The sequence below is a fragment of the Clostridium sp. Marseille-P2415 genome, from assembly GCF_900155545.1.
Taxonomy (GTDB): Bacteria; Bacillota; Clostridia; order Lachnospirales; family Lachnospiraceae; genus Lacrimispora.
In genome coordinates this window covers 772308-829978 of sequence record NZ_LT732526.1, presented here as the reverse complement: position 1 = coordinate 829978, position 57671 = coordinate 772308, and the positions used below count along the sequence as shown (strand labels likewise).

Sequence of the window (57671 nt, the reverse complement as noted above, 5' to 3'; positions counted from 1 at the left end):
CTGCAGCCATGCCCACAAAAACAGCGAACCCAACGGCCGTCAGGGAAAGCCACAGCGGAATCCGGGATAAATCCCCCGGCATATCTGTCATAAAATGGCCGGCAAGAAACTTGTTTATGAGGAGCGATACCGCATAGCTGAAAAGAATTCCGGTTATTCCCCCTAAAAAGCCGATAAAACCGGACTCCAAAAGGAACATGTTCCTAATATTCTTCATATCGCATCCCAAAACCTTCAGGATCCCGATTTCCTTTGTTCTCTCATAAATGGACATCATCATGGTATTGGCAATCCCGATCGCCGCTACAAACAGGGAAACAGCTCCGATTCCGCCCAAAAGGGCCTGAACCATCTTCGCCTGCTTCTGGGACTGCTCCAGCCATTCCATATTGCTGTTAGCCTGGTACCCCATATCCGTAATGGCCTTCTGCACAGATGTCACATTGGCCATGTCATCCACCTCCACAACTGCCTGATCATAAATAAAATAGCTGTAGGGTTTTCCTTTTTTATTGGTTGGCTGATTGGGAATCGGCTTTTTTTTGAAAATTTGTTTTAACTGGGTTTTAAGCGCCTCCAGATCCACATAAACATTATAACTATAGTTGTTCCAGTCCTCGGCTCCGCCTTCCACCAGACCAACGGTTGGCAGAAGATACTTTTTCGGCGGTTTAACGGGGGTTCCGCCCTCTGTGGTACCGCCCCCTGTAGTGCTGCCCCCTGTAGTGCTGCCACTCTGAGCCTGATAATAAGCATCCGTATCAAAGATCACAAACAGAGGTCTATTCATAAAATCGATGTCTGGTATGCTGGAAGCATCTTCATAATAACCGGAGTTATTGCTTTTCGGATTACTGAAACGCCTGGCGACCATATTTCCGATAACCATTTGAAGTTCCTTTTTCCCCGGATCCGGAAGATGGCCTTCCTTTAATGTAATATTATTCATATAATCCTGAGTAACGCCGACAAGGCTCACATTCGCCTGATAAGCTCCCTGAGTCATAAGAACATTCGCCTCCAGCAAGGGAGAGACTGCAGTAACGTGATCGATCTGTTCAAACTGTGCAATCACATCATCCGTCATGTATTCAGGCTCCTTACTGCTCTCATTCCCTCCCATCATGGCGTTCGAATAAACCGAGATCTCTGTCAGGCTTCCATAAGATGCGATCTGTTCCATGGTAAGTTCATTAAAGCCGATCCCCAAAGACACCATGACAACAATGGAAGCCGTACCGATCAAAACTCCCAGAACCGTTAAAAATGTCCTTAGCTTCCTGCGTCTTAAGTTATTCACACTCATGGAAAGCAAATCGCTAAATCTCATTGTCTATTTCCTCTTCTGCCGCTTTCTTTTTCTTTCTGCGCCTTTTCAGAATAATAACAGTACCTATGGTTCCGGCAGCCAAAACAGCAATCACCGAAGGAATGATGATTTTCCCGTATTTAGAAACCCCTGCCGGCTCTGTGTCCGCGGGAAAATCCCCGGAATCATCCATTCCCAAATTCTGGTCCGCCTGCTCCGTTACCGTCAGAGTTATCTCCTTCTCAATGGGGTCGCTGGCCACTCCATTTTCATCCTCATAGGTAATGAGAATCTTGATCTTTCCCTCATCCATGGTGGGGGCTGCTCCGGTGATCATAGCATCTACATTCCCGGATTCTCCCGGTTTAATATTTCCTACATAACTGTTGGTCTGCTGGATCGAATCCCCGACAAAAGCCACCATTACATTATAAAGAAGTACTTTTCCCGTATTATTAATGGGGAACATCACATTTGTCTCGGAACCTACGGAAATCGTATCCGGCATAACATCAACGGTTCCCGTATTCAAACGGGCCATTTGTTTTACCGGAATGTTCACCGTCACTTTTTCTTCGGCATTTTTAAACTCCGGACTGTCGTACTTTTCATTGATGGTTATGGCATAAGTCCTCTGATCCACCCAGGCCCCGGCCCGAAGCTTCACCTTCACATCCGTTGTCTGGCCTGCTCCAAGGGAATTAACAACAATGGAGGAAGAACCGGCATCTATGGTAAACACTGCACTGTCCGTAACCTTCTCTGATTCCAGATTAAAGAGGATATTGCTGGCCGCAACATCCTCGGAGGCGTTCTTCATGTGAAGGAGCAGTTCAAATTCATCTCCTGCATAAACCGTCTCCGGATTTGTTTCGAAACCATCGACAATGATTCTGGCCTTTGTTCTGTCGTTGGCATTAAACTCCCCGGTCTCTTCTTCTTTATCCTTATTCTGTACCTTTACATAGAAAATCTCTTCTGATTTCTGGATATCCCCCTCTGTGCTGTCCCGGTATTCAATGGTAAAGGTAATCGGATAGTATCCGCTGTAAACATCCTTGCGGATCGTCATGCTGTAGGGGACTTCAATCGACTCACCCCCGCCGATCCTGTCATAATGCCGGGTATAGTTTCCATCGCTTATATCAAACGGAAATTTGGTGCTGTCCTGATCCAGCTTCATCCGGATGTCTACGTCAAAGGCCGTTATATTGGAAGAATTGCGGACATTCATATTGAAGTTCATCACTTCCGGAAATGTTCCGGAGGGCGTATTCTGGTTTTCCCCCAGCTCAAATTGGATCGTTCCCTCCGTATCGCCGGATTCCGTGGTGGTGGAAGACTTTGTGATCCAGATATTAACCTTTTCATAACTGGCATGGGACCCTCCGGTTTTCACCTCCAGGGGAACCATGTAATAGCCCTCCGATATGTCTCTGCGCACTCTCGCTGTCAAAGAAAAATTCTTAGAGCTTCCGCTCTTTACCGTTCCCAGTATTTTCGCATCAAACGTACTGGTAGTAATCTCAAAAGGGAATACATCTCCGGTGTACCTTGTCTCTTCATCACCATCATCGTCTTCTGTGGCCTCATACTCTTCCTCTGCCACAGAACGGTCAAACATGACTGCAACACCGTTTAAATCATTGCTTGTATCATTGGTAAAAACCATATTAATGGTAACATTTTCCCCGGTCTTGCCAGACGGAGTCTTCTTAACATCTATGTAGGTATTCTTACTTAAGTCATACTGCGCAAACGATGCAGACGGCATGGCCGCAACGATCATGAGGGCCGCAAGCAGCCACAGAATTCCTTTCCTACCCCTCTTCATATCCGATGTCCTCCTTCGTATCCTCATGATGCTGCTCCTCAATCTTAAATATCTTTCCATCCACAATGTGGAATTGCCTGTCTGCGAACTTCGCGATGTAATTATCATGGGTAACCATGACCAGCGTCTGGTTCTGCTCCTTCACGATTCTCTGCATCAGGCCCAGAATCTCCTTTGTGGTCTTTGAATCCAGATTTCCCGTGGGCTCATCCGCAAAAATTATCTGAGGATCTACCGCAAGCGCTCTGGCAATGCCGACTCTCTGCTGCTGTCCTCCCGACATTTCATTGGCCATATGCTTCATCTGTTTCTCAAGCCCAACAAGCTTTACGTATTCCTTTGCCTTTTCATTCCTTATTTTCCTTGGCACCCCACGGAATGACATAGGCAGTGCAACGTTCTCCACTGCATTCATGGTCTTTAAAAGATTATAGGACTGGAAAATAAAACCCACATGCTTTCTTCGGAATGAAACCAGCTGGTTTTCCGAAAGCTTCTCAATATGCTTTCCGGCAATGACGATCTCTCCCTTTGACGGTTTTTCAAGGCCCGCCATCATATTTAAAAGGGTGGATTTACCGGAACCGGAGGGTCCCACTATCGCACAAAATTCCCCTTTGTATATGGTAAAATCCACACCGTTTAACGCATAGACCTTGGTATTTCCCACTTTATACACCTTATATAGATTCTTAACCTGAATCATAGGTGTCTTACCTTCCGTCAAAGCAGATACCCCCCTTAATTTATTTTGTATACACATTATACAACAAGATATTTGAATCGGTCATTCTTTATTTTCTTACACTTTATTAAATATTCCTTACAGGAAAAAATTACCGGTTCCCTGGAAAATAAAACCATACGCAGAGATTATATCATAAATTGAAAAAAAGTGTGGAAATATTCCAATGAATACTATATAATGGGATAGAATTTGAAACCATAACTTAGTGGATAAAGGAGATTCTTATGAGACATTTACTTAACCCGTTAGACTTTAGTATGGAAGAAACAGGACAACTCTTAGATCTGGCGAAAGACATTGAAGAAAATCTTCCAAAATATTCCCATGTATGCGATGGAAAAAAATTAGCGACATTATTTTATGAGCCAAGTACAAGAACCCGTTTGAGTTTCGAAGCTGCCATGTTGAATCTGGGCGGCAGTGTACTGGGCTTTTCTTCTGCTGATTCCAGTTCTGCCGCGAAAGGGGAAAGTGTTGCTGATACCATTCGGGTCATCTCCTGTTACGCAGATATCTGTGCCATGAGACATCCGAAAGAAGGCGCTCCACTGGTAGCTGCCAATCATTCCGGCATACCGGTGATCAATGCCGGGGACGGCGGGCACCAGCATCCGACCCAGACGCTGACCGATTTACTTTCTATCCGTTCTTTAAAAGGCCGTTTAAATGATTTAACCATTGGTCTCTGCGGCGACTTAAAATTTGGCCGTACGGTACATTCTCTGATCAACGCTCTGGTACGTTACGAAAACATCAGATTTATCTTAATTTCTCCCCCAGAACTACGGGTACCTGAATACATCCGGGAAGATGTTTTAAGGGCCAACAACATTGAATTTGTTGAAATGGACAGTCTTGATGATGCTATGCCGTCTCTTGATATCCTTTACATGACGCGCGTCCAGAAGGAGCGTTTCTTCAATGAGGAAGATTATATCCGTTTAAAGGACTGCTACATTCTGGATAAAAAGAAAATGAAGCTGGCAAAAGATGATATGTACGTTCTTCATCCCCTTCCCAGAGTCAATGAAATCTCTGTGGAAGTTGACGACGATCCCAGAGCTGCTTACTTCAAACAGGCGCAGTACGGCGTTTACGTGCGCATGGCTCTTATCATGACATTACTGGAGGTAGAAAAATCATGTTAAATATCAGCGGATTAAAAGAAGGAATCGTATTAGACCACATAGAAGCAGGCAAAAGCCTGGAGATTTACTATAATTTAGGCCTGGACAGGCTGGATTGCCAGGTAGCCATCATAAAGAATGCCAGAAGCAATAAGATGGGGAAAAAGGATATCATAAAAATCGAAGGCGGGCTGGATCACATTGACTTAGACATCCTGGGATATATTGATCATAACATAACCGTCAATATCATACGGGATAATCTGATCGTGGAAAAGAAAGCATTAAGCCTTCCAAAAAAGATCACCAATGTAATCCATTGTAAAAACCCCCGCTGCATCACCTCCATCGAACAGGGACTGCCCCATGTATTCTACCTGGCCGATGAAGAGAAGGAAACCTACCGCTGCAGGTACTGTGAAGAAAAATATACGAAATAACCCAAAAATCAGAAATCGGGCTTACGCTGTCTGCCTAGAGACGGCAAAGCCCGATTTCTGATTTTTGTTGTGGTACGGTTAAAAATACGCCAAAAGTCATTGATATTTTATCACTCATTCAGACCTCCGCATATTCAGTTAACAACTGATTTCTGATACTCTCCTTATCCGATGCTGCCTGATATACTCTTAATAACTGTATATCAGCCTCAGTTAATGGCATATTTTCCATAGCCATAGATGCTCTAACCTCTGCAGCCTTTTCATCTGCTGTATAAGTCTGGGGCATTTTTATTTCAAACGGAATGCTTTTGGTCAAAATAATCTGTTTTAACAGCATATTAGCTTGTTTTAATCGGGATCATAACAATTTTTATAAGTTTTGAGCAAGACGATAAGCCGGGTTATGTCGTTGAATGGCCATCTATCTAGGCCTGCCGTCACCGGCAGGCTCCAGCGACCTACCCGGGAGCAGACGGGCCGCCTTGTGCTCCCTGTTCGGTCTTGCTTCGGATGGGGTTTACATGGCCCCCTCCTGTTACCAGAAGGGCGGTAGTCTCTTACACCACCATTCCACCCTTACCGCAAAATGCGGCGGTATATTTCTGTTGCACTTTCCCTGGAGTCACCTCCGCCAGACGTTATCTGGCATCCTGCCCTGTGAAGCCCGGACTTTCCTCACCTGCAGCCTTTCGGCTTTGCAGCTGCGGCCATTTGTCTTACTCAAAACCATATCAGTTTAACATAAATCTTTACATTTGTAAAGGACATTGTAATTTCCTGAATTACTGTTCTTTGGTCATTCAAATCAGAGTTCTGTCTCAAAAAAACGTTCCATCTTTGCACATACGAAAGCTTCATCAGCACCAGTCACTTCGACCTCTACGGTATCATTGCATTTTATATCCATAGCCATTATTTCCATAAGTTCTGTTGCATCCGTTGATTTACCGTTCCCTTTAATCATTATTTTACTGTCATACTTTTTTGCTTCTTTAACCAATAATCCTGCCGGTCTGGCATGGATTCCATTTTCATCTTTAATAACATATACAAAGCTCTTCATCATTCTATTCCAATTCTTCATTCAATATGATACGTTCAATGTGCATTGCCAGATAACCTATTTCTACTTCTTTTATATCCATTTTTAATGCGATACTTAACTCATCACAGATTGTGGTTGCTATCGTAAAGGACTCAGGAAATTTAAATTCCATATAGTCATTGATATTCAATTTTAATTCTTCGTCCTTTACGATTCTGGCAACCATATATTTTACATGGTTCATAAGCCTGTTATAAGACAGGGACATAACATCGATCCTGCATTTTTTTTCATTTTCTATGATACTGACACATCTTCTTACTGCCTCAGCCATTTTCATAGATATTGAGGTGTGAATATCTTCCTTCGCTGCATGAATATGCAGGGAAACATATCCGATCTCATCGTCATCAATATAAATGTTCTTTTCACTTTTTAAAATATCCCGTAAAACCAATGCTACCTTAAATTCGCAATGGAATAATGCCTTTATATCTTCTGTGAGCGGATTATAAATCTGCTCCCCATTTTGGATTCTCTGTACCGCAAAAGCTATATGGTCAGCCATTGGAAACAGGATGCTCCGATCAAGTTTTCCAAACTTTTTCTCTGCCTCATCTAAAATTGTATTCGCATATTCAAAGTATTCCGGTGCAACGTTCTTTACCAGCTCCCGGTTCGTTCCCCGTTCTGACTTTTCCTGTAAAGAGTAAATAGAGCAATCCTTCGCTGCTTCAAAACGTTCTGATACCTTTTTCCCAAATCCAATTCCTTTTCCCAATAAAATATATTCTCTATTATCATTCATATCAATTGCTATTACACTGTTATGATTTAATATCTTGCTTATGCGGTACATTTCGTAAACGCCATCCTCTCTATATGAATTGTATTTCCATTTTATCATGAATAAAACTTAAAGAATAGACATTTACAATTGGTATTTCACAAATACTTATTCAAAAGTATCCACTGCAAATAATGGTTCTCCTGCTTTCACCTCACCGTTTGCAATAAGTCTTATCTTCTGATTATCCTGGAGTTCTGTGCAGATGACAGGAGAACAGATCGACGGCGCTGCTGTTTTCAAGTACTCTAAATCAATTTTAAGGAGCTTATCCCCTTTCTTGACCTTCTGCCCGTTTTCCACAAAAACCTGAAACCCTTTTCCATTAAGTTTAACCGTATCTATTCCAACATGTATAATCATTGTAATACCACGGTCCGTTTGATAACCAATGGCATGTTTTGTATCAAATACGAAACAAACCTCTCCATCTTCCGGTGCAGTGACCATTTCTTCCGTTGGTGTAACTACAGCACCGTCCCCCATCATTTTTCCTGCAAATCCTTCATCCGGCGCTGTGGTAATATCTGCAGACACCCCTGTAAACGGACTGGAAATGATTACGGAATCAATCACCTTTTTTTCTTCTTCGGATTTCACACCTTCTGATGAATCATATTTCACTGTATCATCAAAGTCAACATCTTCTGGTGCAGTCTCTAAATAGTCCTCAAAATTTGACTTGATAATCGTCACCCTCGGACCGTATATAATCTGTACTCCATTTCCTTTGCGCACTACTCCTCTTGCACCTGTTGCTTTTAACACATCATCGTCAACAAGTTTTCCATCCATTACCGTGCAGCGAAGTCTTGTCGCACAACAATCCACAGAAGAAATATTCTTCTTTCCTCCAAGGCCTTTTAAGATACCTGCGGAAACAACATCTTCCGAACTTTTCTTGCTGCCGTTTTTTTGTGCATTTACATCAGCTCTTGTATACAGTTTTATTTCTTCCTGCTTATCACGGCCCGGTGTCTTTAAATCCAGTTTCTTAATTAAGAATGAGAATATAAAATAATAAAATATGAAATATACAATCCCTACTATTACAATCCATATCCAACTGGTTTTTGCATTTCCCTGAAGAATCCCAAATAAGAACATATCAATAAATCCGCCGGAAAATGTCATGCCTACACCAACACCGCACATATGCATGATCATATAGGCTGCTCCTGCCAAAACGCAGTGAATTCCATAGAGTACCGGAGCAACAAATAAGAACGTAAATTCAAGCGGCTCCGTAATACCTGTGAGCATTGATGTAAGTGCTGCTGACAATAATAATCCGCCAACAGCCTTTCTGTTTTCAGGTTTTGCAGTGCGATACATTGCAAATGCTGCTCCCGGAAGGCCGAAAATCATAAGCGGAAATTTTCCTGACATAAAACGTGTGGCCGAAACTGCAAAATGTTTTACGGTTGGATCTGTAAGCTGTGCAAAGAAAATATTCTGGGCGCCTTCGATTACTTTACCAGAAACCTCTAACCTTCCGCCGATACTGGTCTGCCAGAATGGCAGGTAAAATACATGATGAAGACCAAATGGGATCAGAAGCCTTTCCATAAAGCCATAAACCCATGTTCCTGCGTAACCACTGTTTAAAACAACATTTCCTACTCCATATATTCCCGTTTGAACAACCGGCCAGACATAATACATGAGAATACCTACAAAAACATATACCAACCCGGAAATAATAGGTACAAATCGGGTTCCCCCAAAAAATGACAGCACCTGCGGAAGCTGTATCTTATAGAATTTATTATGAAGTGCTGCTACTCCCAAGCCTACAATAATACCTCCAAAAACACCCATCTGTAATGATGTAATACCGCATACGGAAGTTGTAGCCCCTGATAAAAGGCCCTGCCCGTTATCATGAATACTGATCAATGAGCTGATAGAAGCATGCATAATAAAAAATGCGATTGCCGCAGCCAAAGCCGCGACTTCCTTCTCTTTTTCTGCCATGCCGATTGCAACACCAATTGCAAAAATAATTGGTAAATTCGAAAATACAATATTACCTGCACTGTTCATAATCTGTAACAATGCATTCGGTACGGTTCCTTCGCCCATGACCGTTGTAAGTCCATAGGCCTCTAACATTGTCTGGTTCGTAAAAGAACCGCCTATCCCCAACAGCAGGCCAGCAACCGGCAGAATTGCTATTGGTAACATAAATGATCTGCCAACTCTTTGTAATACTCCAAAAATCTTGTCCTTCATAAACAAGTCTCCTTTCAAGCTTTTTCATTTCGAGCATCCTTGATTTTGAAATGCTTATCATGAGGCTTTTTAGGTTCCCGGGCACACAAAAAAGCACTAACCAGCATAAACATTCCAAAATATTTATGCATAGTTAATGCCTGATCAATCAGTAACACACTATATAACGACATAATTATACACTATAATCTCAAATTCGTCAATCTTAATTTTCTTGAGCTTATTTTTTAGCTCTTAAACCTTAAAACAGCTGCCTCCAATGAATTCCCGGACAATGGAATTGCGTGGAATATCCTCACTGTTGACACCCAGAAAATAATCCAGGAATTTTAGCAGCCGCTTTGCCTCCATGTATTCCGGAGATTCCCGGGGAATGCCGAATAACAGCGGTTCCGCATATTGCTTCAGCACAGCCAGTTCATAAACCGTAGCAGAATTAAACATCATATCCGCAGATTCCTGGAACGGAAAGATATGCTCTTCTTCTCCCTGTCTCACCGCGGGCCACATGCGAATGGTATCCTGAGCCGATGCCCCTCTTGTTCTGGCATCCCGGACCATCCGGCGGATCAGGCGGCAATCCGTGGTTGGAATCCGGTTGTGTTCATCAATATTTAACTGAGTCAAAGCACTTACATACACACGGAATTTACATTCCTTCGGAAGGGAGTAAGACAGCTTGTCATTCAGGCAATGGATCCCCTCAATGACCAGGATATCATCCTTTCCTAATTTCAAATAATCCCCTCTGTATTCCCTGACTCCCGTCTTGAATTGATAACGCGGCATTTCAACGGTTTCACCGGACAGGAGAGCGGTCATATCTTTATTAAACTGCTGGATATCCAGACATTCCAGCAATTCGTAATTGTAGCTGCCATCCGGATTTCTCGGACTGTCCACCCGGTTTACAAAATAATCATCCACCGCAATGGGATGAGGAATCATTCCCTGTGCCTTCAACTGTACGGACAGACGGTGGGAAAAGGTAGTTTTCCCGGAAGAGGACGGACCGGCAATCATTACGAATTTTTTACTTCGGTCAGCGCCGATCTTTTCGGCGATTTCTGCAATCTTCTTTTCCTGAAGCGCCTCCTGGATCAAGATCAGTTCATTGATATTACCCGCTGCAATTTCTTCGTTAAGAGCACCGACATGGGACACGTTTAAGCGCTCTCCCCATTTTACGCTCTCCTTTAACACACGGAACAGCTTCTGCTTCTTCCCGGCTTCAAAAACAGGCACTTCCTTTGGGTTTTCTTTCCGGGGAAGCATGAACATGAAGCCTTCATCATATAAAAACAAGTCAAAATACTTGATGTATCCGGTATTCTGCACCATATATCCATAATAATAATCTTCAAAACCGCCAATGCTGTAGATGTTGACACGGGAAACCCGGCGATAGCGGAACAGCCTCTCCTTGTCATACATGCGGTGTCTGTGAAACAGCTCAATGGCATCATCCGTGTTCACGCTCCGCTTCATGATGGGGATTTTCTGGCTCACATATTCCTGCATGCGGGCCTTCACCCGGCGGATCAAGTCCTCTGTAAGCTTAATCTCCCCATGCGGTTCGATGTAATAGCCTTTTCCAAGAGTAAAGTCCACGGTAACTTTTTCAATATTTTCTATTCCTGCCACATCATAAAAAGCCTTCATCATGAGAAAAATAGCGCTTCTGTGATAGGTCTGGATTCCAGGCTGGTCTTTCCCTGTAAAGAAATGAAGATTGCAGTCAAATTGAACTTTCTTATGGAGCTCCCTTAGCTTTCCATTTATACTGACCAGCAGAATATCATTTTCATACTGCTGCTGATACTCCTTTGCAATTTCCTGATAGGTAGTACCAACAGGATATTCCTTTGTCACTCCGTCTATTGTTACAAATGCCATTCTCTTCCTCCTTATATCAATGTTTCAGGAAATACCACTTCTGCCTTGCGGATCTCCAAGCTCTCCCCGGCCTCTTTATTTAAGTATTCTTCCATAAAATCCAGGAACAAGTACTCCAGGCCGTAATGGCCTGCGTCGATGACAGCCATGTGGTTTGCAGCCGCGTCAATTCCATTGTGATGTCCGATATCCCCGGTCACAAGAACTTTAACGCCGGCTTTCAGAGCCGGTTTTATCATACTTCCGCCTGCTCCCGGGCTTATTCCGATAAACTTCACTGCTTCTCCGGGAGCATTCTCCCCATAAAGCGTCAGAAACGGAAGCTTAAACCGTTCTTTTACAAGTCCGGCCACCTCCTTTACCGTCATCTCCTCTTTCAGATACCCGGTTTTCCCGATTCCATAAGGCATTTCCTCCTGCCCGCCTTTCACTTCCCGGTGCATGATGCCTTCCTGCTCCAATACACCCAGATTTGTAAGACCAAGCTTTTTAGCCGCTGCATCAGCCATACAGTCCGGTGCAGCATCAAAGTTCGTATGCATGGCGTAATAGGAAATGTCGTGACGAATCAGCGTCATGATCCGGCGCGCGATGAAATCCTTATCATTGATTTTCTTTAATGGTTTAAAAATAAGGGGATGGTGGGTAAGCAGCAGGTCTCCTCCCCATGTAACAGCTTCCTCTACCACTTCATCGGTAGCATCCAACGCAATGAAAACTTTTTTTACCTCTTTATCACTCCTGCCCGCCAAAAGCCCTACATTATCCCAATCGCAGGCACATCCCGGCGGTGCCAGCCGTTCCAGTATTTCTGTCAGTTCATCGCATTTCATCTTGTGCCTCCTTATTCCAGGCCAGTTCCTGTTTCAGTTCTTCGATTCTTCTTCCGGCCCCTTGGGTTTCACTCTTTGAAAGTTCGTCAAGGATCCTCTTTAGCTGCTCCTCTTCTTTTGTCAGATACTCCAATAATACCGGATCATTGGATTCCAGTAACCGCTTTCCATAACGGTATAATATTTCACGGCCATAGGTCATGGTGTTTCCTGCCTTTCTTGTAACACCCATGACAGTATAGTATTTCCCTTCCTCTTTTATCATAGTCTCCCGCTCAATGAAAAATTCCTGTTCCTCCAGGAACTTACGCACCTTATGGAGCTCCGAATGGGGAGATAAAACCCAGGAGGAAATGCTTTCCCACAGTTTATGGCCCTCCTCCAGGATATGTATCATCAGTTCTCCGCCCATGCCTGCTATGACCACACAGTCCGCTTCGTTTTTCTCTAATTTTAAAAGTCCGTCGCTTAAACGGACTTCAATGCTGCCTTCCAGGCCAGTCTCACGGATATGGGCCCGGGCCCGTTCAAGGGGGCCCTTCCTCACATCCATGGCAATGGCATGTTTTACTTTTCCTTCCTGAACCAGATGGATCGGAATGTATCCATGATCGGTTCCTATATCAGCAATTCTGCTTCCTTCTGGCACAAAGGAAGCGATCGTGTCCAAACGCCTTGATAACTTCATCTTAAACTCCGTCTTGTACCGTTAATCATCCAGATAATCCTTAAGCTTCTTGCTTCTGCTGGGATGGCGCAGTTTACGCAATGCTTTCGCTTCGATCTGCCGAATCCGTTCTCTTGTAACATTAAATTCTTTTCCAACCTCTTCCAGTGTCCTGGGCCGCCCGTCATCAAGGCCGAACCGAAGCTTTAAAACCTTCTGTTCCCGTTCCGTCAGCGTATCCAGGACCTCCATCAGCTGCTCATGCAGCATGGTAAACGTAGCAGCATCGGCCGGAACTGCCACCTGCTCGTCCTGGATAAAATCTCCTAAGTGGCTGTCCTCTTCTTCCCCGATCGGGGTCTCTAAGGATACAGGCTCCTGAGATACCTTCATGATTTCCCTCACCCGGTCAACCTGCATATCCGCCCGCGCCGCTATTTCTTCCGGCACCGGTTCACGTCCCAGTTCCTGCAAAAGCTGTCTGGATACGCGTACCAGGCGGTTGATGGTCTCCACCATGTGAACCGGGATGCGTATGGTCCGGGCCTGATCGGCAATCGCCCGCGTAATGGCCTGCCTGATCCACCATGTGGCATAAGTGCTGAACTTATATCCTTTCCGGTAATCAAACTTTTCAACAGCCTTAATAAGCCCCAGGTTCCCTTCCTGGATCAGGTCCAAAAACTGCATGCCCCGCCCCACATAACGCTTGGCAATGCTGACTACAAGACGCAGGTTGGCTTCTGTCAGCCTCTGCTTTGCGTCCTCATCACCCAATTCGATCTTTTTTGCAAGCTCAATTTCATCTTCACTGGAAAGAAGGGGGACCTTTCCGATCTCCTTTAAATACATTCGGACCGGGTCCTCCACACTGATGCCTTCCGGAACGGATAAATCGATATTTTCCATATCAATTTCTTCCTCTTCCTCGATGTCATCTTCCATGAACAGGTCTTCATCCAGGTCCAGATCCTCGCCGCCGATGGAAAGCACGTCTACCTTGTTGCTTTCCAGGAAATCGAAAATCTGGTCCAGCTTATCCGAGTCTAAATTCTCTCCCGCGAAGAAATCCAGAATCTCCTGATTTTCCAGAACGTTACGCTTCTTTCTTGCCAGAAGGAGGAGCTGGCTTAACTTTTCCTCAAATGCGGCCGCTGACTCCGCTGCCTTAAGCTCTGCCGCCCGTTCCTCTTCTGTCCTTTTTGATCCCACCATCTTATCTGCTGTCTTCTTCACATTCTCGTCCATGTTCTTCCATCCTTCCACAGCCTGCCTATAGTGTACACCCTAATCCAGCGAAATATGCAAATCCTTTAGCGCAGCCTGTTCCTTTATAATTCTTTGCAGTTCTTCTATCCCTGCTGCATGACGGCTGGCATAATCCAGACTGTTTTTTTTCACCTTCAAAATCGTTTCCGAAAACGCCTTTTTCTGTTCTTCATTATCTAGGGACTCTTTTAAGCTCGCATGAAAAAGACCTGCGACTGCCCGGTATTGATCTTCATCATTAATAAAATGATTTAAAATCTCGGCCGGATTCAACGTTCCGGCAGCGTGTCCGTCAAAAACCATCCGTGCCACCTTTTGATACAGCTCTTCTATAAAATCATCCGGAGTGACCACTCCTTCAATTTTATCAAACAGTATGGGGTTCTCAATCAGCCAGGTAAGAAGCAGTCTCTGAGACTGTTTCACGCCGTCTTCCTTTTCCTTTTTCCGCTGGCCTTTTATGCTCCCCTCTTCTTCTCCCCGGGATGCAGAGAGGACAGGCCCCAGAGAAGCGCCCAGACGATTGACCAGACGCTTTAAGTCTTCATAGTTGATGAAATATTCCCGGGATACCGCCTCCAGATAATTATCCCGTTCCAAAGCCTCTGGAAATTCCAGAAGCTTTCTTGCCACCTGGTTGTAAAATTCTGTTTTCTGCTCCGGGTCATCCATCTTAAAGCCCTTTTTCAGTACATCGATTTCAAACAAAAAGCTGTTACGGGCCTCTTCGATCCGCTGCCGGAACGCTTCTGCTCCAAGGTTTTTTATGAATTCATCCGGATCTTTATAAGGCTGCATATTCAGCACCCGTATGGACATGCCCACTTCTTTCAAAATGGGAATGGCACGGAGTGCAGCCTTAACACCCGCGCCGTCGCTGTCATAGGTGAGAACCACTTTATCCGTATACCGCTTTAAAAGCTGGGCATGCTGGGTCGTAAATGCCGTGCCCAGGGAAGCCACCGCATTGGTGAATCCGGCCTGATGCATTGCGATCACATCCATATAGCCCTCACAAATCAATATGTACTTTTCCCGGGACAGCCTGGCGTAATTAAGGCCATATAGGTTCCTGCTTTTATCAAAAAGCTTTGTCTCCGGTGAATTTAAATATTTGGGTTCCCCGGCCCCCATGACCCGGCCCCCAAAGCCAATGACCCGGTTGTTCACATCCATAATGGGAAACATGACCCGGTTCCAGAACTTGTCATGGGCGCCCCTCTCCTCAATGGTCACAAGCCCGGTATGCTTTAAGATACCATCATCATATCCCTTGCCCCTTAAGTACCGGTAAAGGTCATCGCTGGTCTTATTGGAATATCCCAGCCCGAAACGGACTATGGTCTCATCGCTTAACTGTCTGTCCCTTAAATAACGGTAGCCGGCCTCTCCCTGGGCATTTTTAAGCTGATAGTAAAAATAACCGGCCGCCAGCTTATTGATCTCCAAAAGAGCGGACCTAAGATCTTCCTGCTCCCTGGCCTCTTTGCTGTATTCTGCCGCAGGAAGCTTCACGCCCGACCGGTCAGCCAGAACCTTTAACGCCTCGGAGAAGGAATAGTTTTCATATTCCATAACAAACGTTATCACGTTGCCGCCCACGCCGCAGCCAAAGCAGTAATACATCTGTTTGGCAGGGGATACGGAAAAAGAAGGTGACTTTTCATTGTGAAAAGGGCACAGGCCAAAGTAATTGCTTCCCTTTTTCTGCAGCTTTAAGTATCCCGAAATCACATCCACGATATCATTCTTCATCCGGACCTCTTCAATTACTTCTTCCGAATAACGCATGGAGCTTTCCCCCTCCTTCCTCCAAATTATTTATTAAATTGCTTTCCACGCTTTGGGAACAAAAAGCTGTTCAAATTTATCAATGGCATAGCTGTCGCTCATTCCTGCAATGTAATCGCAGACTGCCCGTTCCTTGCTTTCCTTCCGTTCCTTCATCAGGGACCGGTATTCATCCGGAAGCCTGTCCGGCTGATCCATATAATAGTGAAACAGCATAACGATCAGATGCTGTGCTTTTCCTTCCTCTGCTTTTGGAATATCGCTTTTGTATACATGATCAAACATCCAGGTGCGCAGTCCCTGCATGGCTTCCTCCATATCAGGCGACATGATGATGTCCTGTTTCCCATAGCTATTGCGGATGATATCATGGATCAGGTTATTGAGCCGTTCCCGGACACTGTGTCCCAGAATATCCGTATAACACCCGGGTAAATCCTCCTCCACAAACATCCTGGCCCTGATGGCATCGTCAATGTCATGATTGATATAGGCGATCTTATCCGACAGACGGACGATACTGCCTTCCAGGGTGGAAGGATGGCCGCTGGTACGGTGATTTAAGATTCCATCCCGGACCTCCCATGTAAGATTTAAACCCATGCCGTCCTTTTCCAGAACCTCCACCACCCGGACGCTCTGCCTGTAATGGGCGAATCCTTCGGAACAGATTTTATTTAAAACCGCTTCCCCCGAATGGCCGAAGGGTGTATGGCCCAGGTCATGGCCCAGCGCAATGGCCTCAGTCAGATCCTCATTCATACGCAGAGACTTGGCTATGGTTCTGGCAATCTGAGACACCTCCAGGGTGTGGGTCAGTCTGGTCCTGTAATGATCCCCTTCCGGGGCCAGAAAGACCTGTGTTTTATGTTTCAGCCTTCGAAACGCCTTACAGTGAATAATCCGGTCCCGGTCCCTCTGATAGGCAGTCCGGATATCACAAGGATCTTCTTCCCGCTCTCTTCCCCTGCTGTCCCTGCTAAAGGCTGCATGAGGACTCAAATATGCTTCCTCCCATTGTTCCGTGGATTCCCTGATATTCATACAATCACATCCTTCGCACAAAGTTATGGTACATTATATCATATTTTCAGTAATTATAATACCCTATATTAAAATATTTGCAATACCTGTCACGGACCTGCACCCAAATTTTTCCGGTACTCGCTGGGGAGACAGCCGTACCGCTTTTTAAAGGCTTTGGAAAAAGCCCTGCTGTCCGGAAATCCGTGGTTCATGGCTATCTCTCCTATTTCATGACCGGTACTGATCAGCTCCCGGACCGCATACTTAACACGCAGGTCAATCAGATACGTACGGTAATTGACCTGCGCATACTTCTGGAAAATCCTGGATAAATAGGTGGGACTGAAGCCAAAGCGGCCGGCGACCTCGTCAAGCTTCAGTTCCTGGTCATAATTTTCCCTCATATACTGAGTGACTCCGGAGAGCTTATCAAGCTGCTTTTTCTGGCGAAGGACCTCCTTATCCATGGTTCCTGTCTTAAATTCCGTGACCAAAAGATATAAAAGTTCATAAAACCGGCTTTTTACCATCAGACTATAGCCATATTCCTGTTTCTCGTAAACAGAAAACATGGAGGTCACCAGATCCGTCAGCCGTTTATTCTGCACCTCATCTTTTTTTTCAAAATTCACATAGCCTTCTTCTCCCATATAATCATCAAAGGTTTCTCCAGGGATCTGGAGGACTATGGTGATATTGGGATCAGGGCATTCAATGGAATGGACTTCATTGGAATTTACCAGCACAAAATCCTGCCTGGCAAGGGATAAGTGGCTGTTATTGATATAAAAATCAATCACACCCTCCTGAACCAGAAATATCTCAACCGAATGATGCCAGTGCTTCGTAACCTTATAATTACCTTCCCTGCCTTCAAATATAAACATACGAAAAGGCAGGTCGTCATTGGGAATGACCAGTTCATGCCTGATGTCCATTTCATACCTCCTGAAAAGTACTGATTCCATTATAAATCATTTTGGTCAAATTTCCAATGGCTTTTCCGCTGCTATACAGGAAGACTGTCGCTTACACACAGCGCACCGTACCCGAGTTCCGGATTTGGATACTGGGTGATCCCCGGAAGATGCCTTGCTCCCCGGATCAGATAGGCTTTTACCTTTTCCCCGAACAGGAACGGATCTCTTCCGTCCACAATTCCCCATTGCATTAAAAGAGCGGCGCTCCCGGTAACAAGCGGGGTCGCAAAAGAAGTGCCTGTGACCGATTCATAGCCGCCTCCTGCCCTTGCTGCGATGATCCCCACACCAGGGGCTGCCAGATCCGGCTTTACCAGATTGGTTCTTCTTGTAAATCCTCTCCCGGAAAAATCCGCATAGGACTGATAGGTATCATCATAAGCTCCAACTGATATTACCTTGTTTGCCGTAGAAGGTATGGTCAGGGTGGTCTCCGGCGTAGGCCTTAAAAACCGGGTCGACTGGTTCAGTACCACCGATGACGGAAGCCAAAAATCATAATTTCCCTCCACAATCTGCCTAGGAGTGAGGCGGAACCTCCAGACTCCGCTATCCACATAAGTATCGGCCGGAAGAAAATCCATATAAATCTCCTGGGCTACGCTGTAGGGTCCCGGCTTTCCGTAGTAAAGCAGGATCCGGGTATTTCTGTATGTTATGGTCTGGGGCCCCAGCCTGCTGCTTATGGGTCCGATTACTTCACCGGGCGGTGTAATGATGCTGATGTCAAATAAATCTGCGTAGGACTTCCAAAGCTGGACACTGAAACCGGTCTGATACCCCCCTACGCTGAGCTCAATTTCCTGTGGATTTGACATGCTTAAGGTTCCCGAATTATGGCCGCCTCCCACGCCTTCATTGCCCGTTCCTACCACGATCACGCTCTTTCCATAATTAGAAATATCATCAAGAAATGTCTCTAAAAGACTGGTTCCATCGTGAGAACCATAGGTATTTCCAAAGCTCAAATTGATGGCAACCGGCATTTGCAGGTCCACTGCTTCCTGTACTGCAAAATTAACCGCACGCATAAGCTCCGTAGTTCTGGGAAATCCTGCTTCCTGAGGAATTCCAAGCTTTACCACTATAAGCGGACTTTCGAATGCGACTCCCCTGTATTGCCCCCTGTTTTCCCTGCCGTTCCCGGCTGCTATAGAAGCAACCGCCGTACCATGTCCGCTGACATCCTCGGTAGGAACCAGAGCCCTTGCCTCCGCTCTGCTTCCGGTCCTTAAAGCTTCATCGATCTCTTCTTTTGTAAACACCCGGTCCAGAGTCTGGTCCCACAGCGCCAAAATCCTTGTAGTTCCGTCCGCATTGCGGAAATCATCATGATAATAGTCAATTCCGGAATCAATAATGGCCACTAAAACCCCTCTGCCGGTCAGGATGCTGGCTCCCTGCTGGACCAGATTGACACAAGAGGCCGACTTTGCCTGATTAATGGCAAAAAACAGCCTCTTTGGTTTTTCTACAAATTCAATTTGCGGCAAACTGCTTAACGTATCAATATACGATTCCGGGACCCTCAGAATGGCGTACTCGTTTACCATCTGCTCCACCCGGATTCCCACCTGGGAAAGTCCGCTTATGTCTCCGGAATGTTTCACGATCACATCCCAGGATTCCTCATCAGGATTAAAGCCCACGTTTAAATTTATTGATTTTTCCCGCTCTTCAGGGGGCGTGCTGAGGGCAAGATTGAGCAGGTTCTCCAGTTTTTGATCTTGCATATGATATTCCTGTGTTTTTCTACCATCCTACGCAAAAGCCCCCGTTCTCATTCCTCGCTGTGTTCGGCTTCGTGCACCTCGGCCCCATGATAGAAAAATTTCAGGATATCCTCGTAACTCTTCCCTTCCTTTGCCATGGCCTGGGCTCCGTTCTGGCTCATGCCAACTCCATGTCCAAAGCCTCCCCCATAGATGTGAAAGGTTGTTATGTTGCTGTCATTAACGCCCTGGTTTTCAATCGCAATATAAGCGCTGGGAAGAGAGTCAAAGTCCTTCATCAGAGTACCATCCTGTTTTGTTAACGTCATATATTTATTTCCCAGTTTGGCCCTCACCTGTCCTTCGCCATTGATCGTCATAATTCCATCGGAACCCTCGATCCTCAGTTTTTTTACGATTCCTCCTACGCCGCGTTCCGTTACCGTAATATTCAAGATAGAACCAACTTCGGTGATCTCCTCCTCCAGCTGGCGGTTGGTCACCGTGGTTTCCCACCGGTACATGGGGAAAGACGAATCATAAGAGGGATAATTCTTATTCTTTATGAATTCTTCAAAATCCGAATTGGTAGACAGGTTCAAGACCCCTCTGTCGCCCTGAAGCAGACACCCATCCAGATAAGGATACTGGGCCGGGTCGCTTCCCCAAATGCTGCCATCAGTGGTATGCCCGCAGGAAGTTGAAAAATAAAAGGCTTCAATTGGCTTTTCATTGTAAAACAGCAGCTTTCCATAGGTTTCCCGAACGGCTTCTTCCGTCTTCGCCGCGGCCTCCAGATTGTTATAAACCTGAAACCTGGTGCTGTCATCCACATGGGCCCCGTATTTACTGTAGGTATTACTCTGAATCTGACGGTAAGCATAAGTCCTTGCACAGACAGCCTGGGCTTTTAAGGCTTCTTTTTCGTAGCTGTCAGGCATTTCGCTTGGCACTACTTTTGTTAAGTAATCCTCCAGATACAGCTCATTGACCAAAAGCAGGCCATCGGATTCTTTTCGTATCTCAATCGTCCCGTCATAGGCCGGTGTACCGTTGGATCTTTTTATGGAAGCAACGGATATAGAATCCCCTTTTTCCAATGGCGCCGCTACAATCCGTCCAGCCTTCAGCCTTTCGTCAGAGGGATCTATGATCACCTCGGCCTTGGGCGGAACCTGAACCTGCTCATCTCCATAGGACAATAGCAGACCGCTTTCGGCAGATAACGTTACCGAGGGGTGGAAAATCGATTGAAAATTAGTATTCATTAAAAGGACCCGAATGCTCTTTGCATCAAATTCTCTCACTAATAAGGCCGCGCATATCCTTCCGTGTGCCACGACAAAGTCCTGGATATCGTATCCGACCAGAATATCCGTTATGGCACGCTCTTCAAACTGGCCGTACAACCGGTAGACCCTAAAGTCCTTATCCAGTTTCAGACTGCCATACCCCTCGATCTCAATGGAATCTTCCTTTACCGCCAGAACCTTACCCGATATTTTCTTTTTCTTCATGGTAATCTTCTGAAGACTTCCCCTCTTTAAACTGATATCGGCCAGATTGCCGCCGAACTCCTCCGGCTGCCCCAAAGAGGCTTCCAGCGGAAAAGTCCGTTCCACCGACCCTAAGTATACGTGGAATGTCTCACCCTCCCCTGCAGTCAGCCAAACATTCTTATAGGTCACGGAGTCCGTAACCGCTTCTTTTAGAGCAATGATTTCACTGCCCTTTACCAGGATTTTTAATTCCCAGTCTATGTAAGAATCCAGGCTTATGCCTTCAAATTGGAAATTTCCCTCACCGGTATAAGCAGTCCAGGCCGATGCGGTTTTCACATTGGTGGGAGTGCCGTAGAGCAGAACGTCGAGCTCCTTGATCTGCCCTTCCCCATCCAGCGCTTCTCTCAGTTCCTCATATACATCCCACCATTGGTCAGCCGGAATCTGCTTATTCTGCTTTTTCTTTCCTACATGAATGCTCTTTCCTGCCCCGGGAACCAGAGCTTCTGCAAGGTTTTCTGCTTCTTTATAAGTTAAAAACCCCTCCGCTGTCTCAGCCGACGCCGGTATTTCTTTCAAACCCAGATACCCGCCCGCATACAGATAATTCATGTATTTCACATACCATTTATTCTGCTCTTTTTCCGGGAAATACTCCTGTTTCTGATCAGTCAGCATTTTTTCACAGCTTTCTCTGTCAGTAAGAAGGAGAGCGGCCGACTTATATGCGCCGCCTCTTGATATTCCTTCCGGTTCCGGTTCGCTTACCAGAATAATAACAATGAGAATCAAAACCAAAAGAGGAATACCGACAACAAATCCGATAAATGTCTTTCTATTCATGCGCTCCTCTTATCTCATATATGTTTTTTGTTTTCATCAATCCGTTCCAGATTTAAATAGTCAGCCGTTTCAATAGAAAGCTCCTTTTTCATCAGGGAACGGTTTACCAGCCTTGAAATAACACTGTAGATAACTGCAAAGGTCGGCACCGCTATGATCATTCCCACAAAGCCAAACAATCCGCCAAAAAGCAAAATGGAAAACAGCACCCAAAAGCTGGGAAGCCCTGTGGACTGCCCCAAAATTTTCGGACCAAGAATATTTCCGTCAAACTGCTGGAGTAATAGAATAAATATCAGGAAATACAGGCACTTCATCGGACTGACTAACAAAATCAGGAATGCGCTGGGGATAGCTCCAATAAATGGGCCGAAAAACGGAATTACATTGGTAACTCCCACAATCACACTCACTAACAGGGCATATGGCATATTCATCGCATTCAGGAGAACGAAGCACAGGATTCCGATAATAAGCGAATCCAGAAGCTTGCCCGTAATGAATCCGCCAAATACCCGGTGAAGAAAGCGAATCTCTTCAATGGCCTGATTTGCCGCTTTCAAAGGAAACAAGCTGTAAATAATTTTCTTCCCCTGTGCGGAAAGGGTCTCCTTTATGTTAAGGAGATATACCATTACTATAATGCCGATAAGAATATTCTTAAGAACCAGAACCACGCTCAGCAATCCACTGGAAAGGCCGCCGATCAGCGTGGACATGTTGGGAACCAGATCAGAGGTCAGCCAGTTCTGCAGCTGGCTTGTCAGCTGATCGTACATGGGAATGACCGCCCGCTCCACAGACGGGTTATCTTCAAACATATTTTGAAGCCAAAAAGCCAGATTGTTGAGATTCCCGCCCAGTGTTTCCTGAAGCCCCATGATGCTGGTATAGATCTGAGGAATGATCATCCAAAAAAGCCCGACCACGATCACAAACAAAAAGATAAGGCTTACCACAGTGGCCAGGGCTCTGGAGGTTGACTTAACTGCGCCCCCATTCTTCCATACGGCAGAAAGCCAGCGGGCGGTAAGGCTTCGGGACCTGTTATAAACCGGCAGTAAAAGATATGCAAGGACAGCTCCGTAAATGACCGGCATCAGAATTTGTGCAACTAAATCCATCGTTTCTTTTACAGCCTGGAACCTGGATAAGAAAAAGGTAAAGGTAATGCTCAAAACTATGACAGTAAGTGCTGTGACCCCCCAGCAGATATAATTCCGAAATTTTGTTTCTTTCATAAAATTCTCCTATGTTATTAAGATATTGTCCACCGTCTATCCTATACTCTACCATACTTTTACATAAAGTTAAAGCAGCGATTGCTCGCTGCTTTTTTCTTTTGTAACCCCAAAATGCCGGTTCTTACTTATTGACGCCTAGCTTTGCTAGGTGGGCAACCTCACTCAGGTTTCTGCCTTCCACTGCAACGGAGGCTTGACATCCACCTGAAAATATCGGAATCCCTTATGTCATAATGTAGGTTCAAAAAAGGTAAGAGTGTCGTACATTTCAGGAATTACATTCCCATAGCTTTTATGGTTTTTAGTATACACCACTTCATATTATTTTTCAAGTTCCTTTTCCTGTCAGTTTTGTATTTTGAAAAGCCGGATTACATAACGATTTTTTTACTGCCAATCAGCCTCCCATGTTCCACGTACAATTCCAGGCGCCTTAAAAGTGAATCACAGGAGTCTTCCTGGATAATCAATTCCACGCCTTCCACACTTGCCAAAGAAAGTACGGACAGCAGTGATTTTGCATTTACCAAACTGTCTCCACAGGACAAATTCATTTTTTCTTTGCATTTACTGGCAATTGTGACAAATTCCAGGATGGATTCAATCCCCCAAAATCCGATTTCCACCTTTTTCATCTCCCGTATTCCTCCTGATTCCCATTACGCTCTCATCAGCCTGTTTTCCATATTCCGAAGCTTGTACACCTGGTATTCCTTCTCAAAAATGTATCCCAGCTTTTCCGCAAGGCCGGCGGAAGGAAGGTTATCCGCATCCCAGATCGGATAAATCCCCTGTTCCAGACAGGACAGAATAAACCTGGCACTGCAGGCTAAAGCCAGGCCCTGACGTTTATATTCCTTCCTGGTGGCAACCTTCATCTGAATCATACCCTGGCTGATTCCGTAAGCCGAACAGCCGGAAACAAGATGACGCCCGTCTAACGCAGCAAACCCCAGCCCATCTCTTAAAAAATCTTCCGGAGTTTCAAAATTCGAGCAAAAATCCCTGCTCCATTCCTCCTTCATAGCGATATGGTATAATCTCTTATCCATCTTAAGGATCCGCATCCCGGAAGGAAGAGTCTTAACATAGTCCATTAAAACAGTCTCAGAAAAATGGTTCCGGTCCTTTCGCATGGCATAACGGGACAAACGTCTGCACTCACCTGCAAAAGTGTCCTCCAGCCATTCTTCCCAACGCACATCGGAAGGCGTGATAAAGCCTTGTCTGCACTGCTTATAAAGCTGTTCCTTCAGTTCCATGGCCTGCTCACCCTTCGGACATATGCCGAACAAATATGCAAAATCTCCAAGAAGAATCAGACAAAAGGAAGGATTAGAGAGCTCCGGAACCCAAACCCTGCCCATTCGCCCTTCTGCAGCTCCCCGCGGCAATACCCCGCTTGCGGCGCTGCACATTTGTCTGATGATCTGTCTTTTCTCTTTTCCCAGTTCAATCATAATAATCCTCCTTCCGTTCGTGTTCCATGGTTCACTTACCGTATCAAAAGGACTGTCCCCTGTTAGAGACCTAGTATAGCACACTATAAAAGATTCTGCAAATCAAAAATCGTTTCAGCGATTACATCCGCTCCGGCATCTTCTAATTCCTGTCTGCTTCCATACCCATACAATACCCCAACTGAGGCAATTCCAATCTCCTTTGCTCCCAAAATATCGTGCTTTCTGTCTCCGATCATCACAACTTTATTTAAATCGGTAATTTTGTTTTGCTCCAGCACATAACGGATCACATCAGCCTTTTGCACCCGGATTTCTTCCAAATCCGCGCCGCCCATAAACTCGAAGCAGGAATCCAGGCCAAAATAGTTAAGAATTTTTTTGACGAATACTTCCGGTTTGGAGGAAGCAACATATAACTTTTTCCCAGCATTCAGAAGCGACTGTAAAACTTCTTTGACTCCTTCATAAGCCTTATTTTCATATAAACCCCTGCTTGAAAAGTATTCCCGGTAGATGTCAATCGCCTTCCTTGCATCCTCCTCGCTAAAACCGAAATATTCCATAAAACTGCCTTTTAAAGGCGGTCCGATAAAACAGCAAAGCTCATCCAAATCCTCCACTTGAATCCCAAATGCACGAAGAGCATACTGAACGGATTTGGTAATTCCCTCTTTGGGATCGGTAAGCGTCCCGTCTAAGTCAAACAGCAAATATTCTTTTTCCATTTTTCCTCCTTTATGGGTTAAAAACAGAGACGAAAAAGGAAATTCCTTTTTCGCCTCTATGGAATTTTATTATTTCAGTTCATCGACAACTTTCTGAATTGCTGCTAAAGCGTCATCCGGAAGCTTATCATAACCGTCTTTTACAGTAGCAGTATTGGAAACAAAGTTAACTCTATCCTTCATACGGGCTCTTAACTGCTCTACATAAGAAGCATCTTTTAAGTCCGGAACAAATCCTTCCCATTCGAAGATTTCGATATCGGAAAATGGTCCCCACTGTTTGAAATCAGCTTTCTTATCCACAATTGCTTCTAAGATTCCTAACGTATCCTTCGGCTGAACCTTCTTGCCCATAAAATCACCGGTGTTGATGATATAGCAGTCTACGTTCTTCTCTTCCACTAATTTTTTAAATTTCTCATAGTCATTTGCCAATGGGTATGTCCGAAACGGATTCGCATATGGTACAACGACCAATGCATTCGGATCAGCTCCCGGAGCAAGTCTTTCAGCCGTCGATCTCTTTGTTGCAAGTGTAGCACCCATAACAGAAGCTAAGGAAGCTCCTTTCAGTTTTACCACCGGCGGAATGGTAGGATCTTTCATAATCCAGAAAATAGCGTTAACCGGCTCATCAATCTTATCCACACGGTTCGGTGACCATAATTTGGATTTGATAGCTCGTCCATTCCCATTTCTGATATCTTCTGTTACCAGCTGGATCTTTCCTTCTTCATCAAATGTGCAGGAACAGTTCTGAGCAGTTAACAGATATTTGTTATCTTCACATCCGGTTGGATAATCCTGTGTTTTATCAAAATAGGTAGGCTCTAATGCTACCGATGAACAGGTATCCGTATTAATGATAAATGCATCATCATGAAGAACCGTAACACCATATTTTCCGCCATGCTTTGCATGGGTAATGGTCGATTTTCCTGATCCGGATAATCCGAATACAGATGCAACATATTTAGAACCATCCGCTAAGCTGTATTCCTTCTGGCCGCCATGGCAGGAAGCATATCCGTTCCGGTTGGCAAGTGCCCAGGCCATAGTAAGGGTACCCTTTTTGTGCTCTCCAAAGTATCTCATACCTAAGATAGCCGCACAGTTCTGTTCTGTATTAAAATAGCACAAGCATTTTGGATCACTTAAACAAGACAAATCAACACCAGGACGGTCAGAACCGTTCCACTGCGGATCAGAGAAAATATAGATATCAGGTTCTTTTCCTTCCCCTACCGGTTTGGAAGCCCGATACATTTTAACATATTCGTCAGACATATACTGAAAATTCAACATCCAGTTGTACAGAATATTCTCCTCGCCTTCCGGGATAAGAAGATGAGCTTTTACCATGAATTCAGGATCAAGTCCTACAAACACTTCTGCATGGTACATTGTTTTCCAACGGGTTTCATAAACCGCGTCCATAACGACTTTATCAAGAGCGCCGCAATTCACTCCAGGCTCTCCTGCAATTCTTCTTGCAGTAGCGTAACGTCCGGTAATCGCTCCATCGTTGAACAAAAGAACTTTGGCATCTTTCGCAAGACCAAATTCCTCTCCCCTGTAAACAGGCATATCTGTAACCACAGTTCCAGGTGAACTTTTAGCTAATTCATATGCCTCTCTAAGCGTATTAACTTTAATTACATTATTTCCATAAAACGGTGCCTCAATGATTGATCGTGTCGTTGCAAAACCAGGTTTGCCTTTTCCAATTTCATGAATCGGGTAATAAGCTTTTGTTGACATATAAAATTCCTCCTTATAAAAAATCCAAATTTGTTCTTATTATCTCATTTTGTTAATAAAAAGTCAATAATTTCTATTGCAAATTTCTAAAAAAATGTATATATTTAGTATATGTTATGCATTATGTATACAATGTATGGAAAGAAGGTTAAATATGATTCACATTTCAAAAGATGGCACAGGCGATTTCAAAAGCATTGGGGAGGCACTTTGCTCCCTTCCAACGGATCAATCTTCGGAACATATCCTCTATATACACAAGGGGTTTTATGAAGAGCAGATCACCGTAACAGTTCCTCACGTGACCTTTATTGGAGAAGATGCAGAAAGTACCATTCTCTCCTATGGCCTTTATGCCCGCATGACTATGGAGGATGGCACTAAGCGGGGGACCTTCCGCACCTATTCCTGCCTGATCGATACCCACGATTTCACCGCCAGAAATCTTACATTTGAGAACAGCGCAGGAAAAGGGACCGATGTAGGACAGGCTCTGGCTCTCTATGCCGATGGGGACCGGTTATTTTTTGAAAACTGCCGTTTCCTCGGAAACCAGGATACCCTTTTTACCGGCCCTCTTCCTCCAAAGGAAATCGAACCCAACGGTTTTATCGGGCCAAAGCAGCATGCCCCCCGGTTAAACGGCCGTCACTATTATAAAAACTGTTATCTGGAGGGAGACATTGACTTTATTTTCGGCAGCGCCACAGCTTATTTTGAAGGCTGCACCTTCTTTTCCAAATACACGGGAAAAGAGATCAGCAGCTACGTAACCGCTGCCTCCACTCCGGAAGGACAGGAGTACGGCTATGTCATGGCAAACTGCCGTTTTGAAAGCAACTGTCCCGCAAACAACGCTTACTTAGGGCGCCCATGGAGAGAATATGCGAAAACCGTGCTCCTAAACTGCTACATGGATGATCATATCTGCAAAGAGGGCTGGCATGACTGGAACAAGGAAGCGGCCCACGAACATACCTTCTATGCCGAGTACGGCAGCTTCGGTCCCGGTGCTGGAATGGAAAAACGGCCGGATTGGATCCACCGCCTGAAAGAAGCTGATCTGAAAAGATTTACAAAAGAAGCTGTCCTGTCAGGATCAGACGGCTGGCAGCCATAAAAACAAAACGGGAACAAGTCCTTAATTCAAAGGATTGATTCCCGTTTTTTATTAGTCTTCTTTGATTTTAACAATCACTTTCTTAATCGGAGCCGGTTCTCCGGCAGCTGCCTTTGGTTTATGTCCATCCCAAGGATTAAAAATCATATATTCTCCGGCCTTTACAACTACTTTTAAGCCAGGATTCTCATTGTCGTAAAATACAACATCTTTTTCTTCGTTATAAGGTACTTTTTCTGCCAGCTCATCCACCCGTGCATAAGTCATGGTTTCAGAACCGGATATCATATATTGGATATCTGTATAATTATGGTGGGCTTCGTACTTGGCTTCCTCCCACGGAATCGTCGTATATTCTGTTACGTTGGCAAAAACATTCTTGCCGTCAATCTCATATTTCCCCGGCGCCAGGTTCTTTAGATCGGTGTTCTTAAGGAAATCCACTGCCTTAGCGTATCTTCCTTCCACTCCAAGGCTTTTGTAAAAATCAAGGTTTTTCGCTGAGTCAAAAATCATAATCTTACTCTCCTTTTATGTATCGTATATTTTCACAGCAGACCACAAGGGCACATGACTGTTAAATATAGTATACACCTAAAGCAGAATATGAAACAATGTTTTTATTTAAAAAATTCATGGTTACCATGTTGAAACAAGTAGGTCAAATGGGAATCGAACCAGCTTACGGCTCCCCTCCTGGAGCCTCCCCGGTACATAAAGTACAGTGCTCCGTCGGAATAATCCTCTCCTGCCAGCGCCCGGTCAACGCATGCTTTCGTATCATCGGTCACGTTTACGGAATTGATACTGCCGTTCGACACGGGTGAAAACTGGGAAGGGGAATAGACAACACCTCTTACCGAATTGGGAAATTCGCCGCTTTTTACCCGGTTTAAAATCACATTAGCCACAAGGATTTTTCCCTTTTCGTCACAGATGCCTGCTTCCGCCTGCACGATCTTCAGTAAGACCTGATAATCGTCCTGTGACACCGACATGGCATGAACTGCCTTCTCTTCCTCGGCCTTCCTTGCCTCTTCTTCTGCCTTCTTTGCTGCTTCCTCAGCCTGCCTTTTCGCTTCTTCCTCCATCGCGATCTGGTTATTGATGCGTTGGACCTGGGCTTCGGATTCTTTTTCCAGCTCCTGTTTCTGTATAACCTCTTTTTCCAGAAGATTGCCGGCTAACTGCTGTGCCTGCATCTTGGCTTCGGTAAGTTTCAATTGTACTTTTGCTTGTGTATCCGTTTCCTCTTCTTCAACTGCATCCTCATCCGCAGCGTCTTCCTTTGCCGGCGTTTCCGCAAATGCTGTCAGCGCATTTCTTCCGCCGCTTCCGAATCCTGCTGATGTAAATGCCACAACAGTAATGACTGCCGCTCCCGCCATAAATACTGCGGAAGAACGGTACATCCGCTTTGTGACCTTCACGGTCATCCCTCTGAAGAATTGACAAATCTGTCGAAGGATAGAGCGTAATTTAAGCATACATACTCCTCTTTCTCTAATCTCACTTGCCTGGGCTGTGAACACATTCCACAACCGTTTCCGGGTGACGCTCGTAATTATAGAAGAAGCCCGTCAAAAAAGTCAATGGTCATTTAACATTTTTGTGATATTTTAACTTCTTAATTTTCATCCCCTTTCCTTCCTTTGTGCTTAATGCACTGTTTTTCCAAGGTTTTATAGACTATTTTTGTATTATCTTTCTATTAAGATTTTACAATAATGTTACATTTCTGTTAACTATTCAACTTCTCAGAAACGGCCCGTCCCTATATTTTTTGTTTTATGTAAACCATTATTGCATCAGCGAAGCAAATTCTCCACCTATAAAGCCAACCAGAGACTGTGGAGAGATGATGATCTGCAGGCCTCTTAATCCGCCGCTGATGGCGATTTTTGGATAAAGATGAGCCGATTCTTCGACAAAAGTAGGAAAATGTTTTTTCATGCCGATGGGGGAACATCCTCCTCTGATGTATCCCGTGACACCCTGCAGCTCCTTCATAGGAATCATTTCCACCTTTTTATCACCTGCAGCCTTCGCCACCTTTTTTAAATCCAGTTCTCCGTCCACCGGTATACAGCAGACTAAGTATCCGGTCTTTTCCCCTTTTAATACAAGAGTTTTAAAAACACTGCCGTGGTCCACTCCCATCATGTCCGCCGCATGACTGCCGGAAAGGTCCTGCTCATCCACCTCGTATTCCCTGGTGTCATATTCAATTTTTGCCTTATCAAGTATGCGCATTGCATTTGTCTTTACCATATAAATCAACTCCTTGAATTTTTTTCTAATTATAATACGTATCAGTTGGATTGACAACGTTCAAAAACAAAAGTCCGCAAATGCCAGATACAATATCTGACAATTACGGACTCGTTTTCCATGGAAATAACAGTTATTTTTTCTTATTTATATAAGGAAACAATCCTCCTGCCGATATAATTTCCTGCATAAAAGGAGGAAACGCCTGCCCCTCAAAGGATTCCCCTGTCGTTTTATCGGTGATGATGCCGCTGTCAAAATCTACCGATACCTCATCTCCTGCCTGAATCGCCTTTGCTGCCTCCGGGCATTCTATAATAGGAAGGCCGATATTGATTGCGTTCCGGTAGAAAATCCTTGCAAATGTCTCAGCAATGACACAACTTACTCCGGCGCATTTGATTACTAACGGAGCATGCTCCCTGGAAGACCCACAGCCAAAATTTTTATTGGCCACGATGATGTCTCCCTTCTTCACTTTATTTACAAAAGCCCTGTCAATGTCCTCCATGCAGTGCTTTGCCAGCTCATTTCCATCCGTAATATTCAAATACCTTGCCGGTATGATCACATCGGTATCTACATTATCGCCATATTTAAAAACAGATCCACATGCCTTCATCTTTTACAACCTCCTATAATCCCAGTTCACCGGGCGAAGATATCCGACCGGTTATGGCGCTTGCTGCCGCCACTGCAGGACTTGCCAGATATACCTCTGATTCTACATGGCCCATACGCCCCACAAAGTTGCGGTTTGTAGTAGAGATACAGCGCTCTCCTGCCGCCAGAATCCCCATGTAGCCGCCCAGGCACGGACCGCAGGTTGGTGTACTGACCACAGCTCCAACCTCGATAAAAATTTCTAAAAGCCCTTCCTTCATAGACTGTAAATAGATTTCCTGTGTAGCAGGGATCACAATGCAGCGTACCTGTTTCGCCACTTTCCGTCCTTTCATGACAGCTGCTGCTATGCGCATGTCATCAAGCCTTCCGTTGGTACAGGAACCGATCACGGACTGGTCAACCTTGATTTCACCGAAGGCACCAATGGTCCTGGTATTCTCGGGAAGGTGGGGGAATGCCACCGTCGGCTCTAATTTGGATAGATCGATGGTGTAAATTTCCTCATATTCTGCATCTGCGTCCGCCTCATAAATCCTGTAATCACGTTTTGAATGGTCCTTCATGTACTGGATGGCCAGATCATCCACAGGGAAAATACCGTTCTTTCCACCGGCCTCTATGGCCATATTGCAGATGGTAAACCGGTCATCCATGGATAAATTCCGGATCCCGTCTCCGGTAAACTCCATGGACTTATACAAGGCGCCGTCAACGCCGATCATACCTATGATATGTAAAATAACGTCCTTGCCGCTGACCCATTTGGATGGTTTCCCAACCAGTTCGAACTTTATTGCCGGCGGAACCTTGAACCAGGCTTTCCCGGTTACCATGCCTGCCGCCATATCCGTGCTTCCAACACCGGTGGAAAAAGCGCCCAAAGCGCCATAGGTGCACGTATGGGAATCTGCTCCTATGACCGCATCTCCTGCAACGACAAGACCTTTTTCCGGAAGCAGGGCATGTTCAATTCCCATCTGTCCTACGTCGAAATAATTGGTGATCTCATGCCTGCAGGCAAAATCACGGCAGCATTTGCAGTTTTCCGCAGATTTAATGTCTTTATTTGGAATAAAATGGTCCATGACCAGGGCAATCTTATCTTTATGAAAGATCGTTTCCTTATTAAATTTCTCCATTTCTTTAATGGCAACCGGTGAGGTGATATCATTTCCCAATACCAGATCCAGATCCGCTTCGATAAGCTGTCCGGCCTTTACCTCGGAAAGCCCTGCATGGTCTGCCAAAATCTTCTGGGTCATTGTCATTCCCATAGTCTGCATCCTCCTGTTAATTATAAATGAACCTCTGTCATTTTCCTGCTTTACATTCTAACATACTTATTGATATAATAGAAATACATAATATGAATATTTAATATAATAGTAAGTTATGAAATAAGGCACCCTCCGGGTATCCCTTTATGCCCATAGGGCGTGGGCGATTAACAAGGAAAGGAAATCTTAATATGGAACAAAATCTTTCCCAATATAAGATATTTTATGAAGTCGCAAAAGCCGGAAATATATCGAAGGCTGCGAAAGAACTGTACATCAGCCAACCGGCTATCAGCAAATCCATCAGTAAGCTGGAGGACAGCCTGGAGGTCGCTTTATTTACGAGAAATTCAAGGGGAGTACAGCTCACGGAAGAGGGAAAGCTTCTATATAATCATGCAAAGGCTGCTTTTGAGGCATTAGGCCGCGGAGAGCAGGAGCTGAAACGGATCAAGGATTTTCATATCGGCCATTTGAGAATCGGTGTCAGCAATACTCTTTGTAAGTATATCCTGCTCCCTTATTTGAAGGGGTTCATTGAGAAATATCCTCATATTAAGATTACGATTGAAAGCCAGTCCACTTCCCATACGGTCAGCATGCTGGAACAGCAGCAGATCGATCTGGGGGTGATCGCGGAACCGTCAAACCGCCGTCCGCTTTTGTTTCAGCCGATTATGAACATCCAGGATACATTTGTGGCTACAAAATCCTATCTGGATAATCTGTATCTGAGGGAAGGACGGGATGCGGACCTCTTTCAGACGGGGAATATACTCCTTTTGGATAAGAATAATATGACAAGGAAGTATATTGATGAATATTTGAATGAAAGGCAGATCGTGCCGAATCAGTTGTTAGAGGTCACCACGATGGATCTTTTGATTGAGTTTGCCAAGATCGGGCTGGGCATCGGGTGTGTGATAAAAGAGTTTGTGCAGGAGGAGCTGGACCGCGGGGATTTGATCGAGATTCCTATAGAAACCGCGATTAAGAGGAGAACGGTCGGGTTTGCTTATAATCCGGGGGGAGTGTCTGCGGCTATGGAGAATTTTTTTGAAGTTATGAGATGGAGAGGCAGGGATTAAAGAATGAAAGTTTGATTGTGCAACCCGCCAGGCCGCAGTGATCAAGCTCGAATCCGCTTCGCTCCTTCTCGCTTGACGGCTGTCGCCGTATGTCTATAAAATCAAAAGAGTCCGGAAAAAGGCAAGCTTTTTTCCGGACTCTTCCGCTTTTATAGACGCACTGCTCGTAGCTATGCAATGCAGCCCCTAGTTATCAATCAATTTTCCGCCGTCGTTCCAGCTGTAGAGCTTGCGGAGTTCAGCACCTACCTTCTCTAATTCGTGAGAAGCTTCTTTCTTCCTCATGGCATTGAAGTGGGTGCCGCCTACCTGATTTTCCAACAGCCAGTCCTTTGCAAAGGTGCCATCCTGAATATCTGTAAGAACTTTCTTCATTGCCTTCTTGGTCTCTTCCGTAATGATCTTTGGTCCTGTGATGTAATCACCGTATTCTGCCGTGTTGGAAATAGAATATCTCATGCCTGCGAAGCCGCTTTCGAAAATCAGGTCTACGATCAGCTTCATCTCATGGATGCATTCAAAGTAAGCATTCTCCGGAGCATATCCTGCTTCCACCAGAGTTTCAAAGCCGGCTTTCATAAGTGCACATACACCGCCGCATAATACGGCCTGCTCACCGAAAAGATCGGTCTCAGTCTCAACCTTAAAGGTTGTCTCCAAAACGCCTGCTCTTGCCCCGCCCAGGGCCAGAGCATAAGCGAGTGCCTTGTCCTTTGCCTTGCCTGTATAATCCTGATGTACTGCAACCAGACAGGGGGTTCCTCTGCCTACCAGATATTCGTTTCGAACCGTATGGCCGGGTGCCTTTGGTGCGATCATGGTAACATCAACGTTCTTTGGAGGAATAATCTGTCCAAAATGGATTGCAAAGCCATGGGCAAACATCAGCATATCGCCGTCTTTTAAGTTTGGTTCTACGGATTCTTTATACATGGCAGCCTGCTTCTCATCGTTGATCAGGATCATGATAATATCCGCTTTCTTTGCTGCCTCTGCTGCCGTATAAACGGCTAATCCCTGCGCCTCAGCCTTTGCCCAGGACTTACTGCCCTCATAAAGTCCCACAATCACATTGCAGCCTGACTCCTTTAAATTCAGCGCATGGGCATGTCCCTGGCTGCCGTATCCAATGACCGCAATGGTCTTACCTTCCAATAAGGATAAATTGCAATCTTCCTGATAGTAAATTTTTGCCATCTTTTTATTTCCTCCTCATATACTGACTCATGATATATTTTGTTAAAGGAACCATGCCGACGGCTCACTGTCCGCCTTTGGCAATACCCCTAGCTAATAAGTTGAGACTGCCTACGGCAGATAACGGATGTCATCGGAGCCTCTGGAAAGTCCGGTAAGGCCGGTTCTTGCAAGCTCTAATATCTCGTAATCCTCAAGCAGGTTAATAAGTGCATCAAGCTTTGACTGGTCACCTGTCAGCATGACGGTCAAGGAATCTTTGCCCACATCTACAACGGTGGCTCTGAAAATATCCGCTATGGCGCTGACAGCCTGGCGTTCACTGGAGTTGGCCCGGACCTTGACCAGAATGAGTTCTCTGTAAACCGAACGTCCTGGCTTTAATTCTTTGATATCCCTTACATCCTCAAGCTTCCTGAGCTGCTTTTCAATCTGGTCTAAAATCTCCTGATCGCCGATGGACACCACTGTCATTCTGGAATATCTCTCATCCGCAGTCACGCCGACCGTAAGACTTTCAATATTATAGCCGCGGCGGCTGAACAGACCGGCCACACGGCTCAAAACGCCGGAGGTGTTATCAACTAACAATGATAATACGATTCTTTCCATCCATATCCCTGCCTTTTTGTATAATAATTTAAATGATAGCAATCTAACTTCTATTTGTCAACTAAATAATAGGAATGTGTATTATAATTTGAAGTTATACCGAAATACACAGGTTAAAAAGAAGAGCCGCGTATTTTACGTACGCAGCCCTTTTTCGCTTCCTGCATTATTCCACGTAAACAATTGCATGCTCTTTTCTCGGCTTAGCCTGAGGGTACTCATCTGCTCCATATCCAAGAATGCAGTGGCCAATTCCTTCATAATCTCCCTGGATTCCCCATTCTTTTAAAAGCTGCTTTCCTTCCTCACTCTCAAATACTTCTCTGGCCCTGTGAACCCAGCAGGAATCAACTCCGACAGCGTGGGCCGCATTCATCAGATTTGCCATTGCCACGGAACCGTCATAAACATACGTTGCTGACGTCCGGTCCGCAAGTACCACGATCACCGTAGGGGCACCGTAAAAAGGATCATTGTCAGTTCCTGTGACCGAAGCATTCAGCTTAGACAGCCTGTCGCGGATTTCCGGGTTTTGTACCGCTGCCATGACCACCGGCTGGCGGTTCATCCCTGACGGTGCAAAGGTACCTGCCTCCAGAATGGTATGTAGTACTTCTTTTGCCACCTGTTTCGAGGTATAACTGCGCACGCTTCTCCGTTCCAGTAAATTTTTAATGGTTTCATTCATTTTCTTCTGCTTCAACCAGAGGATTCACATGTACCATGCAGTGCTTTACATCCGGAAAATGTTCCTCAATGGAAAGATGTACATTTTCAGCAATTTTATGGGACTCCACAAGCTCCAGCTTGCCCTCAGCCGCAATTTCAATGTCCACGTACACTTTCGCTCCGAACATCCTGGTCCTGATATCATCGATCCGCTTCACTCCCATCACCGCCATAGCAGATTCCCGCATCTTCCGGACCGTATCATCATCGCAGGATTTATCCACCATCTTATCCATGGCATCCCGGAATACATCAATTGCTGCCTTTTCAATAAAGAAACAGATTACCACGCTGGCAGCCGGATCAAGAACCGGAAAACCAAGCCTGGCTCCGGCAATTCCGATCATGGCTCCTACGGATGACAGCGCATCCGAGCGGTGGTGCCAGGCATCCGCCATGACTGCCCCGGAACTTATTTTCCTGGCAGCCGCTCTTGTATACCAGTACATCCATTCCTTTACCACAATGGATAAAACCGCAGCAAACAATGCAAGCAGTCCCGGTATCACAACTTCTTCTTCATTTCCGGCAGTAATCTTACGGACTCCGCTTATGCCGATCGCAATTCCGGTGGCCATAAGCGTCACTGCCAGTATAATGGAAGCCACACACTCCATCCGGTCATGTCCGTAAGGGTGCTCCTTATCTGACGATTTACCGGCAATGCGAACTCCGATGATTACGATAAAAGTGCTGAATACATCGGATGCCGAATGAACCGCATCGGAAATCATAGCTCCCGAATGCCCCAGGATACCGGCTGCCAGCTTAAATGCGGAAAGAAACAGATTGATTACAATGCTGACGGTTGATACATGCATGGCAATGCCTATTGCGTCTCTTTCCTTTTTCCTTTTTAAAAATCGTTCCATAACAGTTACCTCCAATTGAATAAGATAGCCCTATGGCACTTGCGATATGTCCCCAACCGTGCATTTTTAATATTTTAAAACAAAAATGCACCTGTGGAACAATACAAGTAAACTACTGTCCCACAGATGCAATGAAATCATCCGTTGTCGCACTTGGCAACCCGGCCCTATAGCTCAAAATCGCTATCGCCTGCTCAGTTTGTACTGTAGATTAATATGCAGTGCAAAGAGTGTCTCTACATCTTACAAAAATAGAGCCGGATTGTCAATACTCTTTTTGAGGCTTTACCGATCGGGCTTCTGTTATATAGTATGTAACCGCCTATTTAATTTGTTACAGACTTCCCGGATAATCAATAATATAATATTCATACGCATTAATAACGGTTGTACATCCGTAATGATCCTCCCTTTTAAACCCATTTCCATAATTGGCATGGACATGTCCGTGGAAAAAATATTTTGGAGAATACTTGTCCATCAGATCCTTAAAGCAGAAAAACCCCTGATGAGGGAGATCCGGCAGATCATTTAGCTTATACGCCGGAGCGTGGGTGACCAGGATATCAAATCCCTTTTTTTTCTTAAGCTTCCACCACAGGCGCCGGATTCTCTGCTCCATCCTCCGCTCCGTGTATTGATTGGGCGAACCCGGAATGTATTCCATGGAACCGCCCAGCCCCAGGATCCGGATCCCCCTGTAAGTTACAATATCATCCTCAATGCAGGTGCAGCCTTCCGGCGGACAGTTTTTATAATGGCCGTCATGATTTCCCCTGACATAAAATACCGGAGCGTGGGAACATGTGGCAAAAAAAGTGAGATAATTGGCCCTTAAGTCCCCACAGGAAATAATTAAGTCAATGTCCCTTAGCTTCTCCGGCGTATAATATTCATAGAGTGTTTTTGACTCATGATCAGACAGTACCAGAATCTTCACGCTACTGCTCCTCCATATCCGTGGTCTCGTATATCGTCTGTCCCTGAAGACGTACCAGAGACTTCGCTTCTTCCGTAAGCTCGTCAAATGCAGGAATCTGTCCCATCACATTATCCGTCAGCCAATTCATGGTAGTAATTTCCTCGGGAGTGAGGCTCATCTCTTCCTCGCACTGAATCCGGCCATCCTGGGAATAAATGGTTCCCACAAAAGGCTGGAAGCTGCCTGCCCGGATGGAATTCTTAAGAAACGTGATCAGCCTGTTGGTGCCATGAGGAAGACTTTGAGAACAAATGACGTCAATCACATCCGCAGACATTCCCCACCAGTAGTTGATTGCCTGTTTTCCCTTCAGTTCCTTTCTGTCGGAAGCCCCATGGCAGGTAATGTTGACGATTCTTTCATAAAATTTTCCCCAATGCCAGATGGGTGTCGCCAGATTTTTAAGGGTTCCATCAGCCGATTTCTGGTAAAGGCCATATTCTCTGGTCGGAGCTTGGGGAGTTATCATATCATCCCCTGAAATAAAAGAGATTCCCTCTTTCTCAAGTTCCATGTGTGCATCCCTTCCCTTTATCCTCGACCATTCTAAATATACCTTTGCATATGGGTTTATCATTCTGGCTCCCAGAGCAAATGCGTTGATGTTGGCAATGTTTCCATAAATGGGATAATCTGCAATGTATCCAAGCTTATCATCCCGGGCCATGGAAGCCGCCAGCGCTCCCATAAGAAATTTCGACTCATACATCCTTCCATAATAGGTACAGATGGATGAATAGGACATATTGACCGAGCAATTGAATATTTTCACTTCCGGATGCTCAATCGCAGTCTTGACGCTTCGATTTATCATCTGGGAAGCCGTAGTAAATATGACATTGCATCCGGCAGCAATTGCCTGGTCAATGGCCTTAGCTGTTTCAGGCTCTGAATCCGCGTTAAAAAACGCCTTGGTCTGCAGATTTTTATCAAATGCCTGTTCCAGATACATCCGTCCCAGCTCATGGCCATAGGTCCAGCTTGAAGTCGCTGCTGTCTTGGCATGGATAAATGCGATCTTTAACATCTGCGGCTCGATGGACTGGAACGGGCGCAGCCAGTTGATGAGCTTAAGGGGGCTGCTGTCCAAAGCATCTTCCACCTCTTCCGGCTGTTCAACCAGGGCGATCTTATTGCCTCTGGAGGCCAGAAGGAGCTCATCCTTTATCTTTACCAGATCTTTTTTTATCTGCCCCTCGATCCGGTCCTTCACCACTTTATATCCAAACAGCTCCACATAAATGAGAAAGGCATCCGAACATGTCATATCATAATCATCGCCGCCAAAAGCATGGAATGCCTTGGAAAAACGGTCATAGGCGGATTTGAAAATAATCCTGTCATCCTCGCTCCAGGCCTCGTCCGGATTCTTATTCATTACCTTTAACAGCTTATCATAGCTTCCTTCCTTGCTGAACCAGACATCACAGTTAAAGGATACCTGATAAAAATCCAGGAATTCATAGTAAAGCCTGTTATTTAAATCGTCGGTCCGTTTGGGAATCAGGCGTGTGACAGATGCCGCAATGCTGAAAGCTTCCACATACTTTAAGACACTGACCCTTTTATTGCCTTCCTGTACGTAATACTGGTTCATAAATTCATAGGCTACGATCGGATCGTGGATTCCCTCTTCTATCTGGTGGTCATACAGATAGGCCCATTTCGCCCCAAACTCCGACTTTTCCGACAAAAGCGGCATAAAATTGTTGGCAAAGGCGCTGGTACGCCCCTCCGTCTTGGTACCCACCACCTTTTCCAGCGGAATATCCATAATTCCCAGATTCACCTCTGAAACAATATCCGTATAAGATAAGATCTCATCAAGAACCGGCAGATACGGATATTCCCCTTTTGAAACGGAAGCCTGATATTGTTTACGGCCCCGCCTTAATGCCCCTACATAATCATATAGCGCCATCCACTTCTCCTCCCAACATTATTCTAAGGCTATTTTAACATCAAAACAGCCTTCTGTACAGATTGTAATGGAGGTTTAAAGTCACTCTCAGCTAAAGATTTCTCACCTTAAAGTCTCTTTCTAATTCTCTTTTCTGATCCTTCTTAGCGATATCGTCCCTTTTATCATAGAGTTTCTTTCCCCGGGCAAGACCGATCTCCACCTTTACCAGGCTGCCTTTAAAATATACTTGAAGCGGAACGAGAGTATACCCTTTTTGGGCGATCTTTGCATCCAGCTTTCCGATCTCAGTCCTGTGGAGCAAAAGCTTTCTGACCCTTAATGGGTCTTTATTAAAGATATTTCCTTTTTCATAGGGGCTGATGTTCATGCCATAGACAAAAACCTCTCCTTTGTCAATCCTTACAAAGGATTCCTTCACACTGCACTTTCCCATGCGGATGGATTTCACTTCCGTTCCTGCCAGTTCTATGCCCGCTTCGTATTTTTCATCAATAAAATAATCATGATATGCTTTTTTATTATTTGCAATCAATTTAATTCTTTCTCCCAAAATATCAAACCTCCCACTATCATATTTAAATTATGATACTACATTGTTTATTTCAAGTAAAGGCCTAAAACACAATTGCTTTGGGTTTGGAAAATCTAGTGGTAATACTTCGGCCAGTTACAGAGAAAACGGAATTATAAATTTTGAAAAATTCTGAAAGTTATTAAAAAAGGTTTAAAAAAACAGTGGCTAATTGACAATAAAATCCATAGAGCCACTGTTTACAAATTAGTTATAAATGAAAATGTTGCATGTAAGACAATTCACAATCTCTGACTTTTGTTTCCTCAGTTTTATCCTCACCCCCCGTTCTGCTTTATGAGTCCTATCATTGTTTACTGCTTATCAATGTGTAAAATTGTTTTTAAAAGTACATTTGCTCCTTTTAAGCAGTTTTCCACGGGAGTGTATTCAATTTCACAATGACTATGTCCTCCTACGCTGGGTACAAATATCATGGTAGCCGGAACCAGATCTATCGCAAACTGCGCGTCATGGCCCGGACCGCTGTATATTCTCCGATTGGAATAACCGCATTCCTGTGCACTTTTTTCCACATAATCAACCAGTTCGGAAGTAAAGCTTACGGTCTTACGTGACCATGCTTCCTCATAGCTCACCTTGCATTGCTCCACAACGCCTGGAATTTTTTTAATAACTGCAAGTACCTGCTTGATCACTTCCGGATCCTGATGTCTGGCATCCAGGGTAATCTTTACTTCATCGGGGATAATGGTATGAATGTTTGGATGGGCAGAAATCTTACCTGTGGTATAAACTAATTTGCTATCCAGCTGGTCCAGCTCATCATGGAGATATTGAATGGTTTTCACCGCTGCATAAAGAGCATCCTTACGGTATTTCATGGGTGTTGTTCCTGCGTGGCCTGCCTGCCCGGTAAAAGTGAATTCATAATTAATCATACCGCAAACGCCTTCTACCACTCCAATATCAATCCCTTCTGCCTCCAGTACAGGTCCCTGTTCGATATGAAGTTCCACTAAGGCCTTTGTTTTAGTAGGATCCAGCCGATTTTCTTCCTTTCCTTTAAAACCGCTTTTTTCCAAAGCTTCTCCAAAGGTATACCCCGGAATGTCTTTTGCCTGCGAAGCAAGCATAGTCTCTTTGTCAAATTTTCCGCAGATAACACCGGAAGACATCATCGCCGGCTCAAATCTTGCGCCTTCTTCGTTGGTCCATACGATAACCGTAATCGGATGCCTGTGAGGTATTTTTTCTTTTACAATGGTTTCCGCCACTTCCATTGCGGTTAAGACACCTAAAATTCCATCGTAATTTCCTCCCTGCCGTACGGAATCCATATGGGAACCTGAAAAAATGGCAGGTAAATCTTCTGTTCCGGCAATGGTTGCATATATATTTGCCATATCGTCTGTCGCAATAGAGGCCCCAATTGCCTCCATACGCTTTATGAATTCTTTTCTTGCGGCAATGGCTTCTTCCGATAAGGAAAATCTTGTGATCCCCCCCTTTCCCGTATCGCCAAACCGGCTAAAGGTTTTAATCTTATCTTCCATTCTTTCATAATCGCATTCAATCATGCTACTTACCTCCTTTTATGTACCACGTATACAAAATCATATTTCATAACGATTCGCTGGCCTCATACCTGACCCTTTACTATACTCTCTTCTTTTTCACCCTGGTGCCTGCCGATATTGCGCCTACCGGGCATACCAATGCGCAAAGATGGCACCCTACACATTTTTTTCCGTCCATAACCGGTTTCTTTGTGTTTTCATCCTGCTTTAATGCCTGATGTCCTCCGTCATAGCAGGATAAGTAGCATCTTCCGCATCCCACACATTTATTTCTGTCAAATTTGGGGTAACTGATGGAATCTCGTTCCAGTTCATCTGCCGGTATGGTATGAACCAGTGCTTTCCCAACAATTTCTTTTACACTTTTATAGCCATGGGAACTTAAATAATATTTCATTCCTTCTATCATATCATCAATAACCCGGTACCCATATTGCATGACTGACGTTGTAACCTGAATGTTTTCACAGCCAAGCGCCATAAACTCAAATGCATCTCTCCAGGTTTCAATTCCGCCCATTCCACTGACGGGCGCATGAGACAGTTCGGGATGGGTTTTCATTGCATGGATAAACCGTAGAGCAATGGGTTTCACTGCCTTCCCGGAATAACCTCCCACACTGGTTTTGCCTTCCACAAAAGGTCCGGATACAAAAGTATCTGTATCCACGTTCATAATGCTCTTTATTGTATTAATGGCTGCAATTCCATCCGCTCCTGCCTGCATTGCCGCAAGTGCCGGTATTTCCATATTTCCTATATTAGGTGTCATTTTTGCCAAAACAGGAAGATGCGTTCCTTTTCTCACTGCTTTTGAATAAGCTGCAACCAGTTCCGGATTCTGGCCCACATCAGAGCCTAATCCATTGGCTGCCATATGAGGACAGGAAAAATTACACTCGATGATATCCGCACCTGCTTCGGTTACAACTTTTGCAAGATAAGTCCACTCTTCTTCAGTCTGGCCCATAATGGAAGCAACAAATATCTTGGTCGGATAATCTCTTTTCAAATCCCTGATAAACGCCAGATTTTCCTCTAAGGTATGATCTGAAATCTGTTCTATATTTTTAAAGCCGACAAAAGGAAGTGCTTCCTTTTTCAGAGCATCAAATCTGGGGGATACCTCCTGGGGAACAAAGACTCCAATGGTTTTAAAGGCAACCCCTGCCCAGCCCATGTCAAAGGCTTTTGCTACCATCTCGTAATTGCTTCCCACTACGGAAGAAGACAGGAAAAAAGGATTTTCACATGGAATCCCGCAAAAATCTATGGATAAATCCACTTCTTCCATCTCCGGCTTAATATAGGAAGAAAGTTTTTCAAACATATCAGGTATAGGGACCGGTGTATTAATTTTTCCTTTTAAGCAGGCTGATAAGCACGGCTTATCTGTGCAGTTCTGACAGGGAAAATTTTCCGGAAGGCGATTGATGGCGCCAGCCTTATTTTCAAAACGATAGCACCGTATTATTTTGTCTATTCCCAGTTCATAAGGACATGCTTTGGTGCAGGGTGCCTCATTGCATAAAAGACAACCGCCAGCTTCCTCTAAAAGGGAAGCTTCTTTGTATAATAATTTATTCATTTTATCACTCCAAACCATATTTTTGAGGTTCTCGCTTTACAAAGGTTCCATACCCCGGAGTTCCTACAAATTCCCCATTATCATATACTAATGTCCCTCTCACATAAGTTTGTACCGGATAGCCTTGTACCTTAATTCCTTCCCATATGGTGTGATCATAATCGGAATGCATATTATCGACGGAAATGGTTAAATCTTTATTCCTGTCATAGATCACGATATCCGCATCTTTTCCAACCGTCAAAGAACCCTTCTGGCTGCATCCGAAAATCTTGGCCGGTTTGGCTGCACAAAGTTCTACCGCACGGTTGAAGCTTATTCTCCCTTCATTGGCTTTGGATAGCATATAAGGATATAGATTCTCTATTCCCGCACAACCGTTGGGAATCTTTGTAAAGTCGTCTTTTCCCCAGTCTTTTTCATAGCTTTGGAACGGACAGTGGTCGGTTGCCACCGTATCAATGCTTCCATCCATAACCGCTTTCCAGAGCGCATCCTGACTTTCCTGATCCTTCATAGGCGGAGAGCAGACAAAGTTCCTGCCATCTTCTCTTTTATAAACATCACAGGTAAATTCCAGATACTGAGGACAGGTTTCAATATAAACAGGATAGCCATCTCTCTTGGCAGCGACTGCTGCTTCCAGACCTTCCTTATCAGCCATATGTACGATATAAAGAGGTGCATCTACTGATTTTGCCCAATGCACTGCCCGTTTGTCTGCTTCAGCCTCCACATATTCCGGCCGGCTCAAATAGTGGTACCATGCAGATGTTTTTCCCTCTGACTTAAACTGCTCAATATTCAAATCAATGACATCGGGGTTTTCAGCATGAATATTTGTGATGGCTCCTGCTTCTTTCGCTTTTTTGAGTATTCGGACCAGGGTACCGTCATCCACCATCATGCCTTCTTTTTTATAAACAAGGAAACATTTAAAACTGGTTATGCCATAATCCACGGCTGCTTCAAATTCGTCTAAAATGGCACCTTCGTTTAGATCCGTGATACAGCAGTGAAATGCATAATCCACACAGGCTTCCGGGTCGCACATATCCTTTCTTTCCTGAACCGTTTCCACGATTCCTTTTCCTTTTCTTTGAATCGGATAATCAAATACGGTGGTCACACCGCCGCATGCTGCCGCTCTTGTTCCTGATAAATAGCCGTCTGCGGAAACCGTTCCGCCAAAAGGCATTGCTAAGTGGGTATGTACATCAATCGCTCCAGGTAAAACAAGTTTTCCAGCGGCATCAACAACTTCTTTTGCATCAACCGATAAATTCATTCCAATGCAAACGATTTTTCCGTCTTTTACTGCAATATCGCCCATAAATGTTTCTTTTTCCGAAACAATCGTTCCATTCTTAATTAATAAATCCATCGCTCTTCCTCCTTAACAGACATGTGGGTGCATATCGCACCCACGATTCTTGCTGGTATCTGGTCTTATGGCTTTTCATTTCCTTAACGGTGCTTTATTCGTTTACCTTATATACAAGTACTAAGCCGGATCTCTGGTATACCTGTGATACGGCAATCAAATTCATGCCGCCTGCATTTGCTGCAATCAGGTTTGCATCCCAGGTCACACCAAAATCTACCTGCCCGGAGTTTACTGCTGTTGTTTCACCGATATCTCCGCCGCCTGGTGTAATGGTTACATTTAAGCCGGCATCTTTATAATAGCCTTTTGCTGCTGCCACATAATAACCCATAAACTGCGCCTGAGGCAGCCATTTTAACTGAATGGATACATCTGTTTTTTCCGGTGTGCCCAGTTCTACGTCACTCATTGCATCGGTCCAGTAAGATGCATCACGGAAATCATCCAAGGTTAACGTCTGTAATTTTTCCGCTGCAGCACTGTCGTCTAATTTGATGTATTCTTTAGCTAAATCAAGGGTCTGCTGCAGCGCTTCATCATCCAGTTTTCCAAGATCAACTACTTTATTCCCTTTTGTATCTGTTTCCACTAATTTCTTCACTTCTTCTGCCATGTAAGCCTGATGCTCGCTGGATACGGAAGAACCGGCATTGAATACGATTTCAGCGGCTTCCTCCGGATTCGCACAGGCATACTCCCAGCCTTTCATGGATGCGCGGACAAATGCTTTTACTGTGTTGGGATTTGCCTCTGCAAATTCCTTTGTCGTAAAAATATTATCCTCAAGCATTGCTACTCCTTCATCATTCATATCGATGTATTTTACCGAATCCCCATAAGAATATCCGCCTTTGTATGTGTTCTTTACAAGACCAAGCTCGTTATAGGTCATGGCAGAAGCCAGCAGAATGGAATCATCATCAAAGCCGTCCATGTCAAATGCCTGACTTAAGAAATCGGTGCTCTGACCATATTTGGTCAAAAGAGCCTGAACCTCGTACTCATTGCCAAGGCCCCAGTTGCCGACCTTTCCTTTGCTTGCAGCGTCCACTACGATATCTTCTGCGCCGGCACTGGCAGAATAATATTTTCCTGTACTCTCAGGTTCTTTCGTGCCTGTCTCTTTGGCTGTTGTACTCTCTGCTGCTGCCGTTGTCTGAGCTGCTTCTTTCTCTGGTGAACTTCCGCAGCCTGATAATGCTGCCGTTGTAAGTGCAAGAGTTAATGCTGCTGCGGTTAAATTTCCTGTTCGTTTTTTCATAAATAATTCCTCCTCAAAATGAATGTTATTTCTTTCCTATTTTCTTCCCTTCAGCAAGGTACCTTCTGCTGCAAGCAATATTCCATACATAATGATCCCGATGAAACAAGCTACTACAATGTACGCCCAGGCAGTTGCATACTGGGCAAGCACGATATTTTCCCGGATCTGTCTGCCTACCCCAATGATGAATTCAGCAAAATATTCACTGACTAAGGCACTGATGATGCTGGCAGGTACACTGACTCTTAAGGCAACAAATATGTATGGTACACTGTTTGGGATCCTCAGTTTTAAAAAGACTGTTGATTTACTCGCCGCATAGCTTTTCATCAAATCCAATGAAAATGGCTTTAATTCGTTTAAACCTCTGTAAGCATTGATGCTCATGGATACCGTACAGGTTATGGTGACTACAATGGTCTTTGCCAGCATGCTTCTTACATTGGCATCGTCACTGAAATCCTTTGTTAAATTATTTAAGATCGGGGCAATTGCAATAATTGGTACTGCACTGACAGCTGATGCAATGCTTAAGCCGCCGGCACCCCATTTCGGAAAGACCGTTGCAATGACTCCCAGTAAGTATCCAAATACAGAGCCGCAAAGAAGTCCTCCGGTTGCTACAATTACGGTTGCCTTTACATTTTTTATAATTGCCGGCCCATTATCCATAATGATCCTAAGGATTCTCCCTGGAAGAGGAAGTGCAAATGTATCTGCTCCGATCAACTTATGCAAAAGCTGTGTCTGCCATAGAATCAGCAAAAGGATACCAAATAACACCGGATAAAGTACCGTTGCGGCAGACTGTTTATCCCATTTGAAATATCTTTTTTTCTTCATGTCCTCTCCTTTTACTTTTTCTTCTTTTTCTTATATGGTGATATGGTCTGCTCCAATAAAACCATAAGATAAAAACTCAGAATACCAATAATAGCGCTTAAAAATACAATCTGCCAAAAGATATAAATGGTAGTGGCATGCTTTAATGATTGGGAAAGTGCGGTTCCCAGTCCTGCTCCTCCCTGCAAGGTGTCAACAAGGATTGCTGCTGTGATTGCCATGGGTGCCGATATCTTTAAGCCGGTAAAAAAATACGGCAGGGAAGACGGAATCAATAATTTCCGGTAAATCTCGAATTTACTTGCTGCAAGGGAATACATCAGTTCATGTTTTTCTTTTGAAACGGATTTAAATCCGGCCAGTGTATTGGTGGCAACCGGATAAAAGGTCAATATTGCAGCAATGATAATCCGGCTTTTATTAATGTCTTTTGTGATGGCAAGAACAATTGGCGCCATACCAAGAATAGGAATCATCTGTATCATCATCAGGTATGGAAACAATATCTTCTCAACCGGTAAAAACAAATTCATCAGCAGCGCAAGTAAAAATCCAACTCCCGCTCCTATTACAAAGCCGATTCCTGCCCGAAGAAACGTAATTCCCGCATTGCTTAATACAATCTGAAACGCGGTCTGGGTTCCATTTACTTTATTGGTTTCAACCACAGATCCCAGGATCTGATACAGATGAGGCAGTACATTCTCCGGAGAACGCTTGGTTCCTTCTATTACGGTTGCCCCTATCTCCCATAGGATAACGAGACCGATCACCCACACAAGCGTTACCATATACTTGGAAGAAAGTATCTTTTTGATTTGAATCATACTCATACCCCCTCAAAGCTGTTTCTTACCTTGGATACCAAAGCATTAAATTCCTGGGTTTCCTTCATTTCTATTGGTCTGGGCCTTGGAAGATCAATGTCTACAATGGCTGATACCCGGCCCGGATGAGGAGAAAGCACTACCACCCGGTCAGACAGATAAACGGCTTCCTGAATGTTATGGGTAACAAATAGTATAGTCTTATTGGTCTTCTGCCAAATACGCAAAAGATCCTCATGAAGCTTTTCCTTTGTAAATTCATCCAGAGCGGAAAACGGTTCATCCATTAAAAGGATTTCCGGCCGGATCGCCAGGGCTCTTGCGATATTGACCCTTTGCTGCATCCCTCCGCTTAACTCATGAGGATATTTTTCTCCGAACTCCATAAGTCCCACCAATTCAAGCATTTTTGTTACTCTTGCCGTCCGGTCTTTCTTTTGCATACCGAGTAACTCCATCGGCATACATACATTTCTTCGAACCGTTCTCCATTCATAAAGCACCGGTGACTGGAACACGATCCCATATTTTTTTTGCAGGCGGATCTCTCTTGGTGATAAGCCCCGAACGGAAATATTTCCTGATGTCTTTTCCTGTAAATCGGCAATGGTTCGAAGTAAGGTCGTTTTTCCGCATCCGGAAGGTCCAAGAAGAGAAATAAATTCCCCCTGCTTAATTTCCAAATTAACATTGGATAGTGCTGCAATTGGTTCTCCACCGTTTTTGTCAGGGAATTTGACACTTAAATTTTCAATTTTAATTTCCGTTTCTCTTGGAAGTGATGCGTCTCTTTCTTTAAATTCTTCATCTATGATCTCTATATTCACCATTTAAATCCTCCTGTTCTGCAAACAAGGGTGTAAAGCTTTCGCCTTACACCCTTGTAAGTTTCGTTCTGTTCGTAGGAAGTTTCATGATTTAAAACAATCTACTATATATTTTTAATAAATCTTCTTTGGAAATCTCTTTTCTTGTGTTAGAGGGACTTCCGCTCGCCATGGCATCACCGGCCATCTTATCGGAAACTGCTTCAAAGTCTTCCTTCCGGATTCCATATTCTTTCAGCGTTGGAATTTCACATTGGCTGCAAAGCTTCTTTAAAGCTTTAAAAAATGCTTCACTGGCTTCTTTTTCATCGGTTACTTCCGTTGCTGCTCCGATTGCTTTAGCCATATCAGCAAATCTGCCGTAACAGCCGTCGGCCACATAAGACAAACACTCCGTAATTAGCATAGCGTTTGAAATACCATGGGGAACATGAAACAATGCTCCGATGGGCCGGCTCATTCCATGGACAATGGTTACCGATGCATTATTGATACAGACACCTGCTTCAAATGCGGCAATGGACATCTCTTCCCTTGCTTTTTTATCTGTTCCATCCTCATAGGCAAGAGGCAAATATTGAAAGATACGTTTGATTGCAGATAATGCATAAAGATCTGTCAGGGCATTTGCCTTTCTTGAGACATAAGACTCCACTGCATGAGTTAAAGCATCCATCCCGGTTGCAGCGGTGATGCTTTTTGGCGCTGTCACCGTAAACTCCGGATCAATGATGGCTATCTCAGGAAGTAAGTCATCACCTTTTAAAAGCATCTTTACCCCTTTTTCCGTATCCGTTATCACCGTAAACTTTGTTGTCTCTGAGCCGGTTCCGGCAGTTGTAGGTATGAGCACCAGAGGCGGAAACTTGCCTTTGATCTCAACGCCCATATAATCTGCGATATTTCCTTTTAGCGTGGTCATAGCTCCGATTGCTTTGGCACTATCCAACGGACTTCCTCCTCCGATTCCAATCAGAAAATCACATCCGGAATCCTGATAGGCCTTTACACCTGCAAGAACCATATCATCCGTCGGCTCGCCTGTTATATCATTAAATATTTTATAATCGATTTTCCACCTGTCAAGATAACCGGTAAGCATAGAGACTGTTCCCATTTTTGTTACTATTTTTCCTGTTACGATAAACGCTTTTTTGCCTAAGCCCTTTATTGCATTTTCACTGCTCTCTAATGCATTTGCTCCTAATATTGTTCGTCCCGGTAACGTAAATTGAGCTGCCATAGTTCACCTCTTTTTCTTTATCAATTATAAAAACTCCCGGTCTACAATCGTAAGTACTTCATCCATTTTGGCCAGCTCTTCTTCCAGCTGCTCCTTTGTAATAATCAGCGGAGGTGCAACTAATATCATATTTTCATGGGTATAAGTCATAAACTTCCGCTCTTTTAAAAGTCCTGCTATTTTTCCCATAATGCCTTCCGGGTCTTTCCCGTATGGTACCAAAGCTTCCTTTGTCTCTTTGCTTTTCACAAGTTCAACGGCTGAAAATAAACCGATGTAGCGGACATCTCCCACACATGCATGGGTCTTTTTCATTTCTTCCAGCTTTTCACCTAAAACCTGGCCGACCTTATTTACATTGCCTAAGATATCTGCTTCTTCATAATAATTGACACATGCAATACCTGCTGCACAGGATAAGGGGTGGCCGCTGTATGTAAGTCCGCAGGATAATAGGTTATCGTCAAAGTATGCGGCAATCTCTTTGCTGACCGCCACTCCGCCAAGAGGAACATAACCGCAGGTAACTCCCTTGGCAAAGGTTACAATGTCCGGTTTAATATCAAAATGTTCAAATGCAAACATTTTGCCGGTACGGCACCAGCCGGTCATGACTTCATCGCATATCATTAAAATTCCATACTTATCGCAAAGGGCTCGAACCCCGGGCATATATCCTCTTGGCGGAATCAGGATTCCATTTGATCCTGTAATCGTCTCCATCACAATGGCTGCGATGCTGTTTGGTCCTTCATACTGAATCTGCTCTTCTAACTTTGTTAAGTAATAGCTGGAAGCCGCCTCCTCTGACTCAAAATCAATGGCTTCTCTGTAAACATAGGGATCAAAAAATTTCACAAAACCAGGAACTCCCGGCTCCAATGTGTATCTTCTTGGCTCTCCGGTTAAGTTACCGGCGCCAAAGGAAGAACCATGATAACTTCTGTACCGGCTGAAGATTTTATTCTTTCCGGTAAACATTCTCGCAATTTTTACGGCATTCTCATTGGATTCTGCCCCTGCATTGGTAAAGAATACTTTTCCCATGGTATCAGGCATTAAATCAATAATTTTTTTTGCAAGAACTGCTCTAGACTCTGCACCGTAGGAGGGTCCTACAAAACAAAACTGATCTACCTGATCCTTAATTGCCTGGCTGATGGACTGATTTCCGAAACCAAGATTCATATTCACAAGCTGAGAGGACATATCACTATACCGGGTGCCTTCGTAATCCCAAAAGTAAATTCCGTCTGCCTTTTCTACTGGAATTGGATTTATGTTTTTCTGCTTGCTCCAGGATTGTAAGTTATATTCCTTTAATGTACCTCTAATCTCTTCACCCAACATGTTCTTTTCCTCCTACAAAAAAAGCAGCGGACCGATGGCTATGTAAGCATCGTCGCTGCATTCATTATTTTACTAAGTGAAATACGGCACTGATCTTGCGCGTATTTCCTTCTGTCTTTGACATGGTAGTATTATAAGCACAGTCAAACAGGGATTGCAACCAGCAAGTGAACAAAGATAATTGTGCAGTTGCACAATTACCGTCTTATGAAACAGCTTCCCAGAAGCCGTTTTTGTGCATAAACAGGGCATTATGCCTTGGTTTCAAATAATATCCTGAATATAGAAGCCCAGATATAATTTTACCTTATCTTCTAACTCCATAGGATTGAATCCGGTTATTGTTTCAATTTTCTTTAATTGATTTGTCACTGTGTTTCGGTGAATATACATTTTCTCCGATACCAGCTGAAGGCTTCCGTTATTTTCTAAATAAGTTCTTAGCAAAGAGATCAAATCTGTTTTGTTTTCTCTGTCATACTTTTCCAACAAACCAATGGTATCATTGTAAAAACTCCTCAATACGGATCGTTCTTTGACCGAATATAAAATTTTATAAACACTTAAACGGTCATAAAAAAGTACCATTTCCTTTTGCTTTTCCGCCATTTCCATGGCCGATATGGATCTCTCAAAATTCTGCTCCTGATTATAGATTCCTGGCTGATTGGAGCTGATTCCCAGATGAACCAGTGATTCATTTTTCTCTTTTTTCACATGCTCTAAAAAGTCTTTTACAAAGCTTTCTATTTCTTCATCCGAGTAATCGACCAATACAAATACAAGATTTTCTTTATACGTAAAGGAGATAAATAATTCGTGGATTTTTCTTGCTGTTTTTTCTGCATATATGGTAAGCCGATCCATAAATTCTTCAAAAGCTGCACTTTCATTTCTTTCAGCCAGAAGACTGATAAAGCAAAATGTGTCGCTTCTTTTATAACCGTTGCGCTCCATCTGTAATATCTGGGATTCCAAATCTCCAATGTTAAATATAATATTCTTGATCGTAGTCGCCATACTGTTTTCTACATTGTCATTTACCATGATCCGGCGGCAGAAATCCCTGGTCATGTCGACCATTCGGGTCTCCCACGGTATGGTAAACAATGGCATATTGACTTCATCACAGTACTCTGCTACTTCTTTGGGAATTTCTTTTGTATGAGGTCCTAAATTAACTACAAATGCACTGACCCCTGACATATTCAGCTTTTTTGCAAAATCCAAAAGCCAATGATCGGATTTGTTTAAAATTCCCGCTGTAAATACCAGTTCATAACCATGCAGAAAGGGGCTGACCGCATCATCCTCAATGATATGGACCCATTGAACCAGGTTATTCATCCCGTTCCTTCCGGCAACCAATTCCATCTTATATAAGAAATATGCATTCTTTACTAACTTTTTTACGACGATTGCCATAGAAAATCTCCCTTCTGGAGTTAATTTTATTCGTATATGTACCAGTGAATCTTTTATAAGTATCACTTAGTTTTAACATTTCAAAGGTATCGAAGGAATAAAAAAGAGTTTGGATTTTATTTCAAAGGAGCATATGGATGAAAGAATCAGGGATTTAATCCTGTACAAAACAAGACCAAATCCCATGTGTTCGATCAAAAGAATATAGATAGTTCAAAACTGATAATTACTGAAACTCTTTAGCCGGAATAAAGTCGATGGTACGCAAAAGCTTATCCGTACTGGCCACCATGACCCGAATGGGCTGTCCCAGCTTGTAAGTCTTTCTCGTCATCTCTCCCACCAGTTCATAATGCTCTTCATCAAAATGATAATAATCGTCCTGGAGCTGGTTGACATGAACCAGACCTTCTACCGTATTGGGAAGTTCCACATAAAGTCCCCAGTTTGTCACTCCGGAGATTACTCCATCAAACTCTTCTCCAATATATCTCGACATATATTCGCATTTTTTAAGTTTAATTGTTTCTCTTTCTGCCTCATCCGCTCTTCTCTCCGTAGTGGAAGCCTGAACAGACACCTGGCCTAAGATCTTATCATAATGGCTGATTCTCTTATCACTTAATCCGGCCCTTAAATTCTCCTTAATGATCCGGTGAATCTGTAAATCCGGATATCTTCGAATAGGAGAAGTGAAGTGGGTATAATATTTGGCGGCCAGACCAAAGTGTCCGGTATTGGTCACGGTATATTTTGCCTGCTTCATGGAACGGAGAGCCAGACGGCTGATTAACGCTTCTTCCGGTGTATCCTCTGCATTGGCAAGCAGCTTCTGGACTTCTTTTGGGTAAACTTCTCCGTTATGGAACCGGATGGAGTAACCGAAATTGTTGATCAGGGTAGCTAAGCTCTTCATTTTTTCCGGATCCGGGTTATCATGGGTCCGGTAAAGGAACGGGATTTCCTGCCAGAAGTAATCTTCCGCCACTGTTTCATTTGCCATCAGCATAAAATCTTCAATGATTTTCGTTGCGGCATTGCGGTCATATGGTCTGATTTCCAAAGGTTTTCCCCGTTCATCAAGAATGACTTTTGTCTCTGGGAAATCGAAATCAATGGACCCTCTTTTCTTTCTTTTTTCCCTAAGAATATCTGCCAGTTCTTTCATCTGTAAAAACATGGGAACAAATGCTTCATATTCTTTCATCACCGCTTCATCACGGTCTGTTACAACTGCATTCACTGCTGTATAGGTCATTCTCCTGTCCACATTGATCACAGTTTCTGCGATCCTGTGGCCAATGACATCTCCGGTCTCATCAATATCCATGATACAACTGAGAGCAAGCCTGTCTTCTCCCTGGTTCAAAGAACAGATCCCGTTTGACAGTTTATGGGGCAGCATGGGGATCACACGGTCCACAAGATATACACTGGTTCCCCGTTTTAATGCCTCTTCATCAAGAGGACTGTATTCTGTCACATAATTGGTCACATCCGCAATATGAACTCCAAGAGTATACACATTGCCTTTCTTTGATATGGTGATGGCATCGTCAAGATCCTTTGCATCTTCCCCGTCAATGGTAACGGTCTGTAAATTTCTTAAATCCAGACGTCCCTGCATATCTTTACCCGTAATCTCATCCGGCACTGCTGTCACCTGCTTCATCACGCTGTCCGGAAATTCCTCAGGAAGCCCATAAGCCCTTACAATCGAAAGAATATCCGTGCCCGGATCATTGACATGTCCAAGAATTTCCGTAATAATCCCTTCCGGTTTCCGTCCCGGTCCGCCAAAATCCGTCACCTTCACAATCACCTTGTGGCCTGTCATGGCGCCCATATCCTTGCCCTGAGGCACAAAAATATCCTTTGAAATCTTCTGGTTATCCGGAATCACAAAGCCAAAGCTCTTATTTTTCTGATAATAACCTATGATCTGCCCATTGGTGTGTTCTAACACCCTGATCACCTGGCCTTCTGCCCGTTTGCCATTGCCAGGTTTCGTTTCCGCCGATATAAGCACCGTATCTCCATGAAGAGCGCTGCCTGTTTTCTCCTCCGGAATAAAGATGTCCTGTTCCAGCCCTTCTACCGTTACAAAGCCAAAGCCCTTGGGATGGCCCGAAAACACTCCGGCAATGGAACCGATATCCGGCTTTCCATACTTGCCCTTTTGTGATACGCCAATCTTTCCTTCTGCCAAAAGAGCATCCAATACCTCTTTTAAATCCTCTCTCTGTTCTTTGGGAATATCAAAGAGAATGGCCAGCTCCTTCAATTTCATCGGTACATAGGCTGGGTCTTCAAACAGCTTTAGAAGCATGGCTTTCCGTTGCATTAACTGTTCTTCTGTCATTGTTTCCCTCTCTTATTGTCTTTCTTTTTCATTCTTTCTCTATTATCTTCACTTTACCATAAGGTATTACAAAGTTTTCCCATAATGCGAAAAAAACACCCTTGTTACCATACCACAAGAGTGTTTAATCTTTACAGTATATTCAGATTCAGTACTAACGCAAGAATAAAAAACAGGACTGCTCCGTACTTTGTAAATTTCTCCAGTTTCCCTTCCATGGAACGGCCCTTGTTTCTGCCCCAGTAAGTATCTGCCATACCACCGATCGAACCTAAGCCCTGACTCTTTCCTTCCTGTAACAGGATAATTGCTGATAAAGCAATACATATGATAACAAATATGATTGATAATATAATCCTGATCATGTTTCCACCTCCTATAGTCAAACACCGGTTATCATACCATAATTTCTAAGCAAATACAATATATTTTTATATTTTTTCATAGGATTTTTTCATAGGATCGGCATTCTATCTGCATTTATGATAAAATTCTTCTATGCGGAGAAGTTCATTATATTTGGCCGTACATTCTCCTCTGCAGGGAGCACCGCTCCTAATATAATCGGCATGAATTGCAGCCGCCATATCGGCAAGGAAGGGCTCTTCCGTTTCTCCATAACTGTTAGAAATGATCACCTTATGACCCGCTTTCCGGGCTTTCTCCACCATTTTCAGTGCCCCGGTAACAGTTCCGGCCTGTTCCATCTTAATAACGGTTCCATTGGCAGCAAAAAAGTCATCGGACACCATTAAAACACGATGCTCCAGCATCCGCATCATCTGGCTTCTTCCTTCTAAGTCCTCCTTCCACAGCCCATCCATGACCGTACAGACAGGAAATCCATCCGCCAGCCTCAGATAATAGGCAATCATATCCTTTTGACCCCGGTTTATGGGAATTCCGCCTTTTTTGCTTTCCTTTGAAAAACGGTAAACTCCCTCATCTTTTTCATATAACCGTTCCGCACCGGCATTGACAGCCACCAGAACATCCGTCCCAGGCTTATAACCGCTTAACCGAAAGGCATCCATCAAATAACGCAGCGCTTCTTCGGTGCTTTTCATATCCGGCATAAAGCCTCCACCTTCCCCGGTGGAAGTATTGTAGCCGCTCAAAGCCAGAAGTCTTTTTAAAGTCTGGTAAATTTCCACCCCCATGCGTAATCCTTCCGAATAAGTTTCCGCTCCCTGCGGGACAATCATAAGTTCAAGCAGATCAATACCCTTTTCGGCATCTCCTCCGCTTATCATGCTCATCATGGGAACCGGCATTACCGGCGCCGAGGTTCCACCCAGATAGCGGTAAAGAGGAAGCCCTAGTCCGGCACCTGCCGCCCTTGCAACAGCCATGGATATGGCTAAGACCCCATATCTTCCGCTCTTGCCTTCCATTGTTTTATCCTCTGCCGCCTGCAAAAGCAGCCTGTCAATGCGTTCCTGATTCGATGCGTCCTCAAACAATATGGCTTCCGACAGCCAGTCACTCACAAGCTCTGCCTCTTGTTTTGCCTTTCCGGCATTCCCCAATGAAACCAGCGCCCTTCCGTGTGCGCCATTTTCCAAAACTGTCTCAGCCTCGACCGCCGGATTCGACCAGGAATCCAGAACGATTCTTCCTGTTACCTCTATGATATCCAGTCCGCCAAACATGATTTTGCCTCCCTGTCTTTTCACTCATTCCTATCGTAAGGATTGACGGAATTTACCAAAACCATGCAGGCGGAGATGAAAAAGATGTCAGGATGCATTCCCTGCAAATCCTGACATCTTCCTTATTACCAAAAAACTATATTTTAAGCCCTGAGCTCAATTCCCAGTCCCTGTAATCCATTCAGGATCTTCTTCATCACAGCAAGAACTTCCTGATCCTCCAGAGTATGATCGCCCGCACGGAAGGTAATGGAATATGCCACCGACTTGCAGCCGGCTAAAACCTGCGCCCCCTCATAGATATCGAAAAGCTGATAACTTTCCAGCATCTTTCCTCCACGCTGCTCAATGACTTCTTCGATCTGTCCAACCAGTATATCCTTCGGAACCACCATGCTGATGTCTCTGGTAACAGCCGGATACTTGGCAATTCCGGTATATTTGCGGTCAAAGCTTGTAAACGGGATCAAAGATGGCATATCGATCACAGCTACATAGGCACGATCCCCGATTTTATAATTATCAGCCACATCCGGGTGTACCTCGCCCAAATAGCCGATGGTCACGCCGTCATACACAATATCCGCCTGTCTTCCCGGATGAAGGAAGGTTTTCCCGCCTTTTGGATCGTAATGAGGCTTTTTGTGCATTCCCGCCTGATCGAAAAATTCTTCCATAACGCCCTTCATGTCAAAGAAATCGCCATCCCCGTACATCCCCAGGGTAAACTGCATTCTTTCGTCCGGAAGCTCTGTAAGCGGAAGCGCCTTGGGAAGATAGATGTTGGCCAGT

Annotated in this window: 50 protein-coding genes, 2 other RNA genes, 1 pseudogene and 1 riboswitch (1 of these 54 only partly in view); of the genes and pseudogenes, 4 read left to right on the top strand and 49 right to left on the bottom strand. The window is 44.3% G+C overall.

Features of this window, described 5'->3' with window-relative positions; translation table 11 throughout:
- The 3 genes in view from BQ9856_RS08810 to BQ9856_RS08800 are tightly spaced (each overlapping or abutting the next) and all read right to left on the bottom strand, a layout consistent with a single transcriptional unit that may run on beyond the window.
- On the bottom strand, positions 1–1330 hold the 5' portion of the coding sequence (locus BQ9856_RS08810) for an ABC transporter permease (protein ID WP_077610695.1). Its footprint begins 62 nt before the window's first position; the window shows 1330 of its 1392 coding nt (coding positions 1–1330); the start codon lies at positions 1328–1330; its stop codon lies off the left edge, out of view.
- Positions 1320–3143, bottom strand: a complete 1824-nt coding sequence (locus BQ9856_RS08805; protein WP_077610694.1) for a COG1361 S-layer family protein — start codon at positions 3141–3143, stop codon at positions 1320–1322. The genes BQ9856_RS08810 and BQ9856_RS08805 overlap by 11 nt, the downstream gene beginning before the upstream one ends.
- Positions 3130–3870 (bottom strand): ABC transporter ATP-binding protein, encoded by a 741-nt coding sequence (locus BQ9856_RS08800; protein WP_442855507.1) that lies wholly within the window; start codon positions 3868–3870, stop codon positions 3130–3132. Before BQ9856_RS08800 ends, BQ9856_RS08805 begins: the two co-directional genes overlap by 14 nt.
- Before the next feature lie 245 nt (positions 3871–4115).
- Here BQ9856_RS08800 and pyrB point away from each other — a divergent pair, with 245 nt between their 5' ends.
- Both pyrB and BQ9856_RS08790 read left to right on the top strand, forming a co-directional pair.
- Positions 4116–5039, top strand: a complete 924-nt coding sequence (pyrB, locus tag BQ9856_RS08795) for an aspartate carbamoyltransferase (protein WP_077610692.1) — start codon at positions 4116–4118, stop codon at positions 5037–5039.
- A complete protein-coding gene (locus BQ9856_RS08790; protein WP_077610691.1) occupies positions 5033–5458 on the top strand; it encodes an aspartate carbamoyltransferase regulatory subunit in 426 nt (141 codons plus the stop codon). The genes pyrB and BQ9856_RS08790 overlap by 7 nt, the downstream gene beginning before the upstream one ends.
- Positions 5459–5576: 118 nt before the next feature.
- Here the strand turns inward: BQ9856_RS08790 and BQ9856_RS08785 are convergent, their stop codons facing one another.
- From BQ9856_RS08785 to BQ9856_RS08690, 20 genes are all read right to left on the bottom strand, one after another.
- Positions 5577–5777 carry a hypothetical protein gene (locus tag BQ9856_RS08785; RefSeq protein WP_159441970.1) on the bottom strand — a complete coding sequence of 67 codons (201 nt, stop codon included), beginning with the start codon at positions 5775–5777 and terminating at the stop codon, positions 5577–5579.
- Between the two features lie 60 nt (positions 5778–5837).
- An RNA gene (gene rnpB / locus BQ9856_RS08780) (RNase P RNA component class A) lies at positions 5838–6184 on the bottom strand.
- An 82-nt stretch (positions 6185–6266) separates the two neighbouring features.
- On the bottom strand, positions 6267–6527 hold the full coding sequence (locus BQ9856_RS08775; protein ID WP_442855506.1) for an HPr family phosphocarrier protein: 261 nt from the start codon (positions 6525–6527) through the stop codon (positions 6267–6269).
- 1 nt (position 6528) lies between these two features.
- The gene (locus BQ9856_RS08770) at positions 6529–7365 is read right to left on the bottom strand and encodes a PRD domain-containing protein (RefSeq protein WP_077610689.1); all 837 of its coding nucleotides are present in this window, start codon (positions 7363–7365) and stop codon (positions 6529–6531) included.
- A 96-nt stretch (positions 7366–7461) separates the two neighbouring features.
- Positions 7462–9588, bottom strand: a complete 2127-nt coding sequence (locus tag BQ9856_RS08765; protein ID WP_077610688.1) for a PTS transporter subunit IIABC — start codon at positions 9586–9588, stop codon at positions 7462–7464.
- A gap of 234 nt (positions 9589–9822) precedes the next feature.
- On the bottom strand, positions 9823–11484 hold the full coding sequence (locus BQ9856_RS08760) for a nucleoside kinase (RefSeq protein ID WP_077610687.1): 1662 nt from the start codon (positions 11482–11484) through the stop codon (positions 9823–9825).
- Positions 11485–11495: 11 nt separating this feature from the next.
- The gene (locus tag BQ9856_RS08755) at positions 11496–12317 is read right to left on the bottom strand and encodes a Nif3-like dinuclear metal center hexameric protein (RefSeq protein WP_077610686.1); all 822 of its coding nucleotides are present in this window, start codon (positions 12315–12317) and stop codon (positions 11496–11498) included.
- A complete protein-coding gene (locus tag BQ9856_RS08750; protein WP_077610685.1) occupies positions 12304–13005 on the bottom strand; it encodes a tRNA (adenine(22)-N(1))-methyltransferase in 702 nt (233 codons plus the stop codon). Before BQ9856_RS08750 ends, BQ9856_RS08755 begins: the two co-directional genes overlap by 14 nt.
- Before the next feature lie 21 nt (positions 13006–13026).
- Entirely contained in the window at positions 13027–14199 is a 1173-nt protein-coding gene (rpoD, locus tag BQ9856_RS08745) for an RNA polymerase sigma factor RpoD (protein WP_077613308.1), read from the bottom strand.
- 72 nt (positions 14200–14271) lie between these two features.
- Positions 14272–16044: a DNA primase gene (gene dnaG / locus BQ9856_RS08740; RefSeq protein ID WP_077610684.1), complete on the bottom strand. Its 1773-nt coding sequence runs from the start codon at positions 16042–16044 to the stop codon at positions 14272–14274.
- Between the two features lie 33 nt (positions 16045–16077).
- A complete protein-coding gene (locus BQ9856_RS08735) occupies positions 16078–17088 on the bottom strand; it encodes a deoxyguanosinetriphosphate triphosphohydrolase (RefSeq protein ID WP_077610683.1) in 1011 nt (336 codons plus the stop codon).
- 89 nt (positions 17089–17177) lie between these two features.
- Positions 17178–18008 (bottom strand): AraC family transcriptional regulator, encoded by an 831-nt coding sequence (locus BQ9856_RS08730; protein WP_077610682.1) that lies wholly within the window; start codon positions 18006–18008, stop codon positions 17178–17180.
- Positions 18009–18079: 71 nt separating this feature from the next.
- Positions 18080–19783, bottom strand: coding sequence for a S8 family peptidase (locus BQ9856_RS08725; protein ID WP_077610681.1), 1704 nt, complete (start codon positions 19781–19783; stop codon positions 18080–18082).
- Positions 19784–19830: 47 nt separating this feature from the next.
- Positions 19831–22107, bottom strand: a complete 2277-nt coding sequence (locus BQ9856_RS08720; protein ID WP_077610680.1) for a SpoIID/LytB domain-containing protein — start codon at positions 22105–22107, stop codon at positions 19831–19833.
- A gap of 14 nt (positions 22108–22121) precedes the next feature.
- Complete coding sequence (locus BQ9856_RS08715) at positions 22122–23348, bottom strand: AI-2E family transporter (RefSeq protein WP_077610679.1); 1227 nt, start codon at positions 23346–23348, stop codon at positions 22122–22124.
- A gap of 102 nt (positions 23349–23450) precedes the next feature.
- Positions 23451–23629: non-coding RNA, 6S RNA (ssrS, locus tag BQ9856_RS08710), on the bottom strand.
- A 93-nt stretch (positions 23630–23722) separates the two neighbouring features.
- Positions 23723–23986: an HPr family phosphocarrier protein gene (locus BQ9856_RS08705; RefSeq protein ID WP_077610678.1), complete on the bottom strand. Its 264-nt coding sequence runs from the start codon at positions 23984–23986 to the stop codon at positions 23723–23725.
- 24 nt (positions 23987–24010) lie between these two features.
- The gene (locus BQ9856_RS08700) at positions 24011–24811 is read right to left on the bottom strand and encodes a GNAT family N-acetyltransferase (RefSeq protein WP_077610677.1); all 801 of its coding nucleotides are present in this window, start codon (positions 24809–24811) and stop codon (positions 24011–24013) included.
- Positions 24812–24894: 83 nt separating this feature from the next.
- A complete protein-coding gene (locus BQ9856_RS08695) occupies positions 24895–25539 on the bottom strand; it encodes an HAD family hydrolase (protein WP_077610676.1) in 645 nt (214 codons plus the stop codon).
- 69 nt (positions 25540–25608) lie between these two features.
- On the bottom strand, positions 25609–27300 hold the full coding sequence (locus BQ9856_RS08690; RefSeq protein WP_077610675.1) for a phosphoenolpyruvate carboxykinase (ATP): 1692 nt from the start codon (positions 27298–27300) through the stop codon (positions 25609–25611).
- 154 nt (positions 27301–27454) lie between these two features.
- Here BQ9856_RS08690 and BQ9856_RS08685 point away from each other — a divergent pair, with 154 nt between their 5' ends.
- Positions 27455–28420: a pectinesterase family protein gene (locus BQ9856_RS08685; RefSeq protein ID WP_077610674.1), complete on the top strand. Its 966-nt coding sequence runs from the start codon at positions 27455–27457 to the stop codon at positions 28418–28420.
- A 51-nt stretch (positions 28421–28471) separates the two neighbouring features.
- On the opposite strand, the gene BQ9856_RS08680 is transcribed toward BQ9856_RS08685, so the two are convergent.
- From BQ9856_RS08680 to leuC, 5 genes are all read right to left on the bottom strand, one after another.
- Complete coding sequence (locus tag BQ9856_RS08680) at positions 28472–28936, bottom strand: YhcH/YjgK/YiaL family protein (RefSeq protein WP_077610673.1); 465 nt, start codon at positions 28934–28936, stop codon at positions 28472–28474.
- Positions 28937–29040: 104 nt separating this feature from the next.
- On the bottom strand, positions 29041–29907 hold the full coding sequence (locus tag BQ9856_RS08675; protein ID WP_077610672.1) for a cell wall hydrolase: 867 nt from the start codon (positions 29905–29907) through the stop codon (positions 29041–29043).
- Between the two features lie 313 nt (positions 29908–30220).
- Entirely contained in the window at positions 30221–30691 is a 471-nt protein-coding gene (gene ybaK / locus BQ9856_RS08670; protein ID WP_077610671.1) for a Cys-tRNA(Pro) deacylase, read from the bottom strand.
- A 133-nt stretch (positions 30692–30824) separates the two neighbouring features.
- Entirely contained in the window at positions 30825–31313 is a 489-nt protein-coding gene (gene leuD / locus BQ9856_RS08665; protein WP_077610670.1) for a 3-isopropylmalate dehydratase small subunit, read from the bottom strand.
- Between the two features lie 13 nt (positions 31314–31326).
- Positions 31327–32592, bottom strand: a complete 1266-nt coding sequence (gene leuC / locus BQ9856_RS08660; RefSeq protein WP_077610669.1) for a 3-isopropylmalate dehydratase large subunit — start codon at positions 32590–32592, stop codon at positions 31327–31329.
- A 194-nt stretch (positions 32593–32786) separates the two neighbouring features.
- Here leuC and BQ9856_RS08655 point away from each other — a divergent pair, with 194 nt between their 5' ends.
- Complete coding sequence (locus BQ9856_RS08655) at positions 32787–33683, top strand: LysR family transcriptional regulator (RefSeq protein ID WP_077610668.1); 897 nt, start codon at positions 32787–32789, stop codon at positions 33681–33683.
- Between the two features lie 186 nt (positions 33684–33869).
- Here the strand turns inward: BQ9856_RS08655 and ilvC are convergent, their stop codons facing one another.
- The 21 genes and pseudogenes from ilvC to BQ9856_RS08550 all read right to left on the bottom strand — a co-directional run.
- Positions 33870–34880, bottom strand: a complete 1011-nt coding sequence (gene ilvC, locus BQ9856_RS08650) for a ketol-acid reductoisomerase (protein ID WP_077610667.1) — start codon at positions 34878–34880, stop codon at positions 33870–33872.
- 111 nt (positions 34881–34991) lie between these two features.
- Positions 34992–35492 carry an acetolactate synthase small subunit gene (gene ilvN, locus BQ9856_RS08645; protein WP_077610666.1) on the bottom strand — a complete coding sequence of 167 codons (501 nt, stop codon included), beginning with the start codon at positions 35490–35492 and terminating at the stop codon, positions 34992–34994.
- Between the two features lie 166 nt (positions 35493–35658).
- The gene (locus tag BQ9856_RS08640; RefSeq protein ID WP_077610665.1) at positions 35659–36180 is read right to left on the bottom strand and encodes a nitroreductase; all 522 of its coding nucleotides are present in this window, start codon (positions 36178–36180) and stop codon (positions 35659–35661) included.
- Positions 36173–37093, bottom strand: a complete 921-nt coding sequence (locus BQ9856_RS08635) for a cation diffusion facilitator family transporter (RefSeq protein ID WP_077610664.1) — start codon at positions 37091–37093, stop codon at positions 36173–36175. The genes BQ9856_RS08640 and BQ9856_RS08635 overlap by 8 nt, the downstream gene beginning before the upstream one ends.
- Positions 37094–37206: 113 nt before the next feature.
- A riboswitch (NiCo riboswitch) is annotated at positions 37207–37301 on the bottom strand.
- Between the two features lie 126 nt (positions 37302–37427).
- Positions 37428–38033: a metallophosphoesterase family protein gene (locus BQ9856_RS08630; protein ID WP_077610663.1), complete on the bottom strand. Its 606-nt coding sequence runs from the start codon at positions 38031–38033 to the stop codon at positions 37428–37430.
- Between the two features lies 1 nt (position 38034).
- On the bottom strand, positions 38035–39996 hold the full coding sequence (locus BQ9856_RS08625; protein WP_077610662.1) for a BMP family ABC transporter substrate-binding protein: 1962 nt from the start codon (positions 39994–39996) through the stop codon (positions 38035–38037).
- Positions 39997–40087: 91 nt separating this feature from the next.
- Entirely contained in the window at positions 40088–40549 is a 462-nt protein-coding gene (gene smpB, locus BQ9856_RS08620) for an SsrA-binding protein SmpB (RefSeq protein WP_077610661.1), read from the bottom strand.
- Positions 40550–40884: 335 nt separating this feature from the next.
- Entirely contained in the window at positions 40885–42111 is a 1227-nt protein-coding gene (locus tag BQ9856_RS08615; RefSeq protein WP_077610660.1) for a Zn-dependent hydrolase, read from the bottom strand.
- Positions 42112–42190: 79 nt separating this feature from the next.
- On the bottom strand, positions 42191–43699 hold the full coding sequence (preA, locus tag BQ9856_RS08610; RefSeq protein ID WP_077610659.1) for an NAD-dependent dihydropyrimidine dehydrogenase subunit PreA: 1509 nt from the start codon (positions 43697–43699) through the stop codon (positions 42191–42193).
- 4 nt (positions 43700–43703) lie between these two features.
- Positions 43704–45083 carry a dihydropyrimidinase gene (gene hydA / locus BQ9856_RS08605; protein WP_077610658.1) on the bottom strand — a complete coding sequence of 460 codons (1380 nt, stop codon included), beginning with the start codon at positions 45081–45083 and terminating at the stop codon, positions 43704–43706.
- Between the two features lie 94 nt (positions 45084–45177).
- Complete coding sequence (locus BQ9856_RS08600; protein WP_077610657.1) at positions 45178–46347, bottom strand: ABC transporter substrate-binding protein; 1170 nt, start codon at positions 46345–46347, stop codon at positions 45178–45180.
- 36 nt (positions 46348–46383) lie between these two features.
- A complete protein-coding gene (locus BQ9856_RS08595; protein WP_077610656.1) occupies positions 46384–47193 on the bottom strand; it encodes an ABC transporter permease in 810 nt (269 codons plus the stop codon).
- Between the two features lie 11 nt (positions 47194–47204).
- Positions 47205–48020 carry an ABC transporter permease gene (locus BQ9856_RS08590; RefSeq protein ID WP_077610655.1) on the bottom strand — a complete coding sequence of 272 codons (816 nt, stop codon included), beginning with the start codon at positions 48018–48020 and terminating at the stop codon, positions 47205–47207.
- Positions 48021–48022: 2 nt separating this feature from the next.
- Positions 48023–48850: an ABC transporter ATP-binding protein gene (locus BQ9856_RS08585; protein WP_077610654.1), complete on the bottom strand. Its 828-nt coding sequence runs from the start codon at positions 48848–48850 to the stop codon at positions 48023–48025.
- 88 nt (positions 48851–48938) lie between these two features.
- On the bottom strand, positions 48939–50090 hold the full coding sequence (locus BQ9856_RS08580) for an iron-containing alcohol dehydrogenase (protein ID WP_077610653.1): 1152 nt from the start codon (positions 50088–50090) through the stop codon (positions 48939–48941).
- A 24-nt stretch (positions 50091–50114) separates the two neighbouring features.
- Positions 50115–51440: an aminotransferase class III-fold pyridoxal phosphate-dependent enzyme gene (locus BQ9856_RS08575; RefSeq protein WP_077610652.1), complete on the bottom strand. Its 1326-nt coding sequence runs from the start codon at positions 51438–51440 to the stop codon at positions 50115–50117.
- Between the two features lie 264 nt (positions 51441–51704).
- The gene (locus BQ9856_RS08570) at positions 51705–52865 is read right to left on the bottom strand and encodes a PucR family transcriptional regulator (protein ID WP_077610651.1); all 1161 of its coding nucleotides are present in this window, start codon (positions 52863–52865) and stop codon (positions 51705–51707) included.
- A gap of 226 nt (positions 52866–53091) precedes the next feature.
- Positions 53092–55227 carry a ribonuclease R gene (gene rnr / locus BQ9856_RS08565; RefSeq protein WP_077610650.1) on the bottom strand — a complete coding sequence of 712 codons (2136 nt, stop codon included), beginning with the start codon at positions 55225–55227 and terminating at the stop codon, positions 53092–53094.
- 131 nt (positions 55228–55358) lie between these two features.
- A complete protein-coding gene (gene secG, locus BQ9856_RS08560) occupies positions 55359–55592 on the bottom strand; it encodes a preprotein translocase subunit SecG (RefSeq protein WP_077610649.1) in 234 nt (77 codons plus the stop codon).
- A gap of 105 nt (positions 55593–55697) precedes the next feature.
- The gene (gene eno, locus BQ9856_RS08555; RefSeq protein ID WP_077610648.1) at positions 55698–56879 is read right to left on the bottom strand and encodes a hypothetical protein; all 1182 of its coding nucleotides are present in this window, start codon (positions 56877–56879) and stop codon (positions 55698–55700) included.
- 143 nt (positions 56880–57022) lie between these two features.
- A pseudogene (locus tag BQ9856_RS08550) lies at positions 57023–57671 on the bottom strand (phenylalanine--tRNA ligase subunit beta); the annotation flags it as partial.

What these genes read in the sequence shown, in the direction of transcription:
- BQ9856_RS08805 (WP_077610694.1), bottom strand. Translation starts at nt 3,143, where the DNA reads ATGAAGAGGGGTAGGAAAGGAATTCTGTGGCTGCTTGCGGCCCTCATG.
- pyrB (WP_077610692.1), top strand. Translation starts at nt 4,116, where the DNA reads ATGAGACATTTACTTAACCCGTTAGACTTTAGTATGGAAGAAACAGGA.
- BQ9856_RS08790 (WP_077610691.1), top strand. Translation starts at nt 5,033, where the DNA reads ATGTTAAATATCAGCGGATTAAAAGAAGGAATCGTATTAGACCACATA.
- BQ9856_RS08775 (WP_442855506.1), bottom strand. Translation starts at nt 6,527, where the DNA reads ATGATGAAGAGCTTTGTATATGTTATTAAAGATGAAAATGGAATCCAT.
- BQ9856_RS08770 (WP_077610689.1), bottom strand. Translation starts at nt 7,365, where the DNA reads ATGTACCGCATAAGCAAGATATTAAATCATAACAGTGTAATAGCAATT.
- BQ9856_RS08765 (WP_077610688.1), bottom strand. Translation starts at nt 9,588, where the DNA reads ATGAAGGACAAGATTTTTGGAGTATTACAAAGAGTTGGCAGATCATTT.
- BQ9856_RS08760 (WP_077610687.1), bottom strand. Translation starts at nt 11,484, where the DNA reads ATGGCATTTGTAACAATAGACGGAGTGACAAAGGAATATCCTGTTGGT.
- BQ9856_RS08755 (WP_077610686.1), bottom strand. Translation starts at nt 12,317, where the DNA reads ATGAAATGCGATGAACTGACAGAAATACTGGAACGGCTGGCACCGCCG.
- BQ9856_RS08750 (WP_077610685.1), bottom strand. Translation starts at nt 13,005, where the DNA reads ATGAAGTTATCAAGGCGTTTGGACACGATCGCTTCCTTTGTGCCAGAA.
- rpoD (WP_077613308.1), bottom strand. Translation starts at nt 14,199, where the DNA reads ATGGTGGGATCAAAAAGGACAGAAGAGGAACGGGCGGCAGAGCTTAAG.
- dnaG (WP_077610684.1), bottom strand. Translation starts at nt 16,044, where the DNA reads ATGCGTTATTCGGAAGAAGTAATTGAAGAGGTCCGGATGAAGAATGAT.
- BQ9856_RS08735 (WP_077610683.1), bottom strand. Translation starts at nt 17,088, where the DNA reads ATGAATATCAGGGAATCCACGGAACAATGGGAGGAAGCATATTTGAGT.
- BQ9856_RS08730 (WP_077610682.1), bottom strand. Translation starts at nt 18,008, where the DNA reads ATGGACATCAGGCATGAACTGGTCATTCCCAATGACGACCTGCCTTTT.
- BQ9856_RS08725 (WP_077610681.1), bottom strand. Translation starts at nt 19,783, where the DNA reads ATGCAAGATCAAAAACTGGAGAACCTGCTCAATCTTGCCCTCAGCACG.
- BQ9856_RS08720 (WP_077610680.1), bottom strand. Translation starts at nt 22,107, where the DNA reads ATGAATAGAAAGACATTTATCGGATTTGTTGTCGGTATTCCTCTTTTG.
- BQ9856_RS08715 (WP_077610679.1), bottom strand. Translation starts at nt 23,348, where the DNA reads ATGAAAGAAACAAAATTTCGGAATTATATCTGCTGGGGGGTCACAGCA.
- BQ9856_RS08705 (WP_077610678.1), bottom strand. Translation starts at nt 23,986, where the DNA reads ATGAAAAAGGTGGAAATCGGATTTTGGGGGATTGAATCCATCCTGGAA.
- BQ9856_RS08700 (WP_077610677.1), bottom strand. Translation starts at nt 24,811, where the DNA reads ATGATTGAACTGGGAAAAGAGAAAAGACAGATCATCAGACAAATGTGC.
- BQ9856_RS08695 (WP_077610676.1), bottom strand. Translation starts at nt 25,539, where the DNA reads ATGGAAAAAGAATATTTGCTGTTTGACTTAGACGGGACGCTTACCGAT.
- BQ9856_RS08690 (WP_077610675.1), bottom strand. Translation starts at nt 27,300, where the DNA reads ATGTCAACAAAAGCTTATTACCCGATTCATGAAATTGGAAAAGGCAAA.
- BQ9856_RS08685 (WP_077610674.1), top strand. Translation starts at nt 27,455, where the DNA reads ATGATTCACATTTCAAAAGATGGCACAGGCGATTTCAAAAGCATTGGG.
- BQ9856_RS08680 (WP_077610673.1), bottom strand. Translation starts at nt 28,936, where the DNA reads ATGATTTTTGACTCAGCGAAAAACCTTGATTTTTACAAAAGCCTTGGA.
- BQ9856_RS08675 (WP_077610672.1), bottom strand. Translation starts at nt 29,907, where the DNA reads ATGCTTAAATTACGCTCTATCCTTCGACAGATTTGTCAATTCTTCAGA.
- ybaK (WP_077610671.1), bottom strand. Translation starts at nt 30,691, where the DNA reads ATGGTAAAGACAAATGCAATGCGCATACTTGATAAGGCAAAAATTGAA.
- leuD (WP_077610670.1), bottom strand. Translation starts at nt 31,313, where the DNA reads ATGAAGGCATGTGGATCTGTTTTTAAATATGGCGATAATGTAGATACC.
- leuC (WP_077610669.1), bottom strand. Translation starts at nt 32,592, where the DNA reads ATGGGAATGACAATGACCCAGAAGATTTTGGCAGACCATGCAGGGCTT.
- BQ9856_RS08655 (WP_077610668.1), top strand. Translation starts at nt 32,787, where the DNA reads ATGGAACAAAATCTTTCCCAATATAAGATATTTTATGAAGTCGCAAAA.
- ilvC (WP_077610667.1), bottom strand. Translation starts at nt 34,880, where the DNA reads ATGGCAAAAATTTACTATCAGGAAGATTGCAATTTATCCTTATTGGAA.
- ilvN (WP_077610666.1), bottom strand. Translation starts at nt 35,492, where the DNA reads ATGGAAAGAATCGTATTATCATTGTTAGTTGATAACACCTCCGGCGTT.
- BQ9856_RS08640 (WP_077610665.1), bottom strand. Translation starts at nt 36,180, where the DNA reads ATGAATGAAACCATTAAAAATTTACTGGAACGGAGAAGCGTGCGCAGT.
- BQ9856_RS08635 (WP_077610664.1), bottom strand. Translation starts at nt 37,093, where the DNA reads ATGGAACGATTTTTAAAAAGGAAAAAGGAAAGAGACGCAATAGGCATT.
- BQ9856_RS08625 (WP_077610662.1), bottom strand. Translation starts at nt 39,996, where the DNA reads ATGGCGCTATATGATTATGTAGGGGCATTAAGGCGGGGCCGTAAACAA.
- BQ9856_RS08615 (WP_077610660.1), bottom strand. Translation starts at nt 42,111, where the DNA reads ATGATTGAATGCGATTATGAAAGAATGGAAGATAAGATTAAAACCTTT.
- preA (WP_077610659.1), bottom strand. Translation starts at nt 43,699, where the DNA reads ATGAATAAATTATTATACAAAGAAGCTTCCCTTTTAGAGGAAGCTGGC.
- hydA (WP_077610658.1), bottom strand. Translation starts at nt 45,083, where the DNA reads ATGGATTTATTAATTAAGAATGGAACGATTGTTTCGGAAAAAGAAACA.
- BQ9856_RS08600 (WP_077610657.1), bottom strand. Translation starts at nt 46,347, where the DNA reads ATGAAAAAACGAACAGGAAATTTAACCGCAGCAGCATTAACTCTTGCA.
- BQ9856_RS08595 (WP_077610656.1), bottom strand. Translation starts at nt 47,193, where the DNA reads ATGAAGAAAAAAAGATATTTCAAATGGGATAAACAGTCTGCCGCAACG.
- BQ9856_RS08590 (WP_077610655.1), bottom strand. Translation starts at nt 48,020, where the DNA reads ATGATTCAAATCAAAAAGATACTTTCTTCCAAGTATATGGTAACGCTT.
- BQ9856_RS08585 (WP_077610654.1), bottom strand. Translation starts at nt 48,850, where the DNA reads ATGGTGAATATAGAGATCATAGATGAAGAATTTAAAGAAAGAGACGCA.
- BQ9856_RS08580 (WP_077610653.1), bottom strand. Translation starts at nt 50,090, where the DNA reads ATGGCAGCTCAATTTACGTTACCGGGACGAACAATATTAGGAGCAAAT.
- BQ9856_RS08575 (WP_077610652.1), bottom strand. Translation starts at nt 51,440, where the DNA reads ATGTTGGGTGAAGAGATTAGAGGTACATTAAAGGAATATAACTTACAA.
- BQ9856_RS08570 (WP_077610651.1), bottom strand. Translation starts at nt 52,865, where the DNA reads ATGGCAATCGTCGTAAAAAAGTTAGTAAAGAATGCATATTTCTTATAT.
- rnr (WP_077610650.1), bottom strand. Translation starts at nt 55,227, where the DNA reads ATGACAGAAGAACAGTTAATGCAACGGAAAGCCATGCTTCTAAAGCTG.
- secG (WP_077610649.1), bottom strand. Translation starts at nt 55,592, where the DNA reads ATGATCAGGATTATATTATCAATCATATTTGTTATCATATGTATTGCT.
- eno (WP_077610648.1), bottom strand. Translation starts at nt 56,879, where the DNA reads ATGTTTGGCGGACTGGATATCATAGAGGTAACAGGAAGAATCGTTCTG.